This is a genomic window from Mastigocoleus sp. MO_188.B34 (assembly GCF_030065675.1).
Taxonomy (GTDB): domain Bacteria; phylum Cyanobacteriota; class Cyanobacteriia; order Cyanobacteriales; family Nostocaceae; genus Mastigocoleus.
In genome coordinates, this window is sequence record NZ_JASJDK010000012.1 from 1 (window position 1) to 57,671 (window position 57,671).

Annotated in this window: 43 protein-coding genes and 1 tRNA gene; 18 read left to right on the forward strand and 26 right to left on the reverse strand. The window is 38.1% G+C overall.

Features of this window, described 5'->3' with window-relative positions; translation table 11 throughout:
* Window positions 1–486 (forward strand): tetratricopeptide repeat protein (locus QNJ50_RS04495; protein ID WP_300632528.1); only part of this gene is annotated, 486 nt, incomplete at its 5' end.
* Window positions 487–1,484: 998 nt separating this feature from the next.
* Here the strand turns inward: QNJ50_RS04495 and mazG are convergent.
* Both mazG and QNJ50_RS04505 read right to left on the reverse strand, forming a co-directional pair.
* Window positions 1,485–2,306, reverse strand: coding sequence for a nucleoside triphosphate pyrophosphohydrolase (gene mazG, locus QNJ50_RS04500; protein ID WP_300632531.1), 822 nt, complete (start codon window positions 2,304–2,306; stop codon window positions 1,485–1,487).
* Window positions 2,307–2,477: 171 nt separating this feature from the next.
* Window positions 2,478–3,158 carry a metal-binding protein gene (locus tag QNJ50_RS04505; protein WP_300632534.1) on the reverse strand — a complete coding sequence of 227 codons (681 nt, stop codon included), beginning with the start codon at window positions 3,156–3,158 and terminating at the stop codon, window positions 2,478–2,480.
* A gap of 238 nt (window positions 3,159–3,396) precedes the next feature.
* On the opposite strand from QNJ50_RS04505, the gene QNJ50_RS04510 reads away from it, so the two are divergent.
* Window positions 3,397–3,469: transfer RNA gene (locus tag QNJ50_RS04510), tRNA-Val, on the forward strand.
* 480 nt (window positions 3,470–3,949) lie between these two features.
* Here the strand turns inward: QNJ50_RS04510 and QNJ50_RS04515 are convergent.
* Window positions 3,950–4,945 carry a calcium-binding protein gene (locus QNJ50_RS04515; RefSeq protein WP_300632537.1) on the reverse strand — a complete coding sequence of 332 codons (996 nt, stop codon included), beginning with the start codon at window positions 4,943–4,945 and terminating at the stop codon, window positions 3,950–3,952.
* 1,079 nt (window positions 4,946–6,024) lie between these two features.
* On the opposite strand from QNJ50_RS04515, the gene QNJ50_RS04520 reads away from it, so the two are divergent.
* Window positions 6,025–6,849: a tetratricopeptide repeat protein gene (locus QNJ50_RS04520; protein ID WP_300632540.1), complete on the forward strand. Its 825-nt coding sequence runs from the start codon at window positions 6,025–6,027 to the stop codon at window positions 6,847–6,849.
* A 225-nt stretch (window positions 6,850–7,074) separates the two neighbouring features.
* Here the strand turns inward: QNJ50_RS04520 and QNJ50_RS04525 are convergent, their stop codons facing one another.
* Window positions 7,075–7,842 carry an HAD family hydrolase gene (locus tag QNJ50_RS04525; protein ID WP_300632543.1) on the reverse strand — a complete coding sequence of 256 codons (768 nt, stop codon included), beginning with the start codon at window positions 7,840–7,842 and terminating at the stop codon, window positions 7,075–7,077.
* 362 nt (window positions 7,843–8,204) lie between these two features.
* Between QNJ50_RS04525 and QNJ50_RS04530 the strand changes: the two genes are divergently transcribed.
* On the forward strand, window positions 8,205–9,029 hold the full coding sequence (locus tag QNJ50_RS04530) for a hypothetical protein (protein WP_300632546.1): 825 nt from the start codon (window positions 8,205–8,207) through the stop codon (window positions 9,027–9,029).
* A gap of 200 nt (window positions 9,030–9,229) precedes the next feature.
* On the opposite strand, the gene QNJ50_RS04535 is transcribed toward QNJ50_RS04530, so the two are convergent.
* The 5 genes from QNJ50_RS04535 to QNJ50_RS04555 form a co-directional block, all read right to left on the reverse strand.
* Window positions 9,230–9,937 (reverse strand): DevA family ABC transporter ATP-binding protein, encoded by a 708-nt coding sequence (locus QNJ50_RS04535; RefSeq protein WP_300632549.1) that lies wholly within the window; start codon window positions 9,935–9,937, stop codon window positions 9,230–9,232.
* A 201-nt stretch (window positions 9,938–10,138) separates the two neighbouring features.
* Window positions 10,139–11,296 carry an ABC transporter permease DevC gene (gene devC / locus QNJ50_RS04540; protein ID WP_300632551.1) on the reverse strand — a complete coding sequence of 386 codons (1,158 nt, stop codon included), beginning with the start codon at window positions 11,294–11,296 and terminating at the stop codon, window positions 10,139–10,141.
* Window positions 11,297–11,477: 181 nt separating this feature from the next.
* Window positions 11,478–12,902 (reverse strand): HlyD family efflux transporter periplasmic adaptor subunit, encoded by a 1,425-nt coding sequence (locus tag QNJ50_RS04545; RefSeq protein WP_300632553.1) that lies wholly within the window; start codon window positions 12,900–12,902, stop codon window positions 11,478–11,480.
* Window positions 12,903–13,615: 713 nt separating this feature from the next.
* The gene (locus tag QNJ50_RS04550) at window positions 13,616–14,353 is read right to left on the reverse strand and encodes a phycocyanobilin:ferredoxin oxidoreductase (RefSeq protein WP_300632556.1); all 738 of its coding nucleotides are present in this window, start codon (window positions 14,351–14,353) and stop codon (window positions 13,616–13,618) included.
* Window positions 14,354–14,722: 369 nt separating this feature from the next.
* Window positions 14,723–15,397 carry an ABC transporter ATP-binding protein gene (locus QNJ50_RS04555; RefSeq protein WP_300632559.1) on the reverse strand — a complete coding sequence of 225 codons (675 nt, stop codon included), beginning with the start codon at window positions 15,395–15,397 and terminating at the stop codon, window positions 14,723–14,725.
* A 542-nt stretch (window positions 15,398–15,939) separates the two neighbouring features.
* Here QNJ50_RS04555 and QNJ50_RS04560 point away from each other — a divergent pair.
* From QNJ50_RS04560 to QNJ50_RS04585, 6 genes are all read left to right on the forward strand, one after another.
* Window positions 15,940–16,899, forward strand: a complete 960-nt coding sequence (locus tag QNJ50_RS04560; RefSeq protein WP_300632562.1) for a Sll0314/Alr1548 family TPR repeat-containing protein — start codon at window positions 15,940–15,942, stop codon at window positions 16,897–16,899.
* A gap of 297 nt (window positions 16,900–17,196) precedes the next feature.
* A complete protein-coding gene (locus tag QNJ50_RS04565) occupies window positions 17,197–17,652 on the forward strand; it encodes a DUF3531 family protein (RefSeq protein WP_300632565.1) in 456 nt (151 codons plus the stop codon).
* A 78-nt stretch (window positions 17,653–17,730) separates the two neighbouring features.
* Entirely contained in the window at window positions 17,731–18,159 is a 429-nt protein-coding gene (locus tag QNJ50_RS04570) for an NUDIX hydrolase (protein ID WP_300632568.1), read from the forward strand.
* A gap of 461 nt (window positions 18,160–18,620) precedes the next feature.
* Window positions 18,621–19,364 (forward strand): 16S rRNA (guanine(527)-N(7))-methyltransferase RsmG, encoded by a 744-nt coding sequence (rsmG, locus tag QNJ50_RS04575; protein ID WP_300632647.1) that lies wholly within the window; start codon window positions 18,621–18,623, stop codon window positions 19,362–19,364.
* 540 nt (window positions 19,365–19,904) lie between these two features.
* Window positions 19,905–20,510 carry a DUF3038 domain-containing protein gene (locus QNJ50_RS04580; RefSeq protein ID WP_027845212.1) on the forward strand — a complete coding sequence of 202 codons (606 nt, stop codon included), beginning with the start codon at window positions 19,905–19,907 and terminating at the stop codon, window positions 20,508–20,510.
* 25 nt (window positions 20,511–20,535) lie between these two features.
* On the forward strand, window positions 20,536–22,281 hold the full coding sequence (locus tag QNJ50_RS04585; RefSeq protein ID WP_300632572.1) for a DUF4335 domain-containing protein: 1,746 nt from the start codon (window positions 20,536–20,538) through the stop codon (window positions 22,279–22,281).
* 261 nt (window positions 22,282–22,542) lie between these two features.
* Here the strand turns inward: QNJ50_RS04585 and QNJ50_RS04590 are convergent, their stop codons facing one another.
* From QNJ50_RS04590 to QNJ50_RS04615, 6 genes are all read right to left on the reverse strand, one after another.
* Window positions 22,543–23,007, reverse strand: a complete 465-nt coding sequence (locus QNJ50_RS04590; protein WP_300632574.1) for a ferredoxin — start codon at window positions 23,005–23,007, stop codon at window positions 22,543–22,545.
* Window positions 23,007–23,393, reverse strand: a complete 387-nt coding sequence (locus QNJ50_RS04595) for a DUF1257 domain-containing protein (RefSeq protein WP_300632576.1) — start codon at window positions 23,391–23,393, stop codon at window positions 23,007–23,009. The genes QNJ50_RS04590 and QNJ50_RS04595 overlap by 1 nt, the downstream gene beginning before the upstream one ends.
* Window positions 23,394–23,433: 40 nt before the next feature.
* Window positions 23,434–23,646, reverse strand: a complete 213-nt coding sequence (locus tag QNJ50_RS04600) for a DUF2997 domain-containing protein (RefSeq protein ID WP_027845215.1) — start codon at window positions 23,644–23,646, stop codon at window positions 23,434–23,436.
* A gap of 786 nt (window positions 23,647–24,432) precedes the next feature.
* Window positions 24,433–25,656, reverse strand: a complete 1,224-nt coding sequence (locus QNJ50_RS04605; protein ID WP_300632578.1) for a type II secretion system F family protein — start codon at window positions 25,654–25,656, stop codon at window positions 24,433–24,435.
* A 114-nt stretch (window positions 25,657–25,770) separates the two neighbouring features.
* Window positions 25,771–26,901, reverse strand: coding sequence for a type IV pilus twitching motility protein PilT (locus QNJ50_RS04610; protein ID WP_300632581.1), 1,131 nt, complete (start codon window positions 26,899–26,901; stop codon window positions 25,771–25,773).
* 48 nt (window positions 26,902–26,949) lie between these two features.
* A complete protein-coding gene (locus tag QNJ50_RS04615) occupies window positions 26,950–28,962 on the reverse strand; it encodes a type II/IV secretion system protein (RefSeq protein ID WP_300632584.1) in 2,013 nt (670 codons plus the stop codon).
* 400 nt (window positions 28,963–29,362) lie between these two features.
* On the opposite strand from QNJ50_RS04615, the gene grpE reads away from it, so the two are divergent.
* The 6 genes from grpE (at window position 29,363) to QNJ50_RS04645 (ending at window position 37,534) form a co-directional block, all read left to right on the forward strand.
* Window positions 29,363–30,130, forward strand: coding sequence for a nucleotide exchange factor GrpE (gene grpE / locus QNJ50_RS04620; protein ID WP_300632648.1), 768 nt, complete (start codon window positions 29,363–29,365; stop codon window positions 30,128–30,130).
* Window positions 30,131–30,417: 287 nt separating this feature from the next.
* On the forward strand, window positions 30,418–32,439 hold the full coding sequence (gene dnaK / locus QNJ50_RS04625; protein WP_300632587.1) for a molecular chaperone DnaK: 2,022 nt from the start codon (window positions 30,418–30,420) through the stop codon (window positions 32,437–32,439).
* Window positions 32,440–33,152: 713 nt separating this feature from the next.
* On the forward strand, window positions 33,153–34,292 hold the full coding sequence (gene dnaJ, locus QNJ50_RS04630) for a molecular chaperone DnaJ (protein WP_300632590.1): 1,140 nt from the start codon (window positions 33,153–33,155) through the stop codon (window positions 34,290–34,292).
* Window positions 34,289–34,546: a sulfurtransferase TusA family protein gene (locus QNJ50_RS04635; RefSeq protein WP_058184619.1), complete on the forward strand. Its 258-nt coding sequence runs from the start codon at window positions 34,289–34,291 to the stop codon at window positions 34,544–34,546. The genes dnaJ and QNJ50_RS04635 overlap by 4 nt, the downstream gene beginning before the upstream one ends.
* Window positions 34,543–35,664 (forward strand): small ribosomal subunit biogenesis GTPase RsgA, encoded by a 1,122-nt coding sequence (gene rsgA / locus QNJ50_RS04640; RefSeq protein WP_300632594.1) that lies wholly within the window; start codon window positions 34,543–34,545, stop codon window positions 35,662–35,664. The genes QNJ50_RS04635 and rsgA overlap by 4 nt, the downstream gene beginning before the upstream one ends.
* A gap of 280 nt (window positions 35,665–35,944) precedes the next feature.
* Entirely contained in the window at window positions 35,945–37,534 is a 1,590-nt protein-coding gene (locus tag QNJ50_RS04645; RefSeq protein ID WP_300632597.1) for a glycoside hydrolase family 57 protein, read from the forward strand.
* Between the two features lie 295 nt (window positions 37,535–37,829).
* On the opposite strand, the gene QNJ50_RS04650 is transcribed toward QNJ50_RS04645, so the two are convergent.
* The 9 genes from QNJ50_RS04650 to petC form a co-directional block, all read right to left on the reverse strand.
* Window positions 37,830–38,060, reverse strand: coding sequence for a hypothetical protein (locus QNJ50_RS04650; RefSeq protein WP_300632651.1), 231 nt, complete (start codon window positions 38,058–38,060; stop codon window positions 37,830–37,832).
* A 341-nt stretch (window positions 38,061–38,401) separates the two neighbouring features.
* A complete protein-coding gene (locus QNJ50_RS04655; RefSeq protein ID WP_300632599.1) occupies window positions 38,402–40,456 on the reverse strand; it encodes a DUF3352 domain-containing protein in 2,055 nt (684 codons plus the stop codon).
* 440 nt (window positions 40,457–40,896) lie between these two features.
* A complete protein-coding gene (locus QNJ50_RS04660) occupies window positions 40,897–44,991 on the reverse strand; it encodes a non-ribosomal peptide synthetase (protein ID WP_300632602.1) in 4,095 nt (1,364 codons plus the stop codon).
* Window positions 44,992–45,195: 204 nt separating this feature from the next.
* Window positions 45,196–46,593, reverse strand: a complete 1,398-nt coding sequence (locus QNJ50_RS04665) for an ATP-grasp enzyme (protein ID WP_300632605.1) — start codon at window positions 46,591–46,593, stop codon at window positions 45,196–45,198.
* 360 nt (window positions 46,594–46,953) lie between these two features.
* On the reverse strand, window positions 46,954–47,790 hold the full coding sequence (locus QNJ50_RS04670) for a class I SAM-dependent methyltransferase (protein ID WP_300632608.1): 837 nt from the start codon (window positions 47,788–47,790) through the stop codon (window positions 46,954–46,956).
* Window positions 47,787–49,031 carry a sedoheptulose 7-phosphate cyclase gene (locus QNJ50_RS04675; RefSeq protein WP_300632611.1) on the reverse strand — a complete coding sequence of 415 codons (1,245 nt, stop codon included), beginning with the start codon at window positions 49,029–49,031 and terminating at the stop codon, window positions 47,787–47,789. The genes QNJ50_RS04670 and QNJ50_RS04675 overlap by 4 nt, the downstream gene beginning before the upstream one ends.
* Window positions 49,032–50,204: 1,173 nt before the next feature.
* A complete protein-coding gene (locus tag QNJ50_RS04680) occupies window positions 50,205–51,473 on the reverse strand; it encodes a class I SAM-dependent methyltransferase (protein ID WP_300632614.1) in 1,269 nt (422 codons plus the stop codon).
* Window positions 51,474–52,053: 580 nt separating this feature from the next.
* Complete coding sequence (gene petA, locus QNJ50_RS04685) at window positions 52,054–53,055, reverse strand: cytochrome f (RefSeq protein WP_300632617.1); 1,002 nt, start codon at window positions 53,053–53,055, stop codon at window positions 52,054–52,056.
* Between the two features lie 112 nt (window positions 53,056–53,167).
* Window positions 53,168–53,707 carry a cytochrome b6-f complex iron-sulfur subunit gene (gene petC, locus QNJ50_RS04690; RefSeq protein ID WP_300632620.1) on the reverse strand — a complete coding sequence of 180 codons (540 nt, stop codon included), beginning with the start codon at window positions 53,705–53,707 and terminating at the stop codon, window positions 53,168–53,170.
* A gap of 228 nt (window positions 53,708–53,935) precedes the next feature.
* On the opposite strand from petC, the gene QNJ50_RS04695 reads away from it, so the two are divergent.
* Window positions 53,936–54,244 (forward strand): DUF3067 family protein, encoded by a 309-nt coding sequence (locus QNJ50_RS04695; RefSeq protein WP_300632623.1) that lies wholly within the window; start codon window positions 53,936–53,938, stop codon window positions 54,242–54,244.
* A gap of 432 nt (window positions 54,245–54,676) precedes the next feature.
* On the opposite strand, the gene purN is transcribed toward QNJ50_RS04695, so the two are convergent.
* The gene (gene purN, locus QNJ50_RS04700) at window positions 54,677–55,321 is read right to left on the reverse strand and encodes a phosphoribosylglycinamide formyltransferase (protein ID WP_300632626.1); all 645 of its coding nucleotides are present in this window, start codon (window positions 55,319–55,321) and stop codon (window positions 54,677–54,679) included.
* 120 nt (window positions 55,322–55,441) lie between these two features.
* Window positions 55,442–56,086, reverse strand: a complete 645-nt coding sequence (locus QNJ50_RS04705) for a hypothetical protein (protein WP_300632629.1) — start codon at window positions 56,084–56,086, stop codon at window positions 55,442–55,444.
* 253 nt (window positions 56,087–56,339) lie between these two features.
* Between QNJ50_RS04705 and QNJ50_RS04710 the strand changes: the two genes are divergently transcribed.
* Window positions 56,340–57,224 (forward strand): sugar ABC transporter permease, encoded by an 885-nt coding sequence (locus QNJ50_RS04710; RefSeq protein WP_300632631.1) that lies wholly within the window; start codon window positions 56,340–56,342, stop codon window positions 57,222–57,224.
* Window positions 57,225–57,671: the final 447 nt, after the last annotated feature.

The window sequence follows — 57,671 nt, forward strand, 5'->3', positions numbered from 1 at the left end:
TTAAAAGCCATCGGCGATGTTTTACAATTCCTCGATCAACGTGAAGAAGCATTAAACCGTTATCAAGAAGCTTTAGAATATTACCGCCAAATTGGGGATAGGTTGGGTGAAGCTAATATTCTCCAAGAATTTGGAAAGTTAGAATCAAATCCACAGCGATCGCTGGAATATCTGCAAAAAGCACATGCTCTCTACATACAAATCAATGATATTTACAGTCAAAGCCGTAACTTACTATTTATTGCTGAAGCACAACTGAACTTAGGTGAGAAAGATGCAGCAATATCTTCCTTGACTCAAGCTTCAGAACTAGCGGCTAGGATAAATTTTCAACCCTTCCAAGAGTACGCTGAAAATAAAATTGCAGCAATTCAAAATCCACTGTTTAATTTGTGGTCATTTGCGCGGAGATTCTTTCAACAGCCTTGGGTGATTTACGGTTTGCTGTTTTTAGTTGGTTTAATTGTTGTGTTGTTGTTGCGGTAATTGGTGTTATAGCGCTACGCGCAAGTAAAAAGTAAAAAGTAAAAAGTAAAAAGTAAAAAGTAAAAAGTAAAAAGCCTAACAAGTATGGCTTTTAGGGTTAATACATGTCCTAACGTAACTTCGTAGTGCTATAGCATCTAGCGCAACCGTACCGGTAGGATTTCGTTGCGTAAGTAATTGGGAGTAGTTTAACAGCAACCTCGAATGCTATGCCAATCAAAATCCACCCAGTCTATCAATCAAAATCTATCAATCAAAACTAGGTGGTTATTACCGAAAAAAGTAAATATCAAGCGATAAACCTACAAGATACCGCACATATAAGCATTTTTCGTTTTATTACGTTGTTTATTTAATCCTAAAGTCGTATATCACAAAATAACTCTAACGTGATACATTAATCATGTTCATAGTTAATACGCCCCGTTGTTCTCACAGCAGCGGGGCTTTATCTTGTGAATTTGGTAATTTGAACGCTTGTAGGCGAACAAACTTCAAAATATCTTACACAAGAGCACTTATAAGTTATGAGTAATCAAGCTCATAACTGTTTTTTCTTAGCTGCTGACAATTAAGATGATTGTAAAATTCTTAAAATTAAGAATCTACTCATCGCTGACGATATGTGTCACTACTATGGTTTCACCTATCATCCTGATTTTAAATATAGCATAATATCATTTTCATCAACAGTCATGGTATTCAAGATTCCTTTCCTATATGGCAATGACTGTTAGCAAAGCATGTGCGGTCTAGCGGTTAGTGGCTCGTGTAAGCGCGCCCTGCGTGACGTTAGTCAGAGGCTTTGCCGACGCCGCAGGTTTTATAGCACTACGAAGCTACGTTAGGACATATATTAACCCTAAAAGCCATATGTATTAAGCTTTTTACTTTTTACTTTTTACTTTTTACTTGCGCGTAGCGCTATAGCATACTGTAAGTATTGCACATTAACTGTTAACTGTAGCCCGTAAAAGCGTGGCGCAACCCATAAACTTTTAACTGTTCAAAATAGCCTTTGCTTTTTGCCACAAAGTTTCCAATTCAGGCAAACTGTAATCAGAAAGGGGGCGATCGGCGACAGACTCCATAATTTTGAGTCGGCGAATAAAACGCTGATTTGTCCCTTGCAAAGCTTCACTTGGATCGAGATTTTTCCATCTTGCGATTTGCACAATCGTAAACAACAAATCTCCTAACTCAGCTTCCTGTCTTTCTGGTGTTTCTGAAGCCAAAGCTTGCTCAAACTCTTGTAACTCTTCGTGGAATTTTTCCCAAACCCCATCAATATCTTCCCACTCAAAACCAGCAGCAGCAGCCTTTCGGGAAATTTTCATCGTTGCTGTTAGGGGTGGGAGTTTGCGGGTGTAACCACTAAGTTTATGGGTTAATTGATTATTATTGGGTATTTCACCTTTCTCCGTAGCTTTGATTTGCTCCCAGTTTTGATTTACCTCATCCGCATTTTGCACCGATACATCACCAAAAACATGGGGATGACGACGAATTAACTTTTGAGAAATCCCTTGAGCTACTTCCTTCAGAGAAAAATCACCATACTCTTGAAAGATTTGGGCTTGTAAAACAACCTGTAACAGCAAATCGCCTAACTCTTCAGCAATATGATTTTTATCTTCACTTTTAATTGCATCCACCACCTCATAAGCTTCCTCAATCACATATTGAGTTAGGCTTTGGGGTGTTTGTAGCAAATCCCAAGGACAACCCCCATCCGGATCTCGTAATTTTGCTACCACCTCAATTAACTCTTGCAGTGCTGTGAGAGTTTCAGCGCTCTTATTATTTTGTTCTGATTTCATAACTATAAAATATAAAAAACTGCCATAACTTTTTTTCTAGTGTTTACGAATTATTTGGATATCACATCACTGATTTTGCCTTAAGAACTACGACCATTTAACTTCTGACTTCTGTAGAGACGCGACATGTCGCGTCTCTACGAATTCTGACTTACACGTAGCGCCATACCTTTATTTTTTAGAGTTTTTATTACTGATATTTTTCTTAAGCGAAGATTTAGAAGATTTAGTTTTATTAACTGAAGATCTAGTGCGCTTCGGTTTTGCTTGTAATTTCCTCCGACGAGTAGTAGAACTGCTAGCTTTACGTTTCTTCATTTTCCCACGAGGCAGTAAACCGCGCACACCCTGCTTGCGAAAACGTTTATATGCTGAATTTGTCCAGTCACTGACGGAATGACTCATCGCACCAAGTTCCATCCCTAGAAACAGCGACCAACATTCGATCGCATAAACAATAAACGATCGCTGAACTTGACTACCCAATTCTTCCCAGGTAAATCCTATTAACCCCAGCAATTCAGCAAGTACCAAACAGATTGCGATCGCAATTCCCAAGAGAATACATAAGTAAAGTACCCTTAAAGTCGTGCCAATAATCGGTCCATGGGACAAAAACGAACGATGGCGCAAACTTTTTTGATAGGGTAACCAAATAAAACGAAACCAACCCCAGCGCTGATACTGACGGGAATAAATATCCAAATCGGGACCAAACATCAGTCCCCCGAATAAAAATCCCCCCGCAACTAATAAAGTTAAGTTACCATTGCGAGTTTGCCACAGAGCAATCCCGGTAATAAAAGGCAAAGCCCAGATAGTAATGCGATCGTGCGTTTGACCTGAGGGCATTATAAATTGAGTTTTAAGTGATTTAGCAGAGGTTCAATAAGTTCGCAGACTGTTAATCAAAAGATTTTTGAAATCCCCGAATTCCTTTTATTTCAAATGCTTGAGCGTTTTTTGACGCTCTGGTATCAAAAAAAATAAAAAAAATTTCAAAAATACTATAGCGTAATTCGTAGAATGTGCTATATTTATTTCTTGTGAGCAGCAAAACGCAAAACACAACAAACTACAAAAAAATTAAGGACGATTAGCTCAGTTGGTAGAGCGCCTGCCTTACAAGCAGGATGTCACTGGTTCGAGTCCAGTATCGTCCATTTTAAAACGACTCATAGCTTATATTTTTCCAAAAAAAATCAAACTGCTATTTTCCATATCGTGGAAAAAATCTGAGAATCGTAAGCCTTTAAGCATCACTTTTCATTATTAAATAATTGTCGATAGTTCAAAGTCGATAGTTCAAGAATATCGATAATTAATAAATTTAGGGTGCGTTAGTGACAGCGTAACGCACCACCTGTAATATTTTGTGTGTTACAACATTCCTTTAACACACCTCAAAATATCATTATTGAGTAAAGACTATTTGCGATCGCACAAGCATAAATTTTCACCAGATACATTTACCTTAGAAATTACGCAATTCCAGATCCTGTTCTGATATAGCACTACGAAGTTACGTTAGGACATGTATTAACCCTAAAAGCCATACTTGTTAGGCTTTTTGTCGCCCTACGGGCGCGGTCTGTTTTTACTTTTTACTTGCGCGTAGCGCTATATCTAATCTCGATTTCTAACTAGACAAAAATAAACTGACTAGAATTATCCAAATTCAAAGTATCCGGTGAAATATCCGTAATCAATCCAATTAACTCTGGAGTCGCACCATCATTTAAAAATATACCCGTTCCAAAAGGTAATTCCCGTGGAGCAACACCAAGGGAGTAGTCACTTGAAGAGCCAAAAAGTTGGATTTTATCATTACCATCACTTTCAAAATCTGTAATCAGCGCATAATCAGCAATTCCAGCGCTCTTTGTGTCACCATCGTTATAGTAAACCGATCCCGTCTCACCTGCACTTATTCCTCCCAAAATAAAAGTATCCTTTCCTCCTTCACCAGAGTCACCATTTAAAACATCAAACTCTCCCCTTCCTGGAGTCAAAGAAGTAGTTGTTGTTCCTAGCAAAGTATCATTTCCAGTACCACCAAAAACATCATCATCTCCCAAACCACCTAAAACGAAATCGTCACCACCGTCACCATACACAGAATCATCACCACTGTCCCCGATGACTTGGTCATTATCTCTCCCACCGCGAATGAAATCATCCCCAGACTCACCGACAACTATGTCTTCACCACTTCCAGCATATAGACTATCTCCATCTTCACCACCCACTAACAAATCATCACCAGGACCCCCATAAATGCGATCTTTCCCAAATCCGGTACTATCAAGACCATCAAGGTTATCACCATAGAGATTATCATTCCCTTGTCCACCAATCAGTGTATCGTCTCCATCCCCACCGATGATTTGATCGTTATCTTCACCACCATCAAGTAAGTCATTACCTGACTCACCCAGAATTAAATCAGTTCCAGTTCCACCTTGTACTGTGTCATTACCATCAGATGTGAATACAGTATCATCACCACCACCTAGATCGATAATGTCATCTCCATCAAAAGTAAAGATACTATCGTTACCAGAAAAAGTTCTAATAACATCGTCTTCAGGAGTCGCAAAAATTGAATCTCTATCAACTGTACCGAAGATATTTGCCATAGTTTTAAACTTCAACTCTACTCTATTTAAGACTGCACCCTTGCATTTAGCCCTTGCGTTCAGTGAGATAAAACTATTTTCCTTTTTGGAATATTAATACCAAAACAAAATCATCTGAGCATATTTGTATAAGTCTTTATCAAAAAAAATTTTTCTCGATAAAAAAATATACTTATGTGTATATACCTGAAGTAACCTGAACTACAAGTATTTACTTGGTAATCGTACATAGTCGCGCTAAAAAGTGGAAAATCACAGAGTTTTGAGCAAAACCAGCCACAAAACTAAAGCCCTCAGCAGCGCATGCTAAGGGCTTTGATTTTAAGTTGAAAAGCTACTACAGAGAGCTAGCACAAAATCATTTAATTCTTTGTATAGCTATATACTTTTGTGCAAATATCTATCTAAAGGAATATAGAATCATATGCATCGCTCCAAGTATGCTTGAAGTTTCAAGGATTAAATGCTGCCAAGCCAACGGGGGAACGCTTTGAGGCTTGGCTTTTCTTAACTAAATTCCTCAAATTATATCAAACATTGGCACTTGTAGCAATCAATTATCTAATTTTTAATGTTAATTGTTTACTTCGTAACAAAAATTAGTCAAATTATTTGCTTGAGAAAAAAGCCTTTTCAAACAAAAAGCGAAATCAATTTTTAATTAAATCAATTTTTGATTAAATATTAAAAACAAATATTAAGAAAATTTGATCGAAAGTTTTGTAAAAATTATACGAAATACTGCATAAAAGTAGCGATATTAGCCTTAAACAAAGGTAGAAGTAAAATTAGGCGATTGCTATCGCTACTGCTGAGCATTATTTGTATTCAGCAGAGTCTGTAACTGTCTCAGATTTAGGAAATTGCTGAAATAGCATTCTTCTAACCCAAGTCAAGTAAATGAGCATAAAATCCTAACCATTCCTAGCATTCGGGGCTTTAGCCTCGTTTGCAAAGGGAAAGTTGGATTTTTGTTTATGATTTTTGTAAACGTAAATCTGCTAGTTTGGTGAATCTATTTTATTTTTGTACTTGCAACCAGTTAATACAACTAACTATAGGTCAGGGAGAATAAATATATGCTTTTAGGTTTAAAGAATTCAAAAAATCAAACTAAAAAATACCAAACAAAAACATATCAGACAAGAAATAATACCAAATGGACTTATTTGTTCGCTACAGCAATTATAGCAACTGGTTTTCTGGCAAGCATTCCTGGGAGGGCTCAAGGACAAATTCAGATTAAGCCCCAAATTAAGCCCCAGATTTTACCCAATGTTCAGCGTCAGATTCAGCTGCAGCGATCGCCAGAACAGTCAGCAGAGGTAGATAAAGCAAAACAGTTAAACCAAAGAGTTATTGAATTGTACAATCAACGTCAATACAATAATGCTATTCCCTTAGCAGAGAATGTAGTGGGAATACTTGAGAAAGCACTAGGGAAGAGATCTACTCCAGTCGCTAATAGCTTGAATAATTTGGCAAAACTGTATCACATTATTGGGAGTTTTCAGAAAGCGGAACCCTTATACAAACAAGCGCTGGATATTTACCAGAGTACCCTGGGTAAAAACGATCCCATAGTGGGTACTACCCTTTATAACTTGGCGCAACTGTATCAGAGTATGGGGAATAGCCAGAAAGCAACACCTTTATTTAAGCTTTCAGAGTCAATCTTGCAAAATGTTGTGGGAAAACAAGGAGCCCAACAAGCAGTATCGGGAGTTGAAGGAATTCTGAAAATAGTTCCAGGATCTGAACTTATATTACCCTCTGATTCTGGTAATTCAGGTAAATCAGGTAATTCAAGAAACTCAGGTAATCCGAGTAATTCAGTGAATCCTGGTAATTCTGGTAATTCTAATAATTCTGTTAATCAAGGTGGATTACAGCCCATTGAGTAACTATATTCACATGAAAACCTCTATATTTTAGGCACGTAGAAAGATTACAGAGGATGTGGTGTTAGCTTCTGCAATCTCTCTAACAATCAATTGTACTAACCCAGGTTGCTATTTACAGGCAAAAACTTTTGATATTCTTTTGATCCCCTAAATCCCCCTTTTTAATACAGGAAGGAGGACTTTGAAGTAATTTTCCTTTTTATTAAGTCAGTAACTCAAGGAAAATCAAGTTTGCGAAACCTTCAACAATAAATCTGCTAGCTCGCAGAAACCTTCACCTTCATAAGCTGAGGTTACGTAAGCGGGTTGATATTTCAGTTGTTGCGAATACTCTAATACATTTGCCACACCAACAGAAACAGGAAAATAATCTTTGTTAAATAAACTTTCATCATTAGGACTATCGCCCACCGTAACAACTTGTTCTGTCTGATATTCAGGAAAGAACTGTTTGAGTACTTGTAATAATGCTTTAGCTTTTTCTTGACCTATAGGTTTAATATGACACTGAACGCTACTGTAGGTAAATCCCCAACCCATATCCTGACAGAGATTATCCAAAGTAGTTAATTCTTGTGTAGTTAAATCTGCGACATCGAAAGTCCAGTCAGTAAGTCGGAAGCGATTATCGCTAGACTCTTGTATGCGAGGAAACTGGGTTTGTAATTTGCTAAAAGCTGTAGCTAAAGCTTGACGATGCTCATTGTAATCATTGATGGAAGTTAACTTAAACACATCTTCACTATTGGCAGGATAAAATAAACCTCCATTTTCTGCAACCGCACCAACTATCGGTAAATAACTCGCTAGTCCACTCACCCAACCAGCACTGCGACCCGTTAAGATTAGAACTTTGATACCTCGACCGGCTAAATGTTCCAAAGCTTGCAATAAAGTCGTTGTAAATCTTCCTTTTCTAGTTAAAGTTCCATCCATGTCGGTAGCGACAAGGGAAATTTTATCAAAACACTTGTGGTTAGATGAAAGCAACATATTCAGTTATCAGTTATCAGTTTATGGCTAACGCCACGCCGCCCTTAAGGGTTACGGTTATTATTTAATGCGCAATACTTACAGTACGCTAGAGCCTGCGGCGTCGGCAAAGCCTCTGACTAACGTCACGCAGGGCGCGCTTACACGAGCTGCTAACCGCTAGACCACGCACGCTGAGACATGCCTACAACGAACTTTAGCAGGTATCATGCACTGGGTAGAGATTAACTGATAACTGTTTACTGATAACTGTTCACTGTTAACTGTTCACTGTTAACTGTAAACTGATTTAACAAAATAAATATATAGTAGCTGATTTGGGCATCCTAAAAAGCAGGATTGTAGTTATTTATTTACCAGTCATGCAAACATCTACATATTTAGCCCAAACCCCGAAAAGTAGCAATAGCAAGCCTTCAAGCCAAATAACACAGGAAGTTTTAACTAACAATCATAACCAACAAGGTCCACCATTTTTTGTAGTGACTTCTGCAGGGCTAGCTGTATTGGTGATTGGTTTAATTATTTACGGTAAAATTCACATGAATAGACTTCAGAAACAACTGAAGTTTGAAAAATTCCGAAGTAAAGAAATAGAAAAAAAGTTTAAACTAGCTCTTGAAACCATCCGCAAAATGGAAACTAATCCCGATCTAATTAACTCTCGGGATTTTAATTTGGATTATTTACGAATGCGGATGTCAGAAGAAGTATTCAATTTTGCGATTCTTAATCAAATCAAAATTAAAGTTAAAGATCAAATTTCTCAAGCATTACGTCCAAGCCAAGCCCAGCAAGGAATTGTTGGAATTGCTAGCACAACTGGAAGACCAATAGATCAAACTTTTGATGTTGAGTATGAAACTGGATTTCAAACTGAAAAAAGGGTGCTATTTCGCATTCAAATTCAGTTAATGAAATTACCAACCCAAACAACTTCTGCGACTATCAGTCAGATTATTACTTGTATTGAAAAATATCTTAGTCCTCTTGAAGATGATGATACTTGGCAGCCGACTATTCAAGGGCGAATTGCTCATATGCACTGGGATCAAAAAGCAAAACCCACACCTTTACTAGTTTTACAACAGTCCAATGAAGGTGTTAACGTTAGTTTTCGTACGAGTCGTCCAGGAGCAGTTCCTCAAAATCAAAAAAAAGCTAAAAAATCGGGAGTTACCTGGTAAAAATTATTTTTCCTGCATCTACCAATGAAGATTAATTTACTAGAGAATCAATTTACTAGAGAATAATTTCGGCTCTATATCTAGTATTTTAAAGTCTTAAAATCGCAAATTTAGCATTATTTATTTGGACAAATTTTGTTCGCAAAATTTTGTTTGAGAAAGCTTGAAATTATAGTCCACAAATTAACATTTAATTTGCATTAATTGTTGACAGCAACATTATTATTATCACCCAATAAAATACCATCTTCCATTTCTACAATTCGATCGGCGATATCTAAAATTCGATTATCGTGGGTTACCAACAAAATTGAAGTTCCCTGTTCCTTTGCAAGACGTTGCATTAATTCCACCACATCCCGTCCTGACTGTTTATCCAAAGCTGCTGTTGGTTCATCAGCTAAAACCATTGGTGGGTTATTAACCAGAGCACGTGCGATCGCAATCCTTTGTTTTTGTCCTCCAGAAAGATTCTCGGGATAATAATTAATGTAATTACCTAAACCAACAGCTTCTAGCATGGTAATGGATCTATTTACAGCATGATATTGGGAAACAGACTGCTTGATTTCCACCGCCATTTGAACATTTTGTCTAGCAGTTAAAAAACCCAATAGGTTATGAGCTTGAAAAATATAACCGATTTTTTGGCGAAGACTAACTAGTTTTTTCTGACTTGCTCGATATAATTCTTCTTCAAGAAAACTGAGACTACCTTCTTGTACGGAACGCAAACCACCAATTAAACTTAACAAAGTTGTTTTTCCAGACCCAGAAGGTCCAGTCATAATAACAATTTCACCAGGGTAAATTTCTAAATTTATATCATGTAAAATCTGTCTTTTTAAAGCTCCTTTACCATAGTAGTGATTGAGGTTTTTAATAGCTACTACTGGTTGTCGTTCCATAATACCTCAAATAATATAATACTCAGAGATTAATACCTATGATTGACCCAAATCAAAGTATGAATATTATTGTTTGATATCTTCAAATACTTTACTGTTTGCATTTAACATTTTTGCCTAAATATCAGTTATTAGTTTATGGCTTGTGCCACGCCCTTACGGGCTACAGTTATCAGTTCACTGTGAACTGATAACTGTTCATTAAAAAATATCTGCAGGGTCAGCATAACGCAATTTGCGTACTGCAATTACACCAGAAGTAAAGCACATAAAAATAGTTATTACTAATACTCCAAAAGCACGAGATAAAGTCATAAATATTGGTAATAAAGTTGCTGCTCTTGCTTGTTGATATAAAAATAAAGCTGAAGCAATTCCAGGTAAATAACCTATTAAAGCTAAAATCAGTGCTTCTTGAAGAATTACAGTTAATAGATATTTTTGCGTATAACCTATTGCTTTTAAAGTTGCATATTCTGCTAAATGGTCTGCGACTTCAGTATAAAGTATCTGGTAAACAATGACAGTTCCAACAATGAATCCCATCACAGTTCCCAAGGAAAAAATAAATCCAATTGCTGTGTTAGTAGCCCAATAATTTCGTTCAAAATCAATAAATTCTTGCTTAGTCAATACTCTGATATCATCCTTTAAATAACCTTTCAAAGTACGTTTAACTAAATTGGAATCAACTCCAGGTTTTAATTTAATTAAACCAATTTGAATTAATCCTCTTTGTCGAGAATTGAATATCCGTAAAAAATTTACATCGCTAGTAATGAGATTTCCATCAGCACCAAAAGAAGCACCTAAAGTAAATAAACCGGCGACCCTAACCAATCTTCTTCTAACTTCAGCCTTAACAGTTTTTCCTTTTTCAAATTCTCGAGAAATGGGACCATATTCCTGTCTGGAAGTTTTATCGAATAAAACAACATCAGGCTGTTTCAGATTATTTAAATTAGTTTGATTAACACCCGTCAAATTTAAGATTTTAGATTCGGGGTTAAATCCAATTACCAAAAGATTGCGCGGAATTCCATTAACGGGATTTTTCCAGCTGGTGTAGTCCAGATATATCGGATGTACAGATTGAACCTGCTGTAAGTCTAGAGCTTTATATAACCGTCGTTGGGAAAAGCTTTTCATTGCTAATAAAGCAGTAGATTGACGGCTAATTAAAACAATATCTCCCTGCAAACTTTGGTGAAAACGAACATTACTGTAATACAGTGAATCTCGGAAACCCAACTGCATAAACATCAAGATATCTGCAAAAGCAATTCCTGCTAATGCGATCGCCAAACGAGTTTTTTCTCGCGTTAACTGTAACCAAGCAAGGGGTATTTTTTGGAGCATTGGGAATGATGAGTAAGGAGTAAAAAGTAAGGAGTAAGGAGTAAGGAGTAAGGAGTAATGAGTAATGTTAGCGCCTAGCGTTAGCGTACCGTAGGTATTGCGCACAGTAAGAAGTAATAGGGGATTAGCAATTACCAATTACCAATTACCGATTACCAATTACCAATTACCGATTACCAAATCAAATAAATATTTCGACAACAACTTTGGAATTGGTTAAACCAGCAACTTTCTTACTGTCATTTTCAGACAAAGCAATTTTCACTTCTACAACTCTTGCATCAACATCTGCAGCAGGATCTGTACTCAGTACGTCTCTTTTACCTACTTGTCTTCCTATTTCGGTAACTCTTCCCTGTAACTGTCCGTTAAAAGAGCCATTATCACTGCTGATACTTACTTTTTGACCAACACGAACTTTATTAATGCTATCTTCTGGTACTTCTGCAACAGCAGTCATTTGGTCAGTTCTTCCAACCTCAGCAATACTTTCCGTACCAATACTTTCTCCCGGTCTGGTATTGATTTGCAAAACCTCTCCAGATATTGGTGTTTTGATATAACTCAATTTCACACCTGCTTCTGCTCTTCTCACTGCTGCGATCGCATTATTTACTTGTGCTTGAGCAACTTGGATGTCAACGGGACTAACATCTCGAATTCGATTGAGTTTGGCGGTTTCTTCGTTAATTTGGTTTTGCAAGGTTGCTATTGTCTTTGCACGAATAGCTCTAGCTTCTGCTAGTTGCTCTCGTATTATTGCAACAGTTTTTGCTTGATTGGCTCTAGCTTGGACTAATTGTTGTCGCAAACTAGCGATGATTTGAGTGCGACTTGCTCGAGTTTCTGCTAATTGTTGAGTTGCTGTAACTGCAGTTAAACGAGTACGTTCAAAGTCTTGTCGGGAAATTGCTCCTTCCCGATATAAATTTTGATATCGTCTCAATTCGACTTGGGCGTTACGTTGTTCTGCTAAAATGCGGGCGACAGTAGCAGTCAAAGCGTTGCGTTGTCCTTCTAGCTCTACCGCAAGTCTCTCTACTGTTGCTTGTTGAACTAATCTTTCCCCTTGTAATTCCACTTGTAGTCGAGTCACAGTTGCTTGCTGGGCGTTTCTTTCCGCACCTAATTGGGCTCTCAACCTGTTTACAACTGCAATTTGAGCTTCAATATCTCTGGGGGAAACAGTTCTAATACTTACCAAATTAGCACGGCTTTCTTGCAATTTTGCCCTAGCTTCTGACAATACTGCTTGCTTTGTCGAAAGGTTATCTAAAATTGCGATGGTTTCGCCTTTTTCTATACTTTGTCCTTCTCGAACTAAAACTCGATCTACCCTAGAAACGGCTTCTAATCCGGAGGAAGGAGCGGATAATTTAATTACTTTCCCTGTGGGTTCCAAGCGCCCAATTGCATTAACACTAATTGTAGCTGGTGCAGTGGGAGTTACCGATACGCCGGTCATTGTTTTGAGTTGCTCAACTTTAGCCGTAGCAAGTATTCCTGCAGCGACAACTATGGGTAAAGTTAAAGCAATGACCCACCACAACTTGGATTTTCCTAGAGATTCCTCATTCTGTCTTGGACTTTCACCCAACCTTGACATGGTTATTATCTATAAGTCTGATGTGTGTTGATGAAAGCAAAAAAGTTAATTGGAACCAACAAAATTATTTAGTATGAGTTACGAATTTACTGCTTTAATATCAATATTTAGTTAGATGAAAATCACACCAATCTAACTAGATATTCGACGAGTAAATCACATAGTTAAATTATTTTTTGCTGATTTATATCATAATTCGAATGTGTGTTTTTCAGATTTCAACGTCATATATAGCAGTCATATTTGATTTGTGAACAGATAAACTCTGTAGAGACGCGACATGTCGCGTCTCTACAATATTGATTTTTACCACACAAATGATTTAGGATTGCTATAGAACAACTAACAGCTAACAACTATCTACATTTTTTGACATTGAAACTACATCATCCAAATTAGGATATTAACCCAGATTACCAACTTAATTTATCAACACTCTCTCACAACCAAAAATATAATATCGAGTTGGTTTAATCTGATTCAATTAAACAATAGATTAAAGTATAGACAGCTTCAATATCCAATTCGGTTAGCCGCGAACAAATATTCTTATTTGTAATTAAAATTTTATTTGATGGCTAATTAATTATAAATAATAATTTTATTTTATTTGAATATTATTTTATTTATTTAAATCCGCTTAACCCCATCTGATTTAAAAATTTGAGATGGGGACTGTGCGGTAGATTTATGCTAACCCTCTTCCCCAACAATTATTTTGGTAGGTCGAATAAAACCGTACTCATATAATGTTCAGCCCAACTAGAACCGAAAGCTTTTTCTAATACACGTCTGGTTTTATCATTTTTTTGCTGCTTAGCGCAGTAATTACGCTGTCCACTCAGAATTTGAATCATTTTTTCTGGTGGTACGGGGTCGGAATTCACAGCTTGATCACAGTGAATTTCCAAAAACGACTTAACGCGGGAAAGAAACATTGTTTCTTCTTCCCCAGAAGCAGGACGGACAAAAACACAATAATCCGAAAAAATATCTCCCCATTCTGGTAAAGCACGTGGCTGAGAAAATTCAACGGCAGGTAACATTGAAAGTTCTTTAGAATAGGATGGTGTTAAACTACGTCCTGAACTTACCGGAGATAGGTCTACTACAGCAGCACTAATTTGACCTCTACCCCCAATTAAGTCGCAGCCAAACATTGGTAATTCGTATTCCGGACGGGGAAACATCACACAATGTAAAATATCAAGCATATTGCCAACCCTAGCCAATTCCATATGCATTTTTCGGAACTGGGGTGCTTGATAGCATTTGTTCTCAATTTTCAGTTTTTCACCTTCCAATTTACCTTCGACATAACCTAATTCAGCCGGTAAATGGTAAGGAGAGATATCCAGATACTGATGCCAAACAGCTTCGATAGTATCAGCTAATTGACGAATCAAGGGATGTTGTTGTTCGCGCAGGGAGGAAGTAGAAGTACTCGACATATCCAATTTCAATCCCCAAGCGGGATTAGTTTAGTATAAGGTCGTAGCCTACTGTGAGGCTAAAGAAAAAGTGTGAAAGGACGTTATCCTTGTTAAATACACAAGAAAACGACAACAGGGGAGCGTTAGAGAGATTATCATCTATCATAAATCCCAGAACGCACTAATTTTTTCAATTTTTCATTTAACCTTCTTAAACCGAACATCGAACGGTTTATATGTAACTGCTTTTTAACCCCTCTGATTTAAATCTATGGGTAATTTACAGCGAATTAATTAGTAATTCTCAACTAGTTATTAATTTTCAAATAACTCATAATCCTTGAATAATTAATAATTCTTAATGAATTATTGTTAATTAATTATTATTTATGTCACGGGTTGAGGTGTTGTGACTCTATTTTGTAATGTTTGAGGATCCACTGCTGTTAACTCACCTTGTTTCAAAGTCCAGGAGAAATCAGCGATGTGTAATAAGTCGCCGGCATCGTGGGTTACAACTAATAATGTCCAATGTTGTTTGAGTTTACCCAGTAAGCTTACCAATTGTCGGCGCATAGACCAATCTAAACCAGCAGTTGGTTCATCTAATAGTAATAAATGTGGCTGACGAATTAGTTGCACAGCCAAAGCCAAACGTCGTTGTTGACCTCCACTTAATGCATGGGGAGAAGATGATAGAGATAAATGTCCCAACCCCACCTCATTTAATGTTAGTTTAACCCGCTCCAAACCCAGTTCCGGATGTCCCAAACGTAATTCTTCTAAAACCGTTTTTCCACAAAAGTGACGTTCGGGAAACTGAAATACCAAGCCAGCTAATTGCTGTAATTGTTCAGTGCTGAGTTCTTGCTCCCGCCAAAATAAAGAACCTGATGTGGGTTCGGCTAACCCGGAAAGAATTTCTAGTAAAGTACTTTTACCAGAACCACTTGGTCCAATAATTAAACCCAATTTTTGAGGTGGTAAATCCAGGTTAATAGATTTTAATATTGGTGTCTGAGAAGCTGCGGGATGATAAACTAATTTTCTAAGATGGAGCATTTGTTAAGATTACCAAAAGTTAGGGATTTACTTATAACTACACTACGGAAAACTCTCGAATCCCGAAAAATTTCATAGCCCATTACCTAAACTAGCACTCTCCATCTAGTAACGGGAAATATTTATTGTGAAATATCCTAATATTTTCTCAAATTAGTTATTGTTTCCCCTACTACCAAGAATTTTTAATTATGCAGATAAATTTACTTAATTAGAAAAAATTATTGATTTTTAATAGGGAATAGGGAATAGGGAATAGGGAACAGGGAACAGAAAGTAAAAAATAATTTTGGGAACCACGAATCAAGCGATAAGAGTCACATTGAAGAGAAAGTAAAAAAATCGCCAACATTCAGGAGAATATTTTTTATAGTTCAATAATTTGTCATTCACAGGACTAACGCATCCAGACAGATAAAATGCCTGTAATCTTCTGTTTCATGTTCCCTGTAACTGAAACCCTGATTTTTTGTTTTCATTGCGTAAGTTCTAACTCAATAATATATAAGACTTTAGGAACAGTAATTATCCTGCTGTCAAAAATGAACAAGAAAAAACTATTTCCACGAGTATTATTTCCACAAGCACTGTGTTCACAAACACTATCATCTGTGAAACCTATTGCTTGGTCTAAAATCGCAATTGCAGCCGTAATCGCTAGTAATATTTGGATTAATCCGGCTTTAGGTGCAGATCCATTCCGTACCCAAAAGCCACGTAATATCGGCAATCAAACAGAAGCTGCATTTAACGCTATTTTCCAAAAAGGGAATTATAAACAAGCCCAAAAGTACGTCAAAGAAGCAATTCGCGACGAACCTGATGAACCCCTGGGATACGCAATTAAAGCATCCTTAGCATACACTTCCAATGATGTTTCCACACTAGCAAACTACAGCAAAAAAACTCTGCAAACGGCTAAAAGTTTGATTGCTAAAGACCCCTTACGCGGTAACATATATGCTGCTGTCGGTCATTTTTTGGAAGGTTCGGTTATCTTACTCCAAGATGGTACAGTCAAAGGCGCACCTCAAGCGTTGAGAAGATTGCGCCAAGTTTATGGACATTTAGAACGAGCCGAATCAATATCTCCCCGCGACCCAGAATTGAACTTACTTAAGGGGTATATGGATTTGATGTTGGCTGTAAATTTGCCATTTTCCGACCCGGAACAGGCGATTCAGCGTTTGCAACAAAATGCTGGTCCTCAGTACTTAGTAGATCGGGGAATCGCTATTGCTTATCGGGATTTAAAAAAATACGATCGCGCATTGGGATATGTAGACCGTGCTTTAAAAGCTACAGCAGAAAATCCGGAGTTGTATTATTTGAAAGCCCAAATTTTGCGGGAGCAAGGTCAGCGTAAAAATAATCGAGAAATGATCCAAGAAGCAGTAAAGTTCTTCGACCAAGCTTTAGAGAAGAAAAATCAGCTTCCAGAGCGCATGGTTAAACAAATTGCTCGGGAACGTCGCAGAACATCTGAAAGACTTGCAAGATGAATTTAAAATTTAGTTGAAAACTTAAAAGTTAAAAACTTAGTGGATTGGTTGACGGTTGATCGGTTAAACGGTTCTCAAACTAAGGAATGTGGATTCAATAAAGTACAAAAGTATGGTGCTGTTAGCATCGCGTAACGCACCATTCCAAATTTCAAAACCACAGGTTATTAAATTCTCATTCCTAATCAAAGAATAAGACATTTTAGTCCATTAGTTGTGCTTTAATTTTAATGTCTTAGACTGATAACCGTTAACTGTTAACTGTCAACTCTTAGCGATCGGGGATAGTAAAAAGTAATGCAAGTATATTTCCGCGAAGTTAACCCCTTTGATATCTGGATTTGGATCAAGTTCAGTACCGTTCCATCTCGACGCGAAACTGAATTTGTTGAGGAACTGTTTAATTCTTGGTTTTATCTTGGTAAGTTGGGTGGTTTTAACGCTGAAAATCTCCAGGTACAAGATACGGGATTAGAAGTTAGCTATATGAACTACGACCAGGACGGTTATGATAAAAGCCTACTGGCGCTGATGCACAACATGGGAGAATTTGAATATCAAGGAGTTTGGGGACGTTGCTGGTTTGATTTGGGAACTTCCGATGCGATGGCCATTGATGTTTTAGTTAATGCTCTTACCCAACTCGGAAATGAATACGTAACCATTGAAGAAGTATACATTGGCGGTGAAAATTCAGATTGGCCGCTTGAAGATAGCAATACTCGTCCTTCGTTTATCTACGATAATAATTAATTTCTATAATCATTAATTGATTATTTACAATAATTACCGGCAATAATAGCTACCAAGTAATCATAATTAGCAACAATAATGCACAAAAGCGGTGAAATTCGCGTTCTCGCCTTAGGATTAATTCGAGATGGCGATCGCATTTTTATTTCTGAAGGCTACGATCCCGTAAAAGAACAAACTTTTTACCGAGCGATGGGTGGTGGTGTAGAGTTTGGAGAAACTAGTTTAGAAGCCTTAGGAAGAGAGTTTCAAGAAGAAATTCAAGCGGAATTAAAAAATGTTCGCTATTTGGGTTGTTTAGAAAATATTTTTACTTTTAATGGTAAATCTGGTCACGAAATCGTTCAACTTTATGGATGTGATTTTGTGGATGATGAGTTTTATCAAAAGGAAAAAATTCTATTTAATGAAGGGAAGCGACAAAAAACAGCTTTGTGGGTAGATATTAATCGTTTCAAGTCGGGAGAATTAAAGTTAGTTCCAGAGCAGTTTTTTGATTATTTATAGGTTATTTGAATTGATAATGGGTAATTGGTAATTCTTGATTGGTAATGGGAGCATTTCATAAGTTTTTATAAATCAAAATTAAATTTTGTCGGGTGTGTTAAACCTGTTAGAATATCTCAGTTTCTATGACAAATTAAATGGGTCTAACGCACCATCATAAATCGGTTGTGTGTAGAGCAAATTTTGAGTTATTCAACAATCAAATTCTTATTTTGTTTAACAACCACTTGTATATTAATCCAATATGATTGCGCGTTACGGTGCAGTGTCAAAGCAATCTAAAAAAAAGATATTTTCTTGGGCGTGTAATACACCCTACTTTATCTTAAGTACCATCTTTCTAGGGAAAGTAATTTTTGAACAATTCTAGAAAATACTGGCGATATTAATTAACATTTAATCAAAATTTACCAATTACTTATTTGATAGTGGATAAATCAACACTACCTTCTCTACCTCAAATGGTAGAAATATGGCAAAAAACTCTAAACTGGGAACCAAGCATACAGCAACAAGATAACTTTCAGCAGCTCTACGAATTGATATTACAGGGAAATTGCCAACTAAACCTAACTCGCATCACCGATCCCAAAGAATTTTGGGAAAAACACCTGTGGGATTCATTACGAGGTATTTCATCATTATTACTATCAGAAAAGTCAAAAACGAGTAAATATTCTCAACATTTACTCTCATCTTCACCACATTTAATTGACATTGGAACCGGTGCAGGATTCCCAGGTATTCCGATCGGAATAGTTGCAGAAAATTTTAATGTAAAACTACTTGATTCAACCCGAAAAAAAATCAATTTTATTGATACACTTTTAACTAATATTCAATTAAGCAATATCCAAACTATAGTGGGAAGGGCTGAAGCAATTGGTCAAAACCCACACCACAGAGAAAACTATGATATTGCTACTGTTCGTGCTGTAAGTAACGCTTCAGTATGTGCAGAATATACATTGCCATTACTCAAACAGGGTGGTCTAGCGGTTATTTATCGGGGTAGTTGGACCGAAAAAGAAACAAATACTTTGGAAAGTGCAACTCAAAAGTTGGGTGGAGCGATCGAATCAATCGAGCAATTTACCACTCCCCTAACTCAGAGTGTTCGTCACTGTTTGTATCTACGTAAAATAACTAGCACGCCGGCAAAATTTCCTCGTGCTGTAGGGATACCAACTCAAAAACCACTGTAGTTTCCTCAGGAATATACCCCCAAAAATACATTTCCCAAAAAGTAAATGTTGAAAACAAGCCAAGAAAAAACAGACCATCCAATTCCCTCTTTGGGAGGTTAGCAGGGTGTTTGTGTTTACTTGGGGAGTTAAGAGATTTGAATTTACTTTGGGGGGTTAAGAAAGGATTGGAATTTAGTTGAGGAAAATTTACTTCAGGAAAAAACCTCTTGAAGTACTCATTAATTCAACTAATGTTTTCTTTACTACCTAATATTTGTGTAGTTTTCATATTATTGTGAATTCTTACAACAAAGAATAGTTAAAATTACCCAATACAACCAACAAAAATACAAACGTACTTTTGCAAAGTAGTTTTTCATCATAGAGTAAGACAAAGACCACAAGCATTTTGGTCAAAAACAACATAAACTATAATCGCCAAGACTTAACTTTATATAGAGTTTTCGGCGAATACTAACAAAGAAGCCAATCCTTTAGTCGTCAAGACTACGGTTTCAAAATGGGTAACAGCAAGCGCCCCTAACAGTCCGATCACCTATGCTAAAAGTTATGCAATCTGCTGCCAATTCATCCACTCCAATTTCCCTGTGGGATGATTTAACTAAGATTGATGCCCCTCCCATAGTTCAATGGGATAACATGAAAACCCAGCTGGACTTGGTGTTGTTAGCCCTAGAAACACTAGCTGGCATCGGTTCTGAAGAAATGCTGGCAGCAGCAAATGTACTCAATTTAGAGTCCAAACTGCCAGATCGTGTAGCACTATGGCGACTGCGCCAATCTAATCCCCTGCGAAAAGGTCAAGGAGGACGAAAGAAACTCGATATTGAAGAAGCGCGATCGCTAGTAATGATTATCTGTCATCTTGCCAAACAGAATCAGGAATTAATCAGACGTGCGATCGATTTGTTAGAACAAATGGCTCAAGCCAACCGCGAACCTCACCAAGCAGCATTGCTAGGTGATTATATCGATGCTTTCTGTAATACTTATCAAGAACGGATGACGGAAGATGAAAAAGTTTCCACCGAGGTAATTAGCCACTTAGCATTAAAACTACTTATAGATTTACTGTTTTACAGTGGTCCCGGCGGACATCGTCGTCTTTGGCTCTCACTTATAGACCGTTCAACAAAATTTTAACAATGTCTTTTTCGTTGTTCTTGCCATGCCTTTATCAAATCCTGTAATTCGTCGGTACACTCCGCCTACCTGTACCTTAGAAATTTGGGCACAGAAGTCCCCAATATCGCGCTGGGCAAAACAATCTGTACTAAAACAACTAACTTTCGAACTACAGCTTGATGACCCGCGACTATCAGAAGAAGATAAGGTGACGATTCGAGGCGATCGCGAACAACTCGAAGCTTTGTGTACAAAAGTATCTGAATACGTGCAGGAATTACTGCAAAAAGATACAGAAAATTTTTGGCTGAGTTTCCAGGCTTCGCAAGTAAATAATCAAGTAGAACCGCCACCAGATAATTCGAGCAACGCTTCGGCGTTTGCTCCCACTTCTAATTCCAATCCCAGCGCTAATAATTCAAACATTGATAATTCTAATACCAATAATTCAAATTCTGGTTTCTCCCAATCATCGACAGGGAATATCCACTTACAACCACATACCCATTTAAAACACAAACTTTTTCTTGGTTCGCTGGCGAATAGATCAACTGGTGAATTTGTTCAATTAACATCATTACAACTATTTGATTTAGCAAGCGCTTTAGAAAATTACTCTGCGGAATTTATTGCACTCCCAATGAGCACCAGCAGCACAACCCAAAAGGGAAACACTTGGTCAACTTGGGGTCCAGTTGCAGCCGTTGTAGCAGTAGCAGCAGGCTTAACACCTGTCACATGGCAATATGCAAATAGTCTCAGACAGCAACAAGTAGCTACCACATCTTCTTCTCAAGAAGATACTGTTGCTTTGAACTCATCACCTTTAGAAAAAAAATCTTCATCTGAACTTGCGCCATCAAACTCCTTACCTTCAATTCAGCCACCCTTAAATTCTGACTTACCTTTATCTGTCAGTCCACTTCCTGCACCATCATCTGTATCACCACAAAGTGGTACTGCAGGTGAACTACAACAAATTAAACCTAGCCTGAATAGTCCTTCAGGAATATCTGCAAATCGTGGCGCAAGTAGTACCTTGACAAAATCTGCAACTCCCAAAAGTGATACTTTAATGGTACCTGGGACACAATCAGATCCAGTTGTAAATTCTTCAATTAAGTTTCCAACCTCGACCCAAACAAACTCCCAAATTCGGATTGGGTCTAATCCTGTTCAAAGCAAAATTCCTCCAATTCCTCCTCCTTCTAAGAACACCATTACTCCCAAATCAATTACAACTCCAATTACCAGTAGCTTAACTGGTACAAATTTATCTCCTAATACAAATAACGAAACTTCCAAACCATCAAGTCTTCCCCAACCCAAAGTTTCTTTGGGTTCTCAAGCTCGAATAGGAGCAACCAATACAAGTACTTCACTGAATACTTCGACAAACAATTCGGCGACAAATACTTCAGCAAGCACTTCTGATTTAATCACTAGCCTCAAAAGCAGACCTGGAAGCAATCCTAAAATTGCTACTGGTAACAGCAGTGTACTAAGTTCCGAACGGCAAATATCAGAAGTTAAAAAATACTTAAAACGCCGTTGGCAACCACCAAGTGGACTGAAACAAAGTTTAGAATACAGCTTAACTGTTGGAGTTGACGGCACAATCGAACGAATTCTTCCCTTAGGAAAAGCTGAAAGGGAAAATTTTGGTAAAACAGGAATACCTGCAATCGGCGATCGCTTTATTTCCCCAAGTAATACTGGACAAGATACGAGGATTAGAGCAGTTTTTAAGCCTAATGGTGACGTACAAGCGTTTCCAGAAACTGATTAGTTGGTTAATGTGGGTAACGGGTAAGCAGCCAATAGGTAACACTCAAGCAAAAGGTGTAATAAAAGCCCATAAAAAGCGAAAAGGACTACCAAGCGTAGTCCTTTTTTCGTATATAAAAAAATTTCTTTCTATGTGCGGTTCCCAGTGTGAAATTTTTTTATTGGATCCTCATGGCTCATTAATTATGAGCACAAAGAATATTATGAATATACAAGCAATAGATGAGTAATGATAAAAGGTATTTCCTCAATCAAAAGAAGTTCAACTGCTTGATTTCTTTTTCTTTCTCACCTTTTGCTTTTTACGCCGTACCTCTGCAGATAGAACCGAGCGATCTATAGGAAAACCTGCCAAAGGAACTACCTGATATGAACGTTCTGTTTCGAGTCGTTTGACCTCGGTGTAATCAAACCAATGAATGCAATCAACCGGACAAGTGTCAATCGCTTCCTGAATAACTTCTTCAGAATCTCCATCTTGGCGGATTACCCGCGATCGCCCGTAATCGGGTTCGATATAAAATGTATTCCGTGCGACATGGGCGCAATGTTTACAACCGATGCAGGTTATTTCATCAACGTAAACACCTTTTTGACGAAAAGTACCACCCAGCTCGGGTTCTAATCCAGAACGCTCTGCTTCGGAACGGAAATAACCACCTAATTCTGGTTCAAAACCAGAACGCTCTCTATCCGATTCTGGCTCTGGTGGCAAAAAATCAGACATTACGCACTCCAGCGTTGTACTACAAGGCGAATAGAACCATCTTGAGCTTGTTTTTGTTCGGCAACTTGAAAGCCAGCCTTAGCTGTTTCTTTAACTACTGTGTGATAAGCATAACGCTGTGTTACCTGACGCAAAAATCCTTCTACAGACAAATTCTGTTGCCAATACTGTAGATCGGCAACTAGTTCGTATTCCTTACCATTCCATGTAAAGCCGACATCATAACCATTATCTTGATCAATGGTAACTTCTGCAGCATGAGTCTGACCGCGGTAGCCGCGAACATCTCTGGGACCTTGCTTCCAATCTATGCCCAAATCATTTAGTGCATCTTTTAAGGACTCAAGATTACGGATTTCAGTCTTGATTTGGCTAAAGTGTGACATAGTGATTGTGAATCAATAAACTCTCTTGATGTTGAAAAATTTACCAATCGCTAAAAGTGGATTGGGTATTCGCTACTTCGCCTGACTGTTCTACTTTGCTGGCAAAGAACTCTGAGGTTGGTTGATGTGTTACTACTACTCCAAGTTGTTCTTCTATCGCAGCAGTAACCTCAGCGCAAGAAGCACCAATAATTCCGGTGACTTTTTCTTGCACCCGACCATCTGGATAAATTATGAACTCCAATGTCTCCATGCTTTTAGTCGATTGCAACAGTAGAACTCAACAATAACGGACACATACTACAAAAGAAATACGGGTGTATCTGCGAATCACATATTTAACTTTGTAATAGAAGTTTTATATGTTCACTAATGTTTCATATTTCTATATATACATTTCATAATATTTACAAAAGTTATTTTTAAAATGAGCCTACACCTCTATACCTTGTAAGTTTCCCTTAACCATTATCATAAGTCAAGCTCCAATATCCTGTGGAGAGCTTTGGAATAAGGAGCCTGAAACCTTTACTGTGAAAATTATTAGGGGTTATTGGCTTTTTATGACCACTGTCATAGACTATTGATAATATTTATTATTTATATTGTTTTCTGCTGTGTTGTTTGCTAATTGCTATGAATACCAGCATGCAGATATATTTGTACGAATATGATTGATTTGATGTGAATATTACCGATTTTTGTCTTTAGATATTTATAAAAAATCTAAATTTTGAATCTAAATTTGAATCTGAATTTGAGCTTTGATTTCCAATATTCAAAGTATTCGCGGCTGTACTGCAGCAATAATTAGTGAATTATATATTCCATTAATCTTAAGCTTTGATTAGAAGTCAACTCCTAAATCTTGATTTTCATGAATGATTTAGAATTGCCATAACTCTCAACTCATTATTTATCACTCATTACTCCTAGACTCTGCTAACTGTATCCAGCTTCCCAAAAAATATAAGGGGCTTTTGCCCCTTAAAAACTCCAGTTTATTTACAAAACTTAAACTTTTTCTCAAATGGAATCCTTATCCCAAATCTTCAAAGACTTTAAACATAGGTAAATACATAGAGAGTAAAATTACACCAACCATCCCCCCAAGAACCACAATCATAATTGGTTCAAGAACGCTGGTTAAAGCTTTAACTGCTTGCTCAACCTCATCTTCATAGAAATCAGCAACTTTCATTAACATCGCATCTAGTTCCCCAGTTTCTTCACCTATGCTGATCATTTGGATCGCCATGATGGGAAAAACAGGATATTTTTGTAGAGCTAGACTAATCATACCCCCCTGTTGTACTTCAGCCCGTGCGGCGTCTATGGCGTTAGCAACAACTTGATTTCCCGAAGTATCTCGGACTATTTCCAATGACGTTAGGATTGGTACGCCAGAACGTGTCAAAGAACCAAATGTACGACTAAAACGAGCTACCGAGGATTTTTGGATTAAGTCGCCAAACAAAGGCATTTTTAAAGAAAGACGGTCAATGGTTTCTTTACCAACGGGAGTTTTATAGTATTGCTTATAAGCAAAAGCAAAAGCTGCGACCGCACCAATCACAACCAATACCCACAAACTTCTTAATATTTCGCTTACCCACAACATGAAAGCAGTTAGAGGCGGTAGTTCTGTTCCCAAATCTTTAAAAATATTGGCAAAAATTGGAATCAGGAAAATAGTCATAGCCAAGAAAATACCAACCGCCAAAATTCCCACTACAACAGGGTAAGATAGGGCAGCTTTAATTTGGTTTTGTAAACGGGCTACATCTTCGAGTAACTTCGCTAAACGATTTAGCACTTCATCTAAAACACCTCCAACTTCACCAGCTTGGATCATGCTGACATACAAACCATCAAAACATTCGGGATGCTTCCGCATCGCATCGGAGAGATTGACACCATTTTGCACATCGGAACTAATCTCTGTAAGTGCTGATTTTAGTTTGGGGTTAGTACACTGTTCTGCAAGAACTCCCAAACTCCTAACTATTGCCACTCCTGCATTCACCAAAGCAGCTAATTGACGAGAAAAAACAGCCTTATCTTTTACTGAAACTGTTGCAAATTTAGTTTGAAGACCAGCTAAATCAAAGCTTTGAAAGCCTTGAGAATATTCTTTTAAATCTTGAACGACAAAACCTTGATCCCTGAGATTAGTACGAGCTTGCACTAAGGTATCAGCAACAACTTTCTCTTTTCTAGATTTGCCTTGTGCATCCCGGATGCGGGCAACAAATGTTGGCATTTATCACCTCTATATAAATTAATTATTGGTGTAATGTTTAGTCTTTGGGTTTAATTTTTAGTTTTTGATTGCAGAGTTATAAAACTCAAGGTGACTAACCTGAAATGTCCTTAACTACCTTCTTAAAGGAACTTTTCCAGCTGTTTTTGCTTGAGCCGCAGCTTGGGGAGCAGCAGCACCAATTAAACGCTGAACTTCATCGGGTTTAGAAGTTTTTGATATTGCAGCTTCAAAGGAGACTGTTCCCTGTTTGTATAAATCTGCTAGAACTCTCTCCAAGGTTTGCATCCCTAGTTTGCCGCCAGTTTGAATTGCTGAGTAAATTTGTGCTGTTTTACCTTCGCGAATTAAGTTGGAAATCGCTGGGGTAACTACCAAAATTTCTTGCGCCATTACCCGCCCAAATTCGCCCGGTTTGGGATTTTTTCTTGGAACTAAAGTTTGGCTGAAAATTGCCACTAATGAGTTGGATAGCTGTACCCGCACCTGAGTTTGTTTCTCGTGGGGGAAAACATCAATGATCCGGTCAACTGTTTGAGCAGCAGAGGAGGTGTGTAACGTTCCAAATACCAGGTGTCCTGTTTCTGCTGCTGAAATAGCCAAGGAAATAGTTTCTAGATCGCGCATTTCACCAATTAGGATAATATCTGGATCTTCTCTTAGTGCGCCTTTGAGAGCATTACCAAAACTTTTAGTATCTTCACCCAGTTGTCTTTGGTGAACCAGGCTTTGAATCGGTTCATAAACAAATTCGATCGGATCTTCAATAGTTAAAATATGTTCTGCCCGCGTGCGGTTGATTAGATCGATCATTGCTGCAAGGGTTGTAGTCTTACCAGAACCTGTCGGACCAGTGACCAAAATCAGACCTCTAGGCTTTTCTGACATTTCTTTCACCACATTTGGCAAACCTAATTGATCAAAATTGGGGATTTTTGAACTCAAAGCCCGCAAGCAAGCAGCATAGGTACCTCTATCTTTGTAAACATTCACCCGGAAACGAGCTAATCCTTTGACACCATAAGAACAATCTAACTCCCAAGTTTGTTCTAAAGTTTTTCTTTGGGAGTTATTAAGCATGCTGAAGATTAATCTTTGACATTGCTCGGATGATAGAGCTTCATTGCCAATAGGAGTCAGTTTGCCACTGATGCGAAAATAGGGAGGTAAGCCGGCTGTCAAATGCATATCAGACCCCCCCATTTCAATCATTTGTTCCATCAAATCTTCAATCATCAAGTCCATATCGATTCATCTCCTGTTGTTATTTGTCCTTTTCCCAATTCCTAATCCCTAGTCTTGAAACCTAGATGTCATGCAGTAAGGACAATCCAGCCATTCTGGTTTTAAATCAGCACCACAATTTCGGCAGGTCAAACCACTCTTGCGCTTAGCTTTCAATTCAGCTTCCAAACCAGTATCCGTAAAGGTTACCCTTTGTACCTCTTCCAGGGTTGTTGCACCTTGACGTACAAGTTCTAGGCTGTAAGCCAACAAGGTTTTCATACCTTCCTCTACTGCTGCTTCTTTAATCAACTCAGTTGGTGCTTCTTCGTTGATTAGAGTTTGCAAACGCTCGGTAATTTGCATCACTTCGTAAACACCACATCGTCCTTTATAGCCGATTCCATGACAATCTGGACAGAGTTGATTATTAGCTTTAGCTTGGGCAATTTGCTCATTTGTCAGAGTATTAGCTTTGTAAAAAGTTACATCTGCATTTTGACTAACTGACAAACCATAGCGACCTAATTCTTCTGGTGAAGGGGTGTAAGGAAGACGACAAGTAGAACAAACTCGTCGCACCAAACGCTGTGCTAGCACTCCAATTAAAGAACTGGAAATCATAAATGGTTCAATTCCCATTTCTCCCAAGCGAGCGATCGCCCCAGGAGCATCATTTGTATGTAGAGTGGTTAAAACTAGGTGACCTGTTAATGCCGCTTCAATGGCAGTTTTTGCCGTTTCTTTATCCCTTGTTTCACCGACCAGCAGCACATCCGGATCCTGTCGCAAAAACGCCCGCAAGGCTGTGGAAAAATCCAGACCTTTTTCTCTAATTACCTGTACCTGGGTAATTCCCGGTAAACTATATTCAATGGGGTCTTCCACCGTACTAATATTGATTCCCGGTGAGTTGCGTTCCGACAGCGCCGAATAAAGCGATGTGGTTTTACCAGAACCCGTTGGTCCAGTAACCAAAATAAGACCGAAAGGACGACCAACCATTTCCTGGACAATTTCTAAAGTCCCAGGGTCGGTAATTAATTTATCCAATCCTAATTGGGTAGACGAGTTGTCTAAAATCCGTAATACTACTTTTTCCCCGTAGCGGCTAGGTAAAGTATTTACCCGGAAGTCAACTTTACGTCCTTCAAATAAACGTCGGATCCGTCCATCTTGGGGTAAACGTCGTTCGGCAATATCTAAATTCGCAATAATTTTAAATCGCGCCGTAACAGCGGGAATAATTTTTTTTGGCAGTGGGTCGAATGCTTGATTTAAGACCCCGTCTTTGCGGAAGCGGATACGTAAATTTTCTTCTTGGGGTTCAATATGAATATCAGAGACTTTATCATGTAGAGCTTTAGCAAGAATTCTATTAACCAAATTAATAATTGGAGCATCTTCTGCACCTTTCATCGCTGCTCCCAAATCAGCTTCTACTTCATCAGGTGCATCCTCAAGATCTAGATTGTCCAAATTTTCTAAATCTTGATTAATATCTGTAAATTTTTCTTTTTCCAGTTTCTTTTGCTGGACAGCTAATTCATCTAAAAATTGATTAATCAGTTGTTGGTAATCTTCTTGAGTAATTACCATTCGCTGTAAAGTAAAACCTTGGGGGCGCAAAATACGATTTAGATCGTCCGAAGCCTCCAAGTTGTCCGGATTGACCATCGCCACTAAAACCGAAGGTGGGTTTTGGTCTTGATTTTTTGATAAGGGTACCAAGTGATGGCGACGACACATATCTACTGGAATCAGGGAATTAATTAAATTCCCCACCGCTGTGTTGCCAACTTGACTTACTTCCGGATCTAAGGAGTCAACACCGTAGAGTATTTTAAGTTCAAATAATTGATGTTTTTTATACTCTCTAAGTAATTCTGGTGATAGTTGTTTCCCCGATATCGATTCGATAACTTCTGTTAGGGGTCTGCCGGACTTACGACTTTCAATTAATGCTTGTCTCATCTGTTCGCTATTAACGACCCCAGATTGGACAAGCTTATTGCCGAAGGGCGAAAATTCCGTTCTGACACTGAGAGCAGTACTGCGTCTTTGTGCTGACGAGTAAGTCATATATAAGTAACAAATAGTTCAAAGTTGTGATGTTAGTATTCCCAAATTAGTGCAGCGAATTTTCATGAGGGTTGAATTTGGGGACTGGGGATTGGGGACTGGCGACTGGGGATTGGGTGATGAGAATTGAAGTAGGTATTGCTTTTTGTTACTTGTGACTAGTAATTTAATTTGTTAGCGCAGGGCGCTAACGCCAATCCCTAATCCCTAATCCCTAATCCCTAATCGCCAACCCCCAAAACGCTCAGTATTTGTCACAATAGAGGACGTTGATGTTTTCAGATTTGGAAAAATGCACGACTAGGATACGCTTTTATATTTATTATTTATTGGTTGGAAATAATTTTAACGGCTGTATGATATGGCAACTATAGAAGACAAGCACTCGGAAGAAAGCACAATGATAGATGAGGAAAATAAACAAAACGATACGATTGAAAAATCAGATGAGCCTAAGGAGGAGAATCAAGAAATGATTGATGACTCTGCGGTTCAAGCTAATGCAGATGCTAACGAACCTGCTGATGAAGTCACAGAAGGAGCAGCAAAACCCGATAGCCCAGCAGTAGATGAAAATGTGTCACCCAATCCAGAACCCGAAACGGTTGCAACTGAGACGGTGGAAAATACTGTAGATAGTGCTCAATTGGTGCAAATGACCCAGCAGATCGAGTCTCTCAAAGCTCAACTGGAAGAGCGTACTACCCAATATGCACGCTTAGGAGCAGATTTTGAGAATTATCGCAAACGCATGCTCAAAGAAAAAGAAGAACTTGATTTGCAAGTAAAGCAAAGGGCTATTACTGAATTGTTGCCCGTTGTCGATAACTTTGAGCGTGCTCGGGCGCAAATCAAACCCCAAAATGATGGGGAGATGGGAATTCATAAGAGCTACCAAGGTGTTTACAAACTATTGGTAGACTGCCTCAAGCGGTTGGGAGTTGCTCCCATGCGTCCTGAAGGTAAAGAATTCGATCCCAACCTCCATGAAGCAGTAATGCGCGAACCTACTGATGAACATCCGGAAGGAACAGTGTTAGAAGAGTTAGTGCGCGGATATTATTTGGGCGAGCGGGTGCTACGCCATGCAATGGTTAAAGTTGCTGCTCCGAAAGAAGATGATACATCAGTCCCAGAAGAGGATACCTCTTCTTCTGCATCTAGCTAAGGTATGTTTCTTTTTTCTAACTAACAAAAAGTACTTTCCTAGCAGTATTGGCGAGCACAGTGTGTCTACGTTCATAATTTTTTGCTTGCGATTTACCTCAACCCGAGTGACTTTCGTGAAATTGACCTGAATACAGGCGATCACTTGAAATTTTTATCTCACTCGGTTTATCGCAGTCAGATTGAAAACTCCCCATGCCGCGAGCCATTATGCCCGAATTTTTGAGCGGTGCGAAGTTGCCGCTCAAAACTTCGTAAAAGAAGTACTAAGTAAAAATATTATTAGTTATGGGAAAAGTTATAGGTATTGACTTAGGCACTACCAATAGTTGTGTAGCGGTGCTCGAAGGTGGTAAACCAATTGTAATAGCCAACTCGGAAGGGGGTCGAACAACTCCCAGTATCGTCGGTTTTGGTAAAGCTGGGGAGCGTTTAGTTGGTTCCTTAGCAAAACGCCAATCTGTAACTAATGCTGAAAATACCGTTTATAGCACTAAAAGATTTATTGGCAGACGTTGGGAAGATACAGCTTCTGAGCGTGATCGCGTTCCCTACAAATGCATTAAAGGTCGGGATGAGACCGTTGATGTAGAGATTCGCGGACGGAACTACACACCACAAGAAATTTCGGCAATGGTTCTGCAAAAACTCAAGCAAGATGCGGAAATTTTTCTGGGAGAAGCGGTGTCCCAAGCAGTTATAACGGTTCCAGCCTATTTTACTGATGCCCAAAGACAAGCAACGAAAGACGCTGGTACTATTGCAGGACTGGAAGTTTTACGGATCATTAACGAGCCAACTGCCGCTGCTTTAGCATTTGGTTTAGATAAACAGGATGAAGAACAATTAATTTTAGTATTCGATTTGGGTGGTGGTACCTTTGACGTATCTATCCTGCAATTAGGAGATGGAGTATTTGAAGTTAGGGCTACCTGCGGAAATAATCAACTTGGTGGGGATGATTTCGATAATCTGATCGTGCAATGGATGCTGAAAAAATTTCAGCAAGAAGAAAATATTGATCTGTCCCAAGACAAAATGGCTCTGCAACGCTTGCGCGAAGCCGCAGAGAAGTCAAAGATAGAACTTTCTAGTATGGGCAGTACTTCAATCAATTTACCGTTCATTACTGCCGATAACAGCGGTCCTAAACATCTGGAGATGGAACTCTCTCGCTCCAAATTTGAGGAACTCTCCAGTAATTTGATTGAGTCCACTATTGAACCGATGATTCGAGCCCTCAAAGATGCAGACCTCAAACCACAGGATATCGATAAAATTATTTTGGTCGGTGGCTCCACTCGCATTCCTGCAGTGCAAAATGCCCTTGTTAAGTTTTTTGATGGCAAAACTCCCGACCGTTCCATCAATCCTGATGAGGCTGTAGCCCTAGGCGCAGCAGTCCAAGGTGGGGTAATGGGCGGCGAAGTTGACGATATATTATTACTCGATGTGACGCCTTTATCCCTGGGAATTGAAACTTTGGGAGAAGTTTCTACCAAAGTTATTGAGCGTAACACCACAATTCCCACCAGCAAGTCCCAAGTTTTTTCCACTGCTGTTGACGGACAAACTTCAGTAGAAATTCACGTTCTTCAAGGGGAAAGAGCGATGGCTCGGGATAATAAAAGTCTCGGTAAATTTCTTTTAACTGGAATTCCCCCATCTCCCCGTGGTATCCCTCAAATTGAGGTTTCATTTGAAATCGATGTTAATGGAATTTTGCAAGTTGGAGCAAAAGACCAAGGTACGGGTAGGGAACAGAGTATTCGGATTACTAACACTGGTGGTTTGAGCGCCAATGAAGTAGAACGGATGCGCAATGAAGCTGAAGTCTATGCAGAAGATGATAAGAGACGCAAAGAACTAGTTGAATTACGAAATCAAGCAGAAAATCTTTTGCTCGGCTACAAATCAACTTTAAATGACAACAGCGAATCAATTGGTGAGTCGGTCAAAGTATTAGCCCAGGAAAAATTATCCAATCTTCGTACCGCAATGGCTGACGATAGAACTTCTGTTGCTGAATTTAAACAACGTCTCGAAGACTTCCAAGAAAGTTTATTTGCTTTGGGTGCTGAAGTATACAATAAAGTTAAAGACCGCACAAGTGACTCCACAGGCTCATTTGGGGAAGAGTCTGCTGTAGAGGAATCAGATAATGCCTTTCAACCAGAAAATTCAGTAGTTGCTGTTGCTGATTTAAAAGCTAACTCAACAACAGAAACAAGCGCAGAAGCAGAACCACTGTTTGACTTTAACTTTACAGGAGAAAGTAACCCACAAGTAGATTATGAAACCATTGAGTAATTTAATTTCCAATATTACTTGAGTTTAGAATGCTTTAGGCGGTTAGAGAAAACAAAATATTTTTCCACCCCCTATCTTGTTGTTCCATTAAAGATGGGGGGTTTTCCGCACCCAAATTGTGCGGCTAGCCCCTATAGTTTATGTGCAGAGTTTTCTGTTTATACGTAGCACAATTGTAAAGGAGGTCGCTTGTTTGCGATCAAAAATACGAGCATCATTGGACAACATACTCAGAGAATACTATTTTGGTGAAAGTTCACCATTTTGTGAAGTGAGGTAAGTCGGTATCAAGCATCAGTGTTTTTTATCGTCATATTTGTTATAAGATTACTTGTCCTTTTAGCTCGCACCCCAAAACTTCTAATTTCAAAACTTTTAGTTTCAAAACTTTTAGTTCCAAAACTTTTAGTTCCAAAACTTTTAATTTAGAGGTTATTGGGTTTTTAGCACGGAAAAACCTTCACTGTTACGATAGTATAAGTTAGTTCTGCGGCGATCGTAAGAGTGACTTTTATTATCTACCTCAGGAGAAAGTATTTGTTGCTAGAAATTTAGTCGTAATTTTTGTAGAAGCTAAAAAGTAAAATCAAATATTAACAAAATTTAACTCTTGCCTTCTGTCTTACTAAACTTCTAAACTTAATGGCGGAATTTGCTTCTCCAAGTTGTTTGTGCATTGCTGCTTTCTACCTTTTAACGTTCACCTTTGATATATGGCCCGCGACTACTACGAAATTCTGGGCGTCTCTCGCGACGCCGACAAAGAAGACATAAAACGCGCATATCGCCGTTTAGCCCGCAAATATCACCCCGATGTCAACAAGGAAAGTGGGGCTGAAGAGCGCTTTAAAGAGATTAATCGTGCTTATGAAGTTCTTTCGGAACCAGATGTCCGCGCTCGCTATGACCGTTTTGGTGAAGCTGGTGTATCAGGTGGAGCAGGAGGTGTAGGCTTCCAAGATATGGGAGATATGGGTGGTTTTGCCGATATATTCGAAAGTATCTTCAGTGGCTTTGCTGGTGGCGGTGTGGGAGGTACATCCCAAAGACGACGCAGTGGACCAGTACGTGGTGACGATCTGCAGTTAGATTTAAAATTAGATTTTCGGGAAGCTGTATTTGGCGGCGAAAAACAAATTCGGATTGCTCACTTAGAAACTTGTGATGCTTGTAGTGGTTCCGGTGCAAAACCAGGAACTCGTCCCCGTACCTGCTCTACTTGTGGTGGAAATGGTCAAGTTCGCCGCGTTACTAGAACTCCTTTTGGTAGCTTTACCCAAGTTTCAACCTGTCCTACCTGTAATGGTTCGGGAATGGTAATTGAAGAAAAATGTGACAGTTGCGAAGGAAAAGGCACGAAACAGGTAGCTAAACAACTTAAAATTAGTATTCCACCAGGTGTTTATGATGGTTTGCGCTTGCGAATTCCTGGAGAAGGAGATGCAGGTCAGCGTAGCGGTCCCCCAGGAGATTTATACGTTCAGCTATCTGTAAAAGAAGATAAAGAGTTTCAACGGGATGATTTGAATATTCTTTCCAGCACTACGGTTAGCTACCTACAAGCAATATTGGGTTGTAGCTTGGAGGTGGAAACCGTTGATGGACCAGTAGAACTAATTATTCCTCCCGGAACACAACCGGGTACGGTAATGAAACTAGAAAATCGGGGTGTACCGCGTTTGGGTAACCCTGTGAGTCGCGGCGATCATTTAATTACAGTATTAATTGATATTCCCAATAAGATTACTTCTGAAGAGCGAGAATTGCTCTTAAAGCTAGCTAAAATAAAGGGGGAACGCACCGGTAAAGGTGGTTTAGAAGGATTTTTGGGAAATTTATTCCATCAACGATGAGTTTATCTTCGCTTTCAACTCCTGATGCTCAGCTCGATTTACGCGGCACCCCGTGCCCGATTAATTTTGTCAGAACAAAACTCCGTTTGGAACAAATGCAGCCAGGAAACTTATTAGAAGTGTGGCTTGATCCAGGCGAACCGATTGAGCAGGTTCCCGATAGTCTGACGATGTCTGGCTATACAGTAGAGAAAATTACCGAATGTTCTGATTACTTCTCCCTATTAGTACGCTGTCCCGTTGCTGTGGAATGAAAGGGGAAACTTTTTTTCGCGAGGGGCGTTTACTGGGCAGGGTATTAGCCGTGCAAGCAAACTTTTATAGAGTTCAGCTAGATCTAGGAGGCAGCATTGATGAGGAAAACAAGGAACTTGATTTTGTTTCTTTCCGTTCGTCGGTTGCCCCAGTTTTGCTTTGTACTCGCAGAACCCGCCTGAAAAAAATTGGTCAACAAGTAATGGTTGGCGATCGCGTGGTAATAGAAGAAGCAGATTGGAATGGCGGGCGGGGTGCGATCGCTGATGTTTTAGACCGTAAAACGGAGTTGGAGCGCCCAGCAATTGCTAATGCAAATCAAATTTTGTTAGTTTTTGCCGCAGAAGATCCGCCTTTAGAACCATATCAACTCAGTCGTTTTTTAGTAAAAGCTGAGTCTACAAATTTAAATGTATGTTTGTGTCTAAATAAAAGTGATTTAGTAACCCCGCAACAACAAGCAGAAATTTATACAATGCTCGATAAATGGGGTTATCAATCAATTTTTCTAAGTGTATATAAAAATATAAATATTGAAAAATTATCTCCAATTCTTCAAAACAAAATTACAGTTATTGCTGGACCTTCTGGAGTGGGAAAATCCAGCCTCATTAATTCTTTGATTCCCGATGCAAATTTACGGGTAGGTGAAGTCTCAGGTAAAATTGCCAGGGGTCGTCATACCACCCGCCATGTAGAGCTATTTGAACTGCCTAATAGCGGATTGCTTGCTGACACTCCAGGTTTTAATCAACCAGATATTAATTGTGCTCCTGGGGAGTTACCTTTTTATTTCCCAGAAGCAAGGGAGAAATTGAAAACTGCTAGCTGTCGGTTTAGTAATTGTTTACATCGAGATGAACCCGACTGTGTGGTTCGTGGTGAATGGGAACGTTACGAACATTATTTAGTGTTCTTAGAAGAAGCCATCACTCGGCAAACTGAACTTAGCCAACAAACCGATCCAGAATCAACCTTAAAGGCAAAAGTGACAAGAAAAGGCAAAAATCGGTACGAGCCAAAATTGGAAAGCAAAAAATATCGTCGTCTTTCCCGACGCAAACAACAGCAGATACTGCAAGATTTATTTAATGAAGATGAAGAGTACATGAAGTAGTGGGTTACAGACTAGGGGTATTGGACATAGAGCATGGGATAATCTGAAACATGGGATTTGCGATGCTGCGGGTAGTAATGCTACAAAGTTTTACAGAAAAAAGTAACGCCTCGCGCTACTAATATCTTCGCTTTGCGATATCAGCTAATTAACAATTGATTTTTGTAGATCGTTAAAAGTCAAGGAAAGGCGATTACGATCCCCAGAAAGTCTTAAAATATTGTTAATTTACGGTCAAACCCTGCATCTATAAAATTCACGGATACTACCCGAAATCATTATGGCAATCGGCTATGTTGCGCTCGTACTCCACGCACACTTGCCCTTCGTTCGTCACCCGGAAAGTGATTATGTGCTGGAGGAAGAATGGCTTTACGAAGCTATTACTGAAACCTACGTCCCTTTGTTGAGAGTCTTTGAAGGCTTAAAACAAGACGGTGTTGATTTTAAAATCACGATGAGTATGACACCACCTTTGGTGTCGATGCTACGCGATCCTGTATTACAAGAACGCTATGATGCTCATCTAGCTAAACTTGAAGAACTTGTAGAGAAGGAAGCAGAACACAATTCTCACAACGGTCACATTAAATATTTAGCCGAGCACTATGCAAAGGAATTTAGTGCAACCCGAGAATTGTGGGAGCGTTACCAAGGGGATTTAGTAACAGCTTTTAAGGAATTCCAAGACTCTAATAATATCGATATTATTACCTGCGGTGCAACTCACGGTTATTTACCGTTGATGAAAATGTATCCCCAGGCGGTATGGGCACAAATTCAGGTTGCTTGCGAACATTACGAACAAAATTTTGGTCGCCCTCCCAAAGGCATTTGGCTACCAGAGTGTGCTTACTATGAAGGATTGGAGCGGATGCTAGCAGATGCTAGTTTGCGCTATTTTCTCACTGACGGACATGGCATTCTTTATGCTCGTCCCCGCCCTAGATTTGGTACCTATGCTCCGATTTTCACCGAAACTGGAGTTGCAGCTTTTGGGCGAGACCATGAATCTTCCCAACAGGTGTGGTCTTCTGAAGTCGGCTATCCCGGCGCACCGGAATATCGGGAATTTTACAAGGATTTGGGCTGGGAAGCAGAATATGAATATATCAAGCCCTATATCATGCCCAATGGTCAAAGGAAAAATACGGGCATTAAGTACCACAAAATCACCGGTCGTGGTTTAGGCTTATCAGATAAGGCATTATACGACCCCTACTGGGCGCGGGAAAAAGCGGCAGAGCATGCTTCGAATTTTATGTTTAACCGCGAGCGTCAAGTGGAACACCTACATGGTATAATGGGTCGCCAGCCAATTATTGTTTCTCCCTACGATGCGGAGTTATTTGGTCATTGGTGGTATGAAGGGCCTTGGTTTATTGATTATCTTTTCCGGAAGTCCTGGTTTGACCAAGGAACTTACCAAATGACACATTTTTCAGACTACATGCGTGCTAATCCTACGCAACAGGTCTGTCGTCCTTCCCAATCTAGTTGGGGTTACAAAGGATTTCACGAGTATTGGTTAAATGAAACTAATACTTGGATCTATCCGCATTTACATAAAACAGCCGAGCGGATGATCGAGTTATCAAAAAGAGAGCCAGAGGACGAACTGGAGTGGAGAGCACTCAATCAAGCCGCAAGGGAATTACTGTTGGCTCAATCTTCTGACTGGGCATTTATTATGCGTACTGGAACGATGGTTCCTTATGCTGTCAGGAGAACTCGCTCCCATATTATGCGATTTAATAAGCTTTACGAAGATATTAAAATCGGCAAAATTGATAGTGGTTGGTTAGAGAAGGTTGAATATATGGATAATATATTCCCCAAAATCAACTACCGCACTTATCGACCGTTATAAATTAAATGGGGCGTTCTTGGGAAAATTCAAGATATCATCATCCCCCAATTGAATAAATTATCCCGCTTGAGCTTCTTGACGGTTTACTGTTGAGGTTTTACCGTCAAAAGCTACGATGGGATTCTTTATCTTATAATTTTCTACTAATACAATAATATTTCTGATAACGTACATACTATTCTCAAAAATAGGAATAATTTGCACTCACAACATACGTACGCAACAAGATATTTGAAGCGAGTGCAAAATTTCTAACCTAGGTATCTATTTTCAAGTTGGTTGTGCTTGGTTGTTTTTAGTTAGAAACATTGCTACTTGCGTAAGCATCCATTCTATAAGCAGGAATGCGATCGCTGTAATTTGTTTCTTTACCAGTTACAGATTTAGCCAAAACATCAAAAGATTCAGAATCCCAATTACGTTCGTGAATAGGTTTTCTTTGTTCGCCTCTGAAATAAGCTTGGCTACCGATTACAGCAGCAGCAACCCAAGCAGTTACAAATAGTCCGATCAAAATTGCAAACATCATAGTTTTTACCTCTTTTTTATCTTTTGTTTCTATTTGTAAACTAATATAACAAAAATACAAAATAAAGAGTAAGGTGTGCATGCCGGATATAAGGGTAGGGTATACCGTACTACAAATACAAATAGTGAAACAGATCAAAAATTAGGGCGCATGGTGATGCGCCCCTACAGGTAACCGATAATAGTGAAAATTATTTTTTTAATTCCTGAAAGTACCCCATGTTGAGGTATGAAGAGATTGCGAGTCAGTGAGGTACAGATTAAAAGCTGAAATTCAGTGGTAAAAGTTATTCTACTCCTGTCTTCTGACTCCTGTCTTCTGACTCCTGAATTCTGCTATTAATTTTTAACTTTTTCGAATCGGTTCAATTCTTTTCTTACCGGAGCCAAAACAATCAACGTGTCAAATTGTTCTTGTTCGGCAGTTGTAGAACTGCTAGAACTGATACTATAAATAGAACCAATACCTTGTTTGAACATTTGGAAATATGGACTGTTAAATTCTGCTGGTACAAAACCATAAACCCACGATAGAAGAGATCCCATATTCACATAAAAATATCCGGCATTGGGATGGGGAAAAGAATTAGTTGCTGTTTTGAAATTGTAAGCAGAAGGTAATGACACATAAGGCTGCGGTACTAAGTCTGCAATTGCTCCTTTACCAGTAGTAATCATTACGGTGTCATCATCTAACCAACTATAAGCAAGCAAACTATAAGCTGAAGGATCTGTCGGCGATTGCGATTCCCAACTAGTAACTGAGTTACCTTTGATAGTGCTTTTGCTAACTGTAACTTCGTTTTTAGAGACGGTTTGAATAAATTTATTTAGTTTATCCAAAGTGTTAGATACTGCTTGTCGGTTACTGGTTTGCAAACCTAAACCTATGCCCAAGTTAAGATTGGGACTTGCAGATGATAAATTAGGATTTACAGATGATAAAAAGCCACCTTTAGTAGGATAAAAGAAAAAAGCATATTCTCCATCCATCCAGTTAATAATATCTTTCTCAAAATCTAAGCCGGTGTTGCTACGGAAAAATTTACGAAACTCTTCCAAACTATCAGCAGTTGTGGGTTGAGTTGTAAGTAACCGAGATATAATTTGCCATGTTTGATTGATGTCTTTACCAGTGAATGCAGAGTATGTCGCAGCAGGTATAAAAGACAGAATCTTTTCTTCTGGAATGTTTGCTAGTTTGACTTGGGAAGCGGTGAGAGGCTTTTTGCGATGAGCAACAACTTGGAAACGTAATCCCTCAGACTGTATGGTGATAAAGCTATTAGTACTGTTATATGGTTTGATTTGTTCTCTAATCTGCTTGATATTTGTATTCAACAACTCCATACTTTCAGGAGGAAAAGATAAACGGGGATCCTTGATAAAATTTTCCAGTAAATTCACATATTCCATCGGATTTTGATACATCCCAAACATTGCTTTATTCGCCAAGGGATGACTCATTGCTGGCTGAAAATTGGGATTATCAAATAAATTGTCTGTATTACCTTGGGAAACAGAACTATCGATCAACTGTTTAATTGGCTGAATTGAAGTTGCAACTGTAACATAGCCAGGAACAATTGCGATCGCTAAAGTCTGTCTTTGTCTGTTAATTTTTGGCTTTTTCTTCAAAGGTGTCATTGAAGAACGTGCTTGCAAAAACTTTAATGTTGTTTGCTGAGTGAATGATGAGTTCCCTTGCGAAGTATCTATTTCTAAAATTTTGATACCTTTATACTCTTGCTCCTTGATATTTTTAGCATTTGCCTTAAATTTTTCTAAAAGACCTTGCAAAGCTTGCTCATCTTTTACAGCAGCTAAGGTTAGAAAGCTGGAATCTATACTGGAGAGTTTATTCGCTGTTTTGGGTAGAAATGCAAATACAACATGATCTCCAATCCAAGGTTGCAAATAGGAAGCATAATTTGTGTATTCCCTTGGGAGAAATAGGAGGGATGTTGAGATTGCTTGTCCCAATAGCCGAAATAACTGAAAACGCCCCATATCTTCCCAATCAGGTGATGAGGTATTAACATAGCCAAATAATGCTGTATCTGCGGGCAATATTTTTGCCGCATTAGCAGCAGTAAATGGAGATGACTGTTTACTTTTAAGGTTAAGGATAGCTGTATTAGTTAAACTGTCTGAAGAATTTTTGGGATTTGCTTGTACTAAAATATTTTTTTGCTTTAAATTTTGCTTTAAAGATAAAGATTTATCAGTTGTTTTTAATATTGATTTCCCAATAAGGTTTTGTGTGACATTTGTCGGATACTTGAAATTTGATTTACTGCTTTGATTGTTAGTCGAATATTCTGAATATGCTGGAGTAGAAAACAATAGCAAGCCAATCATTGCTGTTGTTCCTTTTTTTACAAGTGATTTCATCTCCGATTTATTCCCAATAACTTATTTTTTTGTAACGTAATAAAGCATAAACGGATTTGGTATTATTGCGGTTATTTTCTATGAAATCAAGGTAAAGAAAAAATAATATTTCCAAAATTAATAAAATGTAATCAAAACATAGGCAAACAATTACTTGGTAATGAATGACACAGTTTATTTAAAGTCAACAGCGTTATTGATTGCGATCGCTAGCTCTGAAAATTATTGCCGTGTTTAATTATTAGATTCATTATTTGGTTTTTTTTATTACTGTTTTTCTATTCTTTTAGGAAAACGTAGTGTAATGAAAATCCCCGATTCCTATTGGTGGTGATCGGGGATTTTCGTCAACTAATTGACATTCTGCGTGAAAAGTTCAATATTTCTATTTGTTGATGATTGAAGTCTCAAATTTTACCAGTTAATTATCGAACTAGTACCTATTTGAGAAAAGGTTTTAAACTGTCAGCTAAAGCTTTAACGTGGGGTTCCAAAATAAAGGTATAGTGATTGCCCGGAACATCAACAATCTTAATATCCTGTGCTGCCATTACAGAGAATAATTCAACCCAAACTAAAGTTGGATCGGGAGCCATAATATGTTTTTCCCTAGCACGGAAGACAGTAACTTTTCCTGGGTATGGTTGACGCACGTAAGAGTAAGTTGCTTTAAGAGTTCCTACCAAAACATCAAGAATTCGACGATTTTGCTGACGTTCTACCCCTGGAGGAAATATCTTGAGTTCCCTTGCTTTCTCAATAATGTAATCGATTTGTTCTTCCACACCCAAATGTTTAATCTCATCTGGAGAAACCAAATTATCTTTACCAAACATTCCACCAAATACCCGTGATAGTACTCCTACCAGGTAAGGATTATCAATTTTCTTTTGTTTATCCAAAATAACTGGCATGTAGGAATCTAATATTGCTAGTAGGGAAACCTCATGTCCTTGTTTTTGTAGTTGTTGGGCTACTTCAAATGCTACTACCCCACCAAATGACCAACCACCAATTTGATAAGGTCCATTAGGTTTCATTTTTTGAATAGCTTGGACGTATAAGCTTGCCATATCCTCAACTTTTGTCAAGGGTTCTTCTTCACCGTTAAAACCTTGGGCTTGTAAGCCATAAAACGGTTGGTCGTCGCCTAAATAACGCGCCAAGTTGAAATAGCACAGAACATGACCACCTGCAGGGTGGACACAGAAAAATGGTTCCTTATTACCTTTTGTTTGAATCGGAACTAAAGGAGAATTATCAAAACTATCAGAACTTAAATGGAGAATATTACTCAGTTCTGTAATTGTTGGATTGGTTAAAACTGCTGCTAGGGGTAAGTCTTTTGCAAATTGTTTTCTAATTTCAGCCATCAAATAGATTGCACTAAGGGAAGTACCACCTAGTTCAAAGAAGTTATCGAAAACACCTATGGGTTGAATATCGAGAATCTGCGACCAAATCTTTGCCAGACCTTTCTCTGTATCATTACGTGGTGCAATAAAATTATTTTGCTGGTTAAAGCTGATAACTGTTGGTTTGGGTAATTCCCGACGATTTACTTTTCCACTTGGTGTTAGCGGTAAGGCTTCCAGAGTGACAAAAGCTGCAGGTACCATGTAATCTGGCAAATTTTGCTTGAGGAATTCCCTCAAGGTATGGGGTGTTGGTTCTTCCTGAGCTACAGTAATATAAGCTACTAGCTGTTTCTCACCCTGTTTATCACTGCGAGCAATTACAACAGCTTCGCGGACTTGTGGATGAGCAGATAAAGCGTTTTCAATTTCGCCTAATTCAATTCGAAAACCGCGAATTTTAACTTGGTAATCTGCTCGACCAATATATTCAATATTTCCATCAGCTAAATAACGACCTAAATCTCCAGTCTTATATAGATTGGGGACTGGGGTTAAGAGATCGGGAGGTACGATCTGTTTTGACTTATAAAAAGGATCGGGAATAAATCTTTGTGCTGTTAATTCAGGACGGTTTAGATAACCTCGTCCAACTCCAAACCCACCAATATAAATTTCCCCTGTGACCCCGGTTGGTACCGGTTGCATTTGGGAATCAAGAATATAAATCTGCGTGTTAGCAATTGGACGACCAATGGGTATAGATGTGAATTGATTATTGTTTTGACGTTGACATTGCCAAAATGTAACATCAATTGCTGCTTCCGTTGGACCGTAGAGATTATGCAGATCGCATTCTAAAAGTTGGAAAAATCTTACTTGTAAATCCAATGGTAAAGCTTCACCACTACAAATTACCCGTTTGAGAGACTTACATTTTTCCAAGCCAGTTGTCTCCAAAAAGACTTGCAACATAGAAGGAACAAAATGCAAAGTAGTAATTTTAGTTGCGATTATCAGATCCCTAAGGTAATTACTATCTCTGTGACCTCCCGGTTTAGCAACTATTAACTCCGCTCCATTTAATAAAGTCCAGAAGAATTCCCAGACGGAGACATCAAAACTGAAGGGAGTTTTTTGTAATACTCTATCCGTTGAATCGATTTGATACGCTTCTTGCATCCACAGCAGACGATTGCAGATACCTCGATGGGTATTCATTGCACCCTTGGGTTTACCTGTGGAACCAGAGGTATAGATTACATAAGCAATATTTTCTGGGTTAATATCGTTGATTGGGTTACTTGTTTCTTGGGTACTAATTTTTTCTTCCCACTCACTATCCAAACAGACTATTTCTGAAGTGATGGATAATTCTTGGGTATGAGTAGCTTTGGGTAGTTGTTCTAGAAGTTTTTCTTGGGTTAATAAGACCGAGACTTGAGAGTCTTCCAAGATATCAGCTAAACGTTGTGAAGGATACTCAGGATCTAGAGGAACATAAGCACCACCAGCTTTGAGGATACCTAAAAGTCCTATCACCATTTCAAGAGAACGTTCTATACAAATACCTACTAAAACTTCTGCTTTAACTCCCAGAGTTTGTAAGTAATGTGCTAATTGGTTTGCTTTGTTATTAAGCTCTCGGTAAGTTAGTGTTTCTGCTCCAAAAGTAACTGCATTGGCGTTGGGAGTGCGTTCAACTTGAGACTCAAATAACTGATGCAAACAACGAGACAGATCGTAATTTTTTTCTGTATTGTTCCAATCTATAAGTAATTTGTTTCGCTCTTGTTTTGTAAGTATTTCTAATTGAGCAATTGATTGTTGTGGAGTTTCAATAATTGATTCGAGTAGAACCTGCAAATGTTCTATTGTGCGATGGATCCAATCTTCCTCGAAGAGTTCACTGTTGTAATAAATAGAAGCAAGTAAATTTTCTTTGGATTCAAGAATAGATAAACTTAAATCAAACTCTGTACTCTGTTGAGTTAACTTGAAAGGCTCAAATTCACTATTATTACGATCAAATACCTGGGAAATGTTTTCTAGCTTTGCTAGATTGTAATACTCAAACCCTACCTGACAAATGGGTGGATGGCTTGATTGAGAATTAAGTTGTAAATCTTTGAGCAGTTGAGAAAAAGGATAATTACACCTGGGTTTGGCTAGTTCAACTTCTGTTTTAACTTGCTGAAGATATTCTAAAAAGCTCAAATTATTAGAAATATTATTTCTAAGTACAGTTATGTTCGCTAAATTCCCAACTAATTTATCATACTTAAATTCATTTCTTAAAGCTGAAAGTAAACCGATTAAAATATCTTCTGTATGAGTGTAACGATGAACTAGTAACCCAAAAGCTGCCAAAAAGAATGTAGAAAGATCGACTTTTTGTATTTCAGTAAACTTCTTAATTTTAAAAACTAATTTTGAAGGAATAGTAAATTGAATTGACGCACCTTGATAACTTCTGACAGGAGGACGCGAGTGTGTGCTAGGTAAATTTATTACTGGTAACTCACCTGCAAGTTTATTTTGCCACCATTTTCTTAATTTTACCCCTGTGTCACTTTTCAGTAAGGTGTTTTCTTCTTTTACATAATCTTTATAGGTAATAGGACTTTTTTCTAAATGGATAGTTGTATCTGGGTTAGGTATTTGACATTTATATAAACTCAATAGCTCATCGACAAGCTTTAATACACTCCAGCGATCGCTTGCGATTTTATGTATAGAAAATAAAACTATATGATTTTTAGCATTAAGACTAAAAACCCCAACTCTTAATATTAACCCTTCAGCTAAATTGAATGGGGTTTGAGAAAAATTCGAGATTTTATGATGTAGTTCTTCTTCACACCAGCCAGAAGCATCAAATAATTCTAAAATATCTTCTGATTTAAATGTGATTTGATGATTTATTTTTTGAGTTACTTTCGTAACATCCTCTAAATATATACTATTGAGCAATGAGTGACGATGTATGAGTTGTTGTAGTGCTTGTGATAAATATCGTTCATCTACTTTATCGCGCCAATAAAAAGCAAAATTAAATTTATCTACACAACTGTCATTTTCTAACTTATATAGAAACCAAGCATTTTGCTGTACTTGTGAAAGATTAAATTCAGTTTTTTGTTCCGTGGAAGAAAGTGAAATTCTATTAGTAGTTTGCATGAGTTTGTGTGACTTGTAAAACCAGCATATTCTGAGTATGAAGCGATTGCGTCAGAGAAAAACCAGACACAAAATAATACGAAATCCGGTTTACTTGACCCCGTTAAGAATAAATCTGGTAACTGTGGAGAAAAATCTTAACAATCATATAAAGGATTTCAAAATCGGATTTAGTATCAGAAAAATGAAACATAAAAGCTAACTTTAATCTCCTCCCGCTTCCACAAGCTTACCAATGTTGAAATCTATTCTGGTCCAACCCTTAAGTTTTAATAAATTCTGTAAAAGTAACAAAGGAATTTGCCAGTGGTGCACCATCAAAAATGGCAATGGATCGTTGAGTTGATAAATTGCATCAGTTCCTCGCCAAATATTAACTAGCCAATTTCTTAATTGTGTTAAGGAACGAATGCTAGTTAATCGCCAAATTTCGTGATACAACCAATATGTGGGTTTACTATTAATTAAAGGCTCGATAGGTTCTACTTGAGGTTGTTGACCTATATAAGCATTTGCGACTTCAGGATGATTATAAAAAGTGGTAATTGCTGAATGAGTTCTGGGATTACATTCAATGGCATAAACTTCGCCATCTTCTGCTTCAATAAAATCAAAAGATAATTGTCCGGTAACCCCTAATTCTCCCAAGAAATGAGTTATCCATTCACGAATTTTACTATGTTTGATGTTTTCATAGTTCACCTGAAATGCTGAAGATTCACAACAACAGTGCAACCTTACTTCACCATCACGCACTGTACTGTGGGTACAGTATTCTTTACCTGGAATAAATTCTTGCATTATCCAAGGCTTTTGAGGACTAATTGGTAAGCTTCTAACAAATGCTTCCGTTTGTTGCGGTGTATCGCAGGGAAGTTTGGTTAGATCTAAACGCCGGACAGAGTCATAAGGAATGCTTTTAAGGATATATTTACGAGTTTCACCACTGAAGTCAAAGTTAAGAACTTGTTCCGGAGCGGTAATTTTAAAAGATTTTGGTATGGATAAGCCCATACTACCTGCTCTTTGGCTAAAAGCAAATTTATCATCGAGCATTTCTGTTACTTCTACATCCAAGTGAAATACTTGACAATACTCAGAGATAACTGGCTTTGCTAGAGAATCATAGTAACTTGCAACTGGGCTAGTTACAGGGATATAAACATCTATATTTTCTTCTTTTATGATGTCAATTAAATTCTGAATGTAGGCTTGAGGGTTCTTTTGAGGAAAATCTGTAGTATAAAACTTATCTACAGCATTAGAGAAGCGGTGACCGGACAACCAGTATTTGTGTGTCTCTATTAACACTACTCTATGACCTGCAGCGTGGAAAGAGCGGGCTAGTTGCAAAGCCTTGGTCATTTTTCCGCCGCTAATCAAAATATTCTTTGGTTCTACGGCTTCGGAATCTATATTTTTACTTTTTATACCGAATCTTTGCAAAACTAAAGAGAATGTAACAATTAGAGCATTAAAGGGGAGCGCAAGCAGAAGAAGTCCCAAAGTAGCAATATTTTTCAGGATAACCTTTAAGTTTGCCTTCAAAGACATAGATGTTATTTTTTTATCAAAATCAGAGGAAAAAACAGATTGTGCCATAGGAGTGCAAAGGAAGGAGCGCAAAAGACTTCAGAAGTCGGGGGTGAGCAGACTAAGCAAGTCTCTTAGTCACAGTGCAAAGGTACAAGAAAAACCCATAAAAATGTGAGTTTTTTCGTGAACTGAGTCGCTTTTTGAGAGCAAAATACAGTACAAAACATAAATGGATTGAGAAGTTTGTGTGGGCAGATTTATTACCCATCACCTGAGAAAAAGCTAAATATGACAGAACCTAATTTTCTCAATCATTATCTGCAATAAAAGATTCGCGGAATAGGATTAGAGCCTGATTGACATCTCTACAAAGCTTTGATTAAAGCTTGAAGCTTAACCCTAACCCGCGAAATAAAACCAGCTAAATTAGCTAATTCGACGAATGATAGTTAGACCATCACGTAGTGGTAACAAAACCTGCTCTACGCGGGTGTCAGCAGCAACAAATTCATTGAATTTAGCAATTGCTTCTCCATTGGGAGTTTGTCGATCTGCTTCTAAATAAACCTGTCCTTGGAGTAGAGTATTATCCACACAGATAAATCCAGAAGGAGTCAATAAATTTTTCTCCAACAAAGTTTGGAAGTACTGTATGTACTCTTTCTTATCGGCATCAATAAACACAAAATCAAAGAATTCTCCTGCTGCAGCTAATTTATCGAGAGTTTCTAAGGCTGAGCCTACTTCTACTCGAATTTTGCTACCATCAGTTGATTTTGCAAATTCTGCTTGCGCAAATTCTGCTGTATAGCGGTCAACTTCACAAGCGACTAATTCCCCATCTGCAGGTAAAGCTTCCGCCATCGCTAGCGCTGAATAACCGGTAAACATCCCGATTTCCAGAATTCTTTTGGCTTTAGTCATGTGAACAAACATTTTTAGAGTTTGTCCCTCTACATGACCGGAAAGCATTTCTTGCTCTAAATGACGGACAGTAGTTCCATCTTGAAAACGTTGATTCCATCCTTCCCGTGCAGTTTTAGTTGCAAGGGCTGTTAAAGCAGGTGACTCACTTGTAGTACATCCTTCCAGATAAGGATCTAAACCCGCAGCTAACTGCCAAGCCTGTTCGAGATTCTGTTGAAATTCCGCAGGTAGATCTGTTTGTTCCTTAGCTGCTTTTACTAAACTTGCTAGTTGTTGAGCTAGAATTCCTACAGGTGTAACTGGTCTAGGGGCTGATGTTTGTAAAGTATTAGTCATGAATTTTCGCTTCCAACTAACTCAGGTTCTGCTTGATAGTTCATTGGATAAACATCTACACCCTCACCTGCACGAGGATAGTTTTTACAGATTTCTTTATGCGCAGCAACAGCATCAGCTAATTCTTCCCGAGTAAAGTCATTAACAAAGAAACAGGTTCCAATAGGCTTGGGTACCGCAGCTCTTTGCTTACCATCTCTAGTAAGAGAAATAGATTCGGTCGCGCGCCACAACAATTCTTCATCTAACAAAGGATGGTCCAGGGAAAGACCAATACGACTCATTAACCCAAGAATACGGTCCCGTTGTTCTGGGCTAATATAACCTCTCTTTTGGGCAATAGTTGCAGATAAGGCCATATCAATGTTAACTGCGTGACCGTGATAAATCGGTACCCGGGGGGCTAATTCTAGGGTTGGACTCCAAGTATGACCGTAAGCAATTACCCTATCCAAGTCTAATTCATGTAGATTTGGAACTTCCAATTCCAACATGGTTTTGATTGCTTCATATGTAACCTTCTGTGCAACCTCTTTAATTTCAGGAGTCGCATCGATGTTACCAAAATGGGTACGAAGTAATTCTTTCCCATGCTCTTCCAATAAGTTAAAGACTTCTTCGTTGGCTACTACAGCTATCTTGACTAGCTCAGCCATACCGTTACGGACTTGTTCAGTTGGCAAAGTTCCTAAAAACGAGAAGTCAAGAAATACTTTCTTGGAAGCATGATAAGCACCAAGACGATTTTTTAACTTCTTATGATTGACTGCAACCTTGATTGCGACGCTAGCATCAATTAAACCAATCAGCGTAGTTGGAATGCGAATATAGTTACTACGACGACGGTAAGCAGAACAAGCAAAACCTGTTACGTCCGTAACTAGCCCACCTCCGACTACTAATACGGGCTCCTTACGAACCAACTTGAAATCAACAAAAGCATCAACAATTTTAGAGAAAGTCTCGATACTCTTATTAGGTTCTGTAATCGTAACGGGAAAAACAGTGAGGTCAAGATTGTAATGTTGGAAGTATTCCTTAATCTGACTACCGTAGAACTTATTAACGTTAGCATCAATAACAGCTAAACAACGTCCAAATTCCTTATATGTCTCTGCAAGTTCTGGATTTTTGATGTCAAATACCCCATTGACATATATCAGGCTAAATTCTATTTTTTCGTAACCTTCCACATGAAAAGCTGTATCAGTAGCCTCAAACTTTGACTGAACAATACTCATTATTGTTGACCTTTTAGATGACAGAAAATTATGATGACTGGTTTGATGTTGTTTTACTTGCAACTAATTGCAACGAAAACATAAACTAACGAAGCTTTTCTCGATAACAGGTGAAACTTTGTCAGTAATTTGTACCTAAATCTACCCCTTACTTTGATAAAGAAATAAGAGGTCAATATCCTAAATATTTCATTTCCAGTGAAGAGGTTTGCATAATAAAAATGCATGCTCTAATCTTTAAGCACATCTATCTCCATTTGCCAAATACATTCATGTAAAGCCTGCATAGAATCCTAAGATTTCTGAAATTTTGTAGGATAATTCCATACCCTCATTCCTATTTACAAAACCCTGTTTTGTGCCGCTTTGCTTGCGAACGACAAGGAGTGATATGAACTGGAGATTGAATTGCCGACTAGTAGGAGCGGCTAACTTAACCACTCAGAAACCTGAGAAAAGTTTACAATTCTAAACATATCATCCTTTGAGGATTATTGCACAAAGATTAACGGCAATATTTTGAAAGTTATATCCTACTTGCTCTTGAATCTTTACCATAAGGCTTAGAGAAAATTCACCTTTCGGTATACCTATTCCTACATAATTGTATTTTGAATGAAATTATTGCTCATATGTAAACTTATGATACTAAAAGACTGGTCAAAATTCAGAATTAAAATTTGAATATTTTAAAATTATTGTGCGATTGCTTTGTCGATTAACCTAGTGGTCTGTCCCATTAAATATGACAGGTTGGTTTGTCGTCAAAATCCTCGTAGAGACGTTGCATGCAACGTCTCTACACTCCTCAAAATTAATGGGACAAAGCACTAGATTGGGACTCAAATAAATTGAAAATGTTCAAAATCTCAAGGATTCAAAATCTTAAAGAATAGAAAACTCAGAGCCAAACTCCTACTCTAATTAGAGCCCTGTCTATATTGTTAACACATCACGCGAACGATAAAGTATCTACCCATTAGCAAATTTTCATTGATTGTTGTAATCTAATTTAAGAAATAGCACGTAGAACCTGGATCAAAAAATAACCCCAACAACTTTTATGCTAAATAAAGCAGTAAAGTAAGTTGAGGGAATGATTATGTTTTGTCAAACAAATAAATAAGTTATCGACAAATGGAGTAATTTAGTAACATTTTCGAGTGAAGTGAATTATTTACAGAACTCGTAAACAGCTAACAAACCATGAGCTGCACCTAAACCCTGTTGTAAATTCCATTCCAAATCTCTTAATAAGTAAGCGAGTTGGGGTTCTACTAAATTAGCTCTTGGATCGTCAAACTGAAGAAACTGAGTTTGATGTACGAGACGACGAATAATCCGGTTTGAGTTAAGGACAAGAGGTGGATTCTGGATTTGTGGTTCTGCTTGGAGTTTTTCGATATTGCGCCATTCACTTAATGCTTCCATACAGCCATAGACAATAGAATTCCAAGCTGTTTGTAAATTTTGAAAAAAGCGATTTAAATGGGTATACTGAGGATGAGGTTCATATTTAAAAATTAGTTGATTTAAGTCAGTACGGCAATTAGGTTCATACAATGAGTTGATTGCAGCCCTTAGAGACGGAGCTTTTGAATTATATTCCCGAGTATCAGTGTGACGACCAACGAAAATGGAGCGATCGCATAATGCGTATCTTCGAATTTTAACGGATTTATCCTCAGCGATTTTACTAATTAATTTTTCTAATTCTTCCCCTCCCCAATAACGGATCGGAAAAACTTCTACTTGTGCGCTAGCTCGGGTTTCGGGTGGATAGATATAGGACATGGAATAATTACGCATCTGGACTCCATCAGATCCCGAGTCACTCCAATAACAAGGCCATTCGTAGGAATACTTGCCTAACAAATCTGCTACAAAAATTGCCCGTTCCCCCATGTGTTGACAAATTCCCTCGATGAGATTGGATAGGGAAGCATCATTGAGGTGAGACAAAGAGCCGTAGGAAGAAATGTAAACATCATAGGGTGCTTCCTGGGAAGTCACAGGTAATCCATCATTGAGGTCGGCGACAACAAACTCGGCTTGTGAACTTTTGTTATACAGCGCCTTTGCTTTCGCAATCATCGCAGGACTGATATCTACACCTTTATAGGAAGCAATATTCGGATAATCTAATACCTTGTTAGAAATTACATCCAAAGTTGTTGAAGTCTGCGGTAATGTCGTTAAAATATTTAAGCCTTCTCCTGCTCCACAGCCCAAGTCCATTACCCGAATTCCTTGGCTCGAGCTTTTTTTGTATTCGTACAGTTCTTGAATAAATGGGCTGAGAACGCAACGAGTATATTTATCTTCCCAATTTCGTCTCACGTAGTCTTGTTTGCCGAATTGATAAGAGTTACGGCGATCGTAGGCTCCTACCGCTACAGCTTTTGCATAGTTGCTCAAAATGCTCTCTTGATCGATTTTCATAATTCAAGGAGTATTTTTGATGTGGTTTGTAGAATTTATGACACAACCAATTTAAATGATTTTTTGCAAATTTCAAAATTTAAATTTCAAAGGCTAGAACTTTAGCTTGTCTAATTTCAGTTCTTAAATCTTGAAATCTTAACAACTGATACTTTTAACAATTTAGAATTATCATAAAAATTTAGGTATAACTCTAAATTCTTATTTATGAAATACAGTAATATTCATTGATTAACTAGGAATAATCAAGATTTTTCTGAATAATCTTTTTTATTTTATGTAGGCAATCTAATAATTATATAACTTATAAAAATATTTGAAATCATTCGAAATGAATAATTTTAGAAGAATTGATCAGAAAAAATTACGCTGAAATTTTTTGAGGGTTTAAAGAATTTAATGACTTAAATAATTTGCTGATGTTTAAAAACTGTAAACAAAAACAGTAAGTAACAGCTGTAAGATTATTTTTGATTGATGAGGGTAAATAATTTACAGAAAGTAAAGTAAGATAAAAAATAAAAAAACAGACAGACTTTTTGTCTGCCCGAAAATGATATATTAAAAATAATTCTGCTTGCTAGAAATTCATTTCTGCAGCTTGAACCTTCTCAACTTGTTTCTTCTTGAGGACTAGCATGATTTGAGCCATCATTACCAAGCAAATAAATGCTACTAATCCGATAATTCTATTACTGCTTTGCAATACAATTTCTGCATCCATTTGACCAAATCCACCCATGTTGGGATCATTGGTCAAAGGCTCACCTGCAGCAACTTCTTGACCTTCAGAAACAATTAATTCTGGACCAGCAGGAATTGTATCAAATACAACTTCTCCAGACTTGGTCTGGATATTTACTGTATATTTGACGCTGCCGTACTCATCTTCTTCTTTCGCAATCTGACTAATGGTACCAGCAGCAGAAGCAGTGTAAACAGTGTTATTGCTTTTCTCTCCGGTAGGGTAAACCTGTCCGCGTCCGCGATTACCACCTACGTGAACTGAATACTTACCAAATTGAATGTTTTTATCTGTAGCGGGATTAGGAGAAAGAACAGGGAAAACAATTTCCTGATATTGTTCGCCTGGTAAAGGTCCAACAATAACAACATTTTGCTTGTCTTCGCTGTAAGGCTGGTAGTACAATCCCCCAATCTCTTCCTTCATTTTTTCTGGAATACGATCCTCGGGAGCGATTTTAAAGCCTTCTGGTAGCATTAACACAGCACCAACGTTCAAACCAACTTTTGAACCATCAGCACCTACTTGTTGAATGCTAGTGTCATAGGGAACTTTTACTACTGCTTTAAATACACTGTCAGGTAGTACCGCCTGAGGTACTTCAACTTGTGTGGGCTTTTGTGCTAAATGACAGTTAGCGCAAACAATTCTTCCAGTAGGTTCCCGGGGAGTTTCTGGATAGGTTTGTTGCGCCCAAAAAGGATAAGCAACGGCTGCTTGCGGTGATGCGAAATCGCTAGTGAAGAAAATTGCCACTGTAGCGATCGCAACTAATAATGTTTTAGCGAACCAAGACGCGCTGCGAGTTAATCTCGCGGTTTTACAGACGTTTCTCATCTCTATAAGGACAATGATTCTCTATTTCCGATCGAGTTAAAACAATAAATACCTTGGTTTTCAGACTTCGAGTTTAGCTCCAAGTTGAAACCTAATTTCCGATCTCCCATTCTTAAGCCCACCAAGGCTCTTCACCGGTACGGAAATCGGTTTCCGTCCAAGGACTTAAAACAATACTTTCGTCTTCAACTTTGGCATGGGCGAGTGCCAAAGAACGAGGTGCAGGACCTCTAACGACTTTACCTGTGGCATCATACTGGGAACCGTGACAAGGACATTTGAACTTGTTCTCAGCAACATTCCAAGGTACAACACAACCTAAGTGAGTGCAAATAGCATTGATTCCATAATCGGTAATTGCTTCTTTGCTTTCCACCACAATATAGGTTGGATCTCCTTTGAGTCCCTGAACTAAAGTGCGATCGCCCACATTATGGCTTTCCAGAAACTCGCTGATTTTAATGTTATTTCCCAGCGCGTCTTTAGCGGTTGTTCCGCCACCACCTCCACCTGTAGCCGGAGGAATAAAGTACTTAACAACAGGATACAATGCTCCTAGAGCTACCCCGGTGACAGTACCAAAGGTGAGAAGATTCATGAACTGACGACGCCCCATATCGGGCACATCTACTGATTCCGAAAATTGAGCCATAACCTACACGTTCAATCTGTATTTTGTTAACAATTATGACTTGAGTTCTAAATAATTGAGAAACTCTTGTCTAAGCCGAGATAAACAACCCCTCAAATACGCCAGAATTAACTTTTCCAAGATATTCCTAGCATTTTTGTTAGCATTACATTTCTTTATACTCTTATCATACTTGAGTTATGGAACTTAACATCATAACTAAAAATTAAAATATAATTGGGGGAAGTTATGACAGGAAAGGAATTACGCGAGCTACTGATTGATAAGTGGGGATACTCATATGATGTTCAGTTGCGGCGCACTCAAGGGAAAATATTTGTTCAGGTAATGTGGAAGTATCTGGAGCAGGCTTCTTTCCCTTTAAGCGAATCTGAATACGAAGAGCACCTGGATAGTGTAGCTGATTATTTAAATAGTTTGGGTAGTAGCATTCAGGTTCAGAATTTTATTCAAGAGACACGAGAACGTCCTCGATTGGGTAAGGCTGTAAGTATACCACTAGATTTAGGAGAACGTGCTGCTGAGTGGCTTTTGTGAATAAAACTATCGGCGTTCAAATCAATGGGTAATGGGTAATGGGTAATGGGTAATGAGAGTATCTTCCTATTGTTTTGATGACGCTTGGCAACTGAACACTTTATTGATTTAAATTATTAATATCTTAAATTTTCCTCGGTAATTGATTGATAAGCTTCTAGCATATTCTGACCAGTTAAAAGGCGACACTTTTAGATGCGTAGTTCTCAGCGCTAGCCACTAACATCACTCATTACTCCTAACCTATTACCCCTTACTCATTACCCATTACTCATTACTTACTCATTACTTACTTACTCATTACTTACTCATTACTTACTCATTACTTACTCATTACTTACTCATTACCCATTACTCATTACTCATTACCCATTACTCATTACCCATTACTCATTACTCATTACTCATTACTTACTTATTACTCATTATTTATTACTTCTTACTTCCCAAACTAGCCGCTAAAGCGATCGCCTGGGGTAAAATTCTGTGTTCTTCAACCTGAATTCTGGCATGCAGTTTTTCCGAACTATCACCTGAAAGTACAGGAACTGCAGCTTGCATTAAAATTGGTCCACTATCCATCTCTAATGCCACTAAATGGACAGTGCAACCGGTAATTTTAACCCCTGACTTCAAAGCTTGTTCGACAGCTTTAAGACCTTTAAAACTTGGTAGTAAACTGGGATGAATATTAATTATTTGGCTGGGAAAAGCTTCAATTAATACTGGCGTAACTAAACGCATCCAACCAGCCATAATTACCCATTCCACATCCCATTGGCGTAGTTGTTGCACAATTTTAGTGTCAAAATCTTCACGACTTTTATAGTTGCGATGATTTATTAACACCGTAGGTACAGAATATTTTTCTGCCCTGGTTGCAACATAAGCTCCTGGATTGTTGTAAATCAAAATCTGGATTTGGGCGTTTAATTGCTGATTCCGTATTGCTTTGCTAACTGCCTCAAAATTGCTACCGTTACCAGATGCCATAATTCCTAACTTTAAAGTTTGACCAGAAGTGGACAAATTAACATTAGGAGATATTAAGCTGGGGGTAATCGATTGGATACTCATTTCAATTTCTATTTAGGATAGAAGCAAGGGAAAAATAATACGAAACATTCAATAAATACAATGAATTGAGATTATTCTTGACCTTGCTTAGTTAAAAATATTTTTCAGTTTTGGCTCAAATTATTTTTTCGGTTTGTTATTGCCAGAATTATTTTGTGGCTCATTAGTTGTAGGTTGATTTTGAGGTGCCGTAATGGTGTTATTATTGGGGCGTCCGGGGTCAATTACTCTTGTATATTTTGGTAAAATAGTAGAATTAGAAACTTTTTCGAATAATGGTGTCTTGTCAGGAAAAGTTTTTGGTCGAGATTGTCCAGGATTGGATTCATATAATTCTATTTTTAGTTTATCATCGTCCGTAAACTCAAAAATTGTCTGTACTGTTTTATTTTCAGGCAAGGTCACATCTAAATGCATTGGTTTTGGATCGGAATTAATTTTATAGCCAGTTTCATAAACTAAAGGTTTTTGAGAAACCCCCGAGGACATTACAATTAGGAGTTTACCTGCCGGTGTAAAGATAAATTTTAAATTTCCTGATTTTGAATTATCTTGAAGATTTTTGGTTTCCCAAGTACCCAGTAATTTCTGGGCGATGGAATTATTCACAGACTTTTGAGTTGTTTGTAATTCTGTTGGTGATTTTATGGGGCGTGTTTGTGCAAGTGCTTGGGTTGTAGATATTGTCAGCAAACCAATAAATAAGCTATTAATCAGCCCTCGAACAGAGATTTGTCTAATGTGACTGAAAACTGTTTTGTGCATTTGCCTTACTAGCCAGTTAACTAACTAGAATCTTAAGTGCTTCTCAAATGAGTTGATGGGCTCTTAATCACTACAAAGTTTACTGGTAAGGATATTGAAGAATTTTTGATTTTTTGGAATTGGAAGAATTGGGAATAATTCCTTAAATTATTATGAAGTTTATTTTGAGTATTAGATATTAGTTATCAACTATCAGCAGACCAACAGTAAAATAGCTCTGCAACTATATCAAAGTAACTACAGGCTGGGATAAATGACTCCACCAAGGTTTTCTCAAAAACAACTATTAGATAACGATACAGTAAGCGCATGGGTTTTTCTCGCACCAGCATTAGTAATTCTTAGTATTTTTGTGCTGTTTCCCATTTTCTACTTGCTATACCTCAGTTTTACAGGTGGTAGTTTTACTTCTACTGGGACCTACTGGGTAGGTTTAAAAAACTATAGGCGTTTATTTTTCAGTCCTGACTTTTGGCAAGTTATCAGTAATACGGTGTATTTTACCTTTGCTACGGTTATCCCCAGTTTAATTATTCCTTTGGGGTTGGCTGTGTTGCTCAATAAATCTTTGTTGGGGCGTGGACTGCTACGAAGTGCTTATTTCTTACCTTCTATTGTTTCTTTAGTTGCTGCAGGATTGGGTTTTCGATGGTTGTTTCAAACAGACGGTCCGGTTAATTCACTTCTCGAAGCAGTAGGTTTAGAAGCAATTCCTTGGTTAGGCAGTACCTTTTGGGCAATGCCAGTACTGATAGTCTTAAGTATTTGGAAACAACTTGGTTTTAACATGGTTGTTTTTTTGGCTGGTCTGCAAACTATTCCTCCTAGCCGTTATGAAGCTGCTCAACTTGATGGTGCAAATAATTGGCAGCAATTTTGGTATATTACTTTACCTGGATTGCAACCTACTCTAGTATTTGCAATTGTCACAACTGCAATTTTTACTTTACGCAGTTTTGAGCAAGTTTATGTCATTACTGGTGGTGGTCCTTTAAATTCTACAAATTTATTGGTTTATTACATTTATGAGGAAGCTTTTGGCTTGTTTGATTTTGGCTATGCGGCTGCAGCAGCGACAGTTTTATTAGGAGTAACCCTAATTCTTGTTTACCTACAATTAAGAACTTGGAGTGATTGAATCTAAATAATTGAAAAATCACTATTAATATTGCTAATTATGTTACTTAATGCGAACTGGTTATATGTTAGGCTACCCGGACAAAATTAGTATATTTAGCCGTAGGCTAAATATAAATAATTTAAGACTATTAATTATCACAAGTATTAATGTCGTTTTTTGAATATATTTTGACAAAATTATATATATTCTTAACATCATATGAATATATAATTACTTGAGATATTCATAGGTCAAAATATCATCTAGCTTCATAGATTGATGACAATAAAATCAAGATTTAATGTTTTTCTGCGTTGGATCTAATTATCAAAAAGTTATGACTTTAATCAAGGTATTTTGACACATATCATCAATTAAATCCTATATTATTACTAGATAGATTAAAAATCACTGATTTTTGATTTTTTTCTCAAAATTTATCGTTTTTTTTTACCTCTAAGGTGT

Coding starts and splice junctions, on each gene's coding strand:
- mazG (WP_300632531.1), bottom strand. CDS start 2,306: ATGAAATCAGAACAAAATAATAAGAGCGCTGAAACTCTCACAGCACTG.
- QNJ50_RS04505 (WP_300632534.1), bottom strand. CDS start 3,158: ATGCCCTCAGGTCAAACGCACGATCGCATTACTATCTGGGCTTTGCCT.
- QNJ50_RS04515 (WP_300632537.1), bottom strand. CDS start 4,945: ATGGCAAATATCTTCGGTACAGTTGATAGAGATTCAATTTTTGCGACT.
- QNJ50_RS04520 (WP_300632540.1), top strand. CDS start 6,025: ATGCTTTTAGGTTTAAAGAATTCAAAAAATCAAACTAAAAAATACCAA.
- QNJ50_RS04525 (WP_300632543.1), bottom strand. CDS start 7,842: ATGTTGCTTTCATCTAACCACAAGTGTTTTGATAAAATTTCCCTTGTC.
- QNJ50_RS04530 (WP_300632546.1), top strand. CDS start 8,205: ATGCAAACATCTACATATTTAGCCCAAACCCCGAAAAGTAGCAATAGC.
- QNJ50_RS04535 (WP_300632549.1), bottom strand. CDS start 9,937: ATGGAACGACAACCAGTAGTAGCTATTAAAAACCTCAATCACTACTAT.
- devC (WP_300632551.1), bottom strand. CDS start 11,296: ATGCTCCAAAAAATACCCCTTGCTTGGTTACAGTTAACGCGAGAAAAA.
- QNJ50_RS04545 (WP_300632553.1), bottom strand. CDS start 12,902: ATGTCAAGGTTGGGTGAAAGTCCAAGACAGAATGAGGAATCTCTAGGA.
- QNJ50_RS04550 (WP_300632556.1), bottom strand. CDS start 14,353: ATGTCGAGTACTTCTACTTCCTCCCTGCGCGAACAACAACATCCCTTG.
- QNJ50_RS04555 (WP_300632559.1), bottom strand. CDS start 15,397: ATGCTCCATCTTAGAAAATTAGTTTATCATCCCGCAGCTTCTCAGACA.
- QNJ50_RS04560 (WP_300632562.1), top strand. CDS start 15,940: ATGAACAAGAAAAAACTATTTCCACGAGTATTATTTCCACAAGCACTG.
- QNJ50_RS04565 (WP_300632565.1), top strand. CDS start 17,197: ATGCAAGTATATTTCCGCGAAGTTAACCCCTTTGATATCTGGATTTGG.
- QNJ50_RS04570 (WP_300632568.1), top strand. CDS start 17,731: ATGCACAAAAGCGGTGAAATTCGCGTTCTCGCCTTAGGATTAATTCGA.
- rsmG (WP_300632647.1), top strand. CDS start 18,621: ATGGTAGAAATATGGCAAAAAACTCTAAACTGGGAACCAAGCATACAG.
- QNJ50_RS04580 (WP_027845212.1), top strand. CDS start 19,905: ATGCTAAAAGTTATGCAATCTGCTGCCAATTCATCCACTCCAATTTCC.
- QNJ50_RS04585 (WP_300632572.1), top strand. CDS start 20,536: ATGCCTTTATCAAATCCTGTAATTCGTCGGTACACTCCGCCTACCTGT.
- QNJ50_RS04590 (WP_300632574.1), bottom strand. CDS start 23,007: ATGTCTGATTTTTTGCCACCAGAGCCAGAATCGGATAGAGAGCGTTCT.
- QNJ50_RS04595 (WP_300632576.1), bottom strand. CDS start 23,393: ATGTCACACTTTAGCCAAATCAAGACTGAAATCCGTAATCTTGAGTCC.
- QNJ50_RS04600 (WP_027845215.1), bottom strand. CDS start 23,646: ATGGAGACATTGGAGTTCATAATTTATCCAGATGGTCGGGTGCAAGAA.
- QNJ50_RS04605 (WP_300632578.1), bottom strand. CDS start 25,656: ATGCCAACATTTGTTGCCCGCATCCGGGATGCACAAGGCAAATCTAGA.
- QNJ50_RS04610 (WP_300632581.1), bottom strand. CDS start 26,901: ATGGACTTGATGATTGAAGATTTGATGGAACAAATGATTGAAATGGGG.
- QNJ50_RS04615 (WP_300632584.1), bottom strand. CDS start 28,962: ATGACTTACTCGTCAGCACAAAGACGCAGTACTGCTCTCAGTGTCAGA.
- grpE (WP_300632648.1), top strand. CDS start 29,363: ATGATAGATGAGGAAAATAAACAAAACGATACGATTGAAAAATCAGAT.
- dnaK (WP_300632587.1), top strand. CDS start 30,418: ATGGGAAAAGTTATAGGTATTGACTTAGGCACTACCAATAGTTGTGTA.
- dnaJ (WP_300632590.1), top strand. CDS start 33,153: ATGGCCCGCGACTACTACGAAATTCTGGGCGTCTCTCGCGACGCCGAC.
- QNJ50_RS04635 (WP_058184619.1), top strand. CDS start 34,289: ATGAGTTTATCTTCGCTTTCAACTCCTGATGCTCAGCTCGATTTACGC.
- rsgA (WP_300632594.1), top strand. CDS start 34,543: ATGAAAGGGGAAACTTTTTTTCGCGAGGGGCGTTTACTGGGCAGGGTA.
- QNJ50_RS04645 (WP_300632597.1), top strand. CDS start 35,945: ATGGCAATCGGCTATGTTGCGCTCGTACTCCACGCACACTTGCCCTTC.
- QNJ50_RS04650 (WP_300632651.1), bottom strand. CDS start 38,060: ATGTTTGCAATTTTGATCGGACTATTTGTAACTGCTTGGGTTGCTGCT.
- QNJ50_RS04655 (WP_300632599.1), bottom strand. CDS start 40,456: ATGAAATCACTTGTAAAAAAAGGAACAACAGCAATGATTGGCTTGCTA.
- QNJ50_RS04660 (WP_300632602.1), bottom strand. CDS start 44,991: ATGCAAACTACTAATAGAATTTCACTTTCTTCCACGGAACAAAAAACT.
- QNJ50_RS04665 (WP_300632605.1), bottom strand. CDS start 46,593: ATGGCACAATCTGTTTTTTCCTCTGATTTTGATAAAAAAATAACATCT.
- QNJ50_RS04670 (WP_300632608.1), bottom strand. CDS start 47,790: ATGACTAATACTTTACAAACATCAGCCCCTAGACCAGTTACACCTGTA.
- QNJ50_RS04675 (WP_300632611.1), bottom strand. CDS start 49,031: ATGAGTATTGTTCAGTCAAAGTTTGAGGCTACTGATACAGCTTTTCAT.
- QNJ50_RS04680 (WP_300632614.1), bottom strand. CDS start 51,473: ATGAAAATCGATCAAGAGAGCATTTTGAGCAACTATGCAAAAGCTGTA.
- petA (WP_300632617.1), bottom strand. CDS start 53,055: ATGAGAAACGTCTGTAAAACCGCGAGATTAACTCGCAGCGCGTCTTGG.
- petC (WP_300632620.1), bottom strand. CDS start 53,707: ATGGCTCAATTTTCGGAATCAGTAGATGTGCCCGATATGGGGCGTCGT.
- QNJ50_RS04695 (WP_300632623.1), top strand. CDS start 53,936: ATGACAGGAAAGGAATTACGCGAGCTACTGATTGATAAGTGGGGATAC.
- purN (WP_300632626.1), bottom strand. CDS start 55,321: ATGAGTATCCAATCGATTACCCCCAGCTTAATATCTCCTAATGTTAAT.
- QNJ50_RS04705 (WP_300632629.1), bottom strand. CDS start 56,086: ATGCACAAAACAGTTTTCAGTCACATTAGACAAATCTCTGTTCGAGGG.
- QNJ50_RS04710 (WP_300632631.1), top strand. CDS start 56,340: ATGACTCCACCAAGGTTTTCTCAAAAACAACTATTAGATAACGATACA.